Annotated in this window: 70 protein-coding genes, 2 tRNA genes and 1 pseudogene (1 of these 73 only partly in view); 17 read left to right on the top strand and 56 right to left on the bottom strand. The window is 38.3% G+C overall.

The window, feature by feature from the left end:
- The first annotated feature begins 91 nt into the window (after positions 1–91).
- A complete protein-coding gene (locus tag FF105_RS01975) occupies positions 92–1,540 on the top strand; it encodes a peptide MFS transporter (RefSeq protein WP_010279799.1) in 1,449 nt (482 codons plus the stop codon).
- Positions 1,541–1,575: 35 nt separating this feature from the next.
- Here the strand turns inward: FF105_RS01975 and FF105_RS01970 are convergent, their stop codons facing one another.
- The 4 genes from FF105_RS01970 to zapA all read right to left on the bottom strand — a co-directional run bounded on the left by FF105_RS01970 (position 1,576) and on the right by zapA (position 6,355).
- Complete coding sequence (locus tag FF105_RS01970; protein WP_010279802.1) at positions 1,576–2,880, bottom strand: NCS2 family permease; 1,305 nt, start codon at positions 2,878–2,880, stop codon at positions 1,576–1,578.
- Positions 2,881–3,026: 146 nt separating this feature from the next.
- A complete protein-coding gene (locus tag FF105_RS01965; protein ID WP_147651947.1) occupies positions 3,027–5,426 on the bottom strand; it encodes an endonuclease MutS2 in 2,400 nt (799 codons plus the stop codon).
- 15 nt (positions 5,427–5,441) lie between these two features.
- The gene (locus tag FF105_RS01960) at positions 5,442–5,963 is read right to left on the bottom strand and encodes a CvpA family protein (protein ID WP_010279806.1); all 522 of its coding nucleotides are present in this window, start codon (positions 5,961–5,963) and stop codon (positions 5,442–5,444) included.
- Complete coding sequence (gene zapA / locus FF105_RS01955) at positions 5,960–6,355, bottom strand: cell division protein ZapA (protein WP_010279809.1); 396 nt, start codon at positions 6,353–6,355, stop codon at positions 5,960–5,962. The genes FF105_RS01960 and zapA overlap by 4 nt, the downstream gene beginning before the upstream one ends.
- A 262-nt stretch (positions 6,356–6,617) precedes the next feature.
- Here zapA and FF105_RS01950 point away from each other — a divergent pair, with 262 nt between their 5' ends.
- Both FF105_RS01950 and FF105_RS01945 read left to right on the top strand, forming a co-directional pair.
- Complete coding sequence (locus tag FF105_RS01950) at positions 6,618–6,914, top strand: DUF3892 domain-containing protein (RefSeq protein ID WP_010279814.1); 297 nt, start codon at positions 6,618–6,620, stop codon at positions 6,912–6,914.
- An 82-nt stretch (positions 6,915–6,996) separates the two neighbouring features.
- A complete protein-coding gene (locus FF105_RS01945) occupies positions 6,997–7,257 on the top strand; it encodes a SemiSWEET family transporter (RefSeq protein ID WP_010279817.1) in 261 nt (86 codons plus the stop codon).
- Between the two features lie 246 nt (positions 7,258–7,503).
- Here FF105_RS01945 and FF105_RS01940 read toward each other — a convergent pair whose 3' ends face one another.
- From FF105_RS01940 to FF105_RS01915, 6 genes are all read right to left on the bottom strand, one after another.
- Positions 7,504–7,917, bottom strand: coding sequence for a hypothetical protein (locus FF105_RS01940; protein ID WP_290046260.1), 414 nt, complete (start codon positions 7,915–7,917; stop codon positions 7,504–7,506).
- Between the two features lie 485 nt (positions 7,918–8,402).
- Entirely contained in the window at positions 8,403–8,564 is a 162-nt protein-coding gene (locus FF105_RS01935) for a hypothetical protein (protein WP_010279827.1), read from the bottom strand.
- 101 nt (positions 8,565–8,665) lie between these two features.
- Complete coding sequence (locus FF105_RS01930; protein ID WP_290046259.1) at positions 8,666–10,582, bottom strand: hypothetical protein; 1,917 nt, start codon at positions 10,580–10,582, stop codon at positions 8,666–8,668.
- The gene (locus tag FF105_RS01925) at positions 10,572–11,579 is read right to left on the bottom strand and encodes a DUF916 and DUF3324 domain-containing protein (RefSeq protein WP_168441527.1); all 1,008 of its coding nucleotides are present in this window, start codon (positions 11,577–11,579) and stop codon (positions 10,572–10,574) included. Before FF105_RS01925 ends, FF105_RS01930 begins: the two co-directional genes overlap by 11 nt.
- An 84-nt stretch (positions 11,580–11,663) precedes the next feature.
- A complete protein-coding gene (locus FF105_RS01920) occupies positions 11,664–12,218 on the bottom strand; it encodes a WxL domain-containing protein (RefSeq protein WP_010279838.1) in 555 nt (184 codons plus the stop codon).
- A gap of 206 nt (positions 12,219–12,424) precedes the next feature.
- Positions 12,425–12,496: transfer RNA gene (locus FF105_RS01915), tRNA-Glu, on the bottom strand.
- 140 nt (positions 12,497–12,636) lie between these two features.
- Here FF105_RS01915 and rnhC point away from each other — a divergent pair.
- Positions 12,637–13,542: a ribonuclease HIII gene (rnhC, locus tag FF105_RS01910; RefSeq protein WP_031941038.1), complete on the top strand. Its 906-nt coding sequence runs from the start codon at positions 12,637–12,639 to the stop codon at positions 13,540–13,542.
- A gap of 18 nt (positions 13,543–13,560) precedes the next feature.
- On the opposite strand, the gene FF105_RS01905 is transcribed toward rnhC, so the two are convergent.
- The 21 genes from FF105_RS01905 to FF105_RS01805 form a co-directional block, all read right to left on the bottom strand.
- A complete protein-coding gene (locus FF105_RS01905; protein ID WP_010279844.1) occupies positions 13,561–14,121 on the bottom strand; it encodes a hypothetical protein in 561 nt (186 codons plus the stop codon).
- 3 nt (positions 14,122–14,124) lie between these two features.
- A complete protein-coding gene (locus FF105_RS01900; RefSeq protein ID WP_010279847.1) occupies positions 14,125–14,526 on the bottom strand; it encodes a DUF948 domain-containing protein in 402 nt (133 codons plus the stop codon).
- Between the two features lie 147 nt (positions 14,527–14,673).
- The gene (gene rny / locus FF105_RS01895) at positions 14,674–16,230 is read right to left on the bottom strand and encodes a ribonuclease Y (protein ID WP_010279851.1); all 1,557 of its coding nucleotides are present in this window, start codon (positions 16,228–16,230) and stop codon (positions 14,674–14,676) included.
- A gap of 118 nt (positions 16,231–16,348) precedes the next feature.
- Positions 16,349–16,810 carry an SsrA-binding protein SmpB gene (smpB, locus tag FF105_RS01890; protein WP_010279855.1) on the bottom strand — a complete coding sequence of 154 codons (462 nt, stop codon included), beginning with the start codon at positions 16,808–16,810 and terminating at the stop codon, positions 16,349–16,351.
- 11 nt (positions 16,811–16,821) lie between these two features.
- A complete protein-coding gene (gene rnr, locus FF105_RS01885) occupies positions 16,822–19,146 on the bottom strand; it encodes a ribonuclease R (RefSeq protein ID WP_010279857.1) in 2,325 nt (774 codons plus the stop codon).
- 100 nt (positions 19,147–19,246) lie between these two features.
- Positions 19,247–19,483, bottom strand: coding sequence for a preprotein translocase subunit SecG (gene secG, locus FF105_RS01880; RefSeq protein ID WP_277873067.1), 237 nt, complete (start codon positions 19,481–19,483; stop codon positions 19,247–19,249).
- A gap of 79 nt (positions 19,484–19,562) precedes the next feature.
- A complete protein-coding gene (locus tag FF105_RS01875; protein WP_010279865.1) occupies positions 19,563–20,339 on the bottom strand; it encodes a TrmH family RNA methyltransferase in 777 nt (258 codons plus the stop codon).
- 46 nt (positions 20,340–20,385) lie between these two features.
- On the bottom strand, positions 20,386–21,306 hold the full coding sequence (gene yidC / locus FF105_RS01870) for a membrane protein insertase YidC (RefSeq protein WP_290046251.1): 921 nt from the start codon (positions 21,304–21,306) through the stop codon (positions 20,386–20,388).
- A 71-nt stretch (positions 21,307–21,377) separates the two neighbouring features.
- Complete coding sequence (locus FF105_RS01865; protein WP_010279871.1) at positions 21,378–21,650, bottom strand: acylphosphatase; 273 nt, start codon at positions 21,648–21,650, stop codon at positions 21,378–21,380.
- Positions 21,631–22,734, bottom strand: coding sequence for a sensor histidine kinase (locus tag FF105_RS01860; RefSeq protein ID WP_010279875.1), 1,104 nt, complete (start codon positions 22,732–22,734; stop codon positions 21,631–21,633). The genes FF105_RS01865 and FF105_RS01860 overlap by 20 nt, the downstream gene beginning before the upstream one ends.
- Positions 22,735–22,750: 16 nt before the next feature.
- Positions 22,751–23,440 carry a response regulator transcription factor gene (locus FF105_RS01855; RefSeq protein WP_004911968.1) on the bottom strand — a complete coding sequence of 230 codons (690 nt, stop codon included), beginning with the start codon at positions 23,438–23,440 and terminating at the stop codon, positions 22,751–22,753.
- A gap of 101 nt (positions 23,441–23,541) precedes the next feature.
- The gene (locus FF105_RS01850) at positions 23,542–24,087 is read right to left on the bottom strand and encodes a DUF177 domain-containing protein (protein WP_010279881.1); all 546 of its coding nucleotides are present in this window, start codon (positions 24,085–24,087) and stop codon (positions 23,542–23,544) included.
- A 1-nt stretch (position 24,088) separates the two neighbouring features.
- Entirely contained in the window at positions 24,089–25,261 is a 1,173-nt protein-coding gene (locus tag FF105_RS01845; protein ID WP_010279887.1) for a nucleotidyltransferase, read from the bottom strand.
- The gene (locus tag FF105_RS01840) at positions 25,258–26,013 is read right to left on the bottom strand and encodes a class I SAM-dependent DNA methyltransferase (protein WP_010279890.1); all 756 of its coding nucleotides are present in this window, start codon (positions 26,011–26,013) and stop codon (positions 25,258–25,260) included. Before FF105_RS01840 ends, FF105_RS01845 begins: the two co-directional genes overlap by 4 nt.
- A gap of 48 nt (positions 26,014–26,061) precedes the next feature.
- Positions 26,062–26,433, bottom strand: a complete 372-nt coding sequence (gene rsfS, locus FF105_RS01835) for a ribosome silencing factor (RefSeq protein ID WP_004911956.1) — start codon at positions 26,431–26,433, stop codon at positions 26,062–26,064.
- A 3-nt stretch (positions 26,434–26,436) separates the two neighbouring features.
- Positions 26,437–27,021 (bottom strand): bis(5'-nucleosyl)-tetraphosphatase (symmetrical) YqeK, encoded by a 585-nt coding sequence (gene yqeK, locus FF105_RS01830; protein WP_010279894.1) that lies wholly within the window; start codon positions 27,019–27,021, stop codon positions 26,437–26,439.
- Positions 27,014–27,652, bottom strand: a complete 639-nt coding sequence (locus FF105_RS01825; RefSeq protein WP_139968279.1) for a nicotinate-nucleotide adenylyltransferase — start codon at positions 27,650–27,652, stop codon at positions 27,014–27,016. Before FF105_RS01825 ends, yqeK begins: the two co-directional genes overlap by 8 nt.
- A gap of 10 nt (positions 27,653–27,662) precedes the next feature.
- Positions 27,663–27,974, bottom strand: coding sequence for a ribosome assembly RNA-binding protein YhbY (gene yhbY, locus FF105_RS01820; RefSeq protein WP_010279900.1), 312 nt, complete (start codon positions 27,972–27,974; stop codon positions 27,663–27,665).
- Positions 27,974–29,119: a ribosome biogenesis GTPase YqeH gene (gene yqeH / locus FF105_RS01815; protein WP_290046242.1), complete on the bottom strand. Its 1,146-nt coding sequence runs from the start codon at positions 29,117–29,119 to the stop codon at positions 27,974–27,976. Before yqeH ends, yhbY begins: the two co-directional genes overlap by 1 nt.
- Positions 29,109–29,645: a YqeG family HAD IIIA-type phosphatase gene (locus tag FF105_RS01810; RefSeq protein WP_031941039.1), complete on the bottom strand. Its 537-nt coding sequence runs from the start codon at positions 29,643–29,645 to the stop codon at positions 29,109–29,111. The genes yqeH and FF105_RS01810 overlap by 11 nt, the downstream gene beginning before the upstream one ends.
- A gap of 74 nt (positions 29,646–29,719) precedes the next feature.
- Positions 29,720–30,370: a peptidoglycan-binding protein gene (locus tag FF105_RS01805; RefSeq protein WP_031941040.1), complete on the bottom strand. Its 651-nt coding sequence runs from the start codon at positions 30,368–30,370 to the stop codon at positions 29,720–29,722.
- A 396-nt stretch (positions 30,371–30,766) separates the two neighbouring features.
- Here FF105_RS01805 and FF105_RS01800 point away from each other — a divergent pair, with 396 nt between their 5' ends.
- Positions 30,767–31,609: a VOC family protein gene (locus FF105_RS01800; protein WP_290046240.1), complete on the top strand. Its 843-nt coding sequence runs from the start codon at positions 30,767–30,769 to the stop codon at positions 31,607–31,609.
- Between the two features lie 200 nt (positions 31,610–31,809).
- On the opposite strand, the gene FF105_RS01795 is transcribed toward FF105_RS01800, so the two are convergent.
- The 14 genes from FF105_RS01795 to FF105_RS01730 all read right to left on the bottom strand — a co-directional run bounded on the left by FF105_RS01795 (position 31,810) and on the right by FF105_RS01730 (position 38,765).
- Positions 31,810–32,931: a tyrosine-type recombinase/integrase gene (locus tag FF105_RS01795; protein WP_290046238.1), complete on the bottom strand. Its 1,122-nt coding sequence runs from the start codon at positions 32,929–32,931 to the stop codon at positions 31,810–31,812.
- A 121-nt stretch (positions 32,932–33,052) separates the two neighbouring features.
- The gene (locus FF105_RS01790; RefSeq protein WP_290046237.1) at positions 33,053–33,253 is read right to left on the bottom strand and encodes a hypothetical protein; all 201 of its coding nucleotides are present in this window, start codon (positions 33,251–33,253) and stop codon (positions 33,053–33,055) included.
- Complete coding sequence (locus tag FF105_RS01785; RefSeq protein WP_290046236.1) at positions 33,254–33,640, bottom strand: hypothetical protein; 387 nt, start codon at positions 33,638–33,640, stop codon at positions 33,254–33,256.
- A gap of 135 nt (positions 33,641–33,775) precedes the next feature.
- On the bottom strand, positions 33,776–34,147 hold the full coding sequence (locus tag FF105_RS01780; RefSeq protein WP_290046234.1) for a hypothetical protein: 372 nt from the start codon (positions 34,145–34,147) through the stop codon (positions 33,776–33,778).
- A gap of 339 nt (positions 34,148–34,486) precedes the next feature.
- Positions 34,487–35,914, bottom strand: a complete 1,428-nt coding sequence (locus FF105_RS01775) for a phage/plasmid primase, P4 family (protein ID WP_290046232.1) — start codon at positions 35,912–35,914, stop codon at positions 34,487–34,489.
- Positions 35,901–36,719 carry a bifunctional DNA primase/polymerase gene (locus FF105_RS01770; protein WP_290046230.1) on the bottom strand — a complete coding sequence of 273 codons (819 nt, stop codon included), beginning with the start codon at positions 36,717–36,719 and terminating at the stop codon, positions 35,901–35,903. Before FF105_RS01770 ends, FF105_RS01775 begins: the two co-directional genes overlap by 14 nt.
- 2 nt (positions 36,720–36,721) lie before the next feature.
- Positions 36,722–36,904, bottom strand: coding sequence for a hypothetical protein (locus FF105_RS01765; protein WP_290046228.1), 183 nt, complete (start codon positions 36,902–36,904; stop codon positions 36,722–36,724).
- Positions 36,901–37,137: a hypothetical protein gene (locus FF105_RS01760; protein WP_290046227.1), complete on the bottom strand. Its 237-nt coding sequence runs from the start codon at positions 37,135–37,137 to the stop codon at positions 36,901–36,903. The genes FF105_RS01765 and FF105_RS01760 overlap by 4 nt, the downstream gene beginning before the upstream one ends.
- Before the next feature lie 2 nt (positions 37,138–37,139).
- Positions 37,140–37,460: a MarR family transcriptional regulator gene (locus FF105_RS01755; RefSeq protein ID WP_147651967.1), complete on the bottom strand. Its 321-nt coding sequence runs from the start codon at positions 37,458–37,460 to the stop codon at positions 37,140–37,142.
- Complete coding sequence (locus FF105_RS01750; RefSeq protein ID WP_290046224.1) at positions 37,457–37,735, bottom strand: hypothetical protein; 279 nt, start codon at positions 37,733–37,735, stop codon at positions 37,457–37,459. The genes FF105_RS01755 and FF105_RS01750 overlap by 4 nt, the downstream gene beginning before the upstream one ends.
- A 15-nt stretch (positions 37,736–37,750) precedes the next feature.
- Positions 37,751–37,969, bottom strand: coding sequence for a hypothetical protein (locus tag FF105_RS01745; protein ID WP_290046222.1), 219 nt, complete (start codon positions 37,967–37,969; stop codon positions 37,751–37,753).
- 1 nt (position 37,970) lies between these two features.
- Positions 37,971–38,132 (bottom strand): serine/threonine protein kinase, encoded by a 162-nt coding sequence (locus tag FF105_RS01740; protein ID WP_290046220.1) that lies wholly within the window; start codon positions 38,130–38,132, stop codon positions 37,971–37,973.
- Positions 38,133–38,238: 106 nt separating this feature from the next.
- Entirely contained in the window at positions 38,239–38,502 is a 264-nt protein-coding gene (locus tag FF105_RS01735) for a hypothetical protein (RefSeq protein WP_290046218.1), read from the bottom strand.
- A complete protein-coding gene (locus FF105_RS01730; protein ID WP_290046216.1) occupies positions 38,499–38,765 on the bottom strand; it encodes a hypothetical protein in 267 nt (88 codons plus the stop codon). Before FF105_RS01730 ends, FF105_RS01735 begins: the two co-directional genes overlap by 4 nt.
- 275 nt (positions 38,766–39,040) lie before the next feature.
- On the opposite strand from FF105_RS01730, the gene FF105_RS01725 reads away from it, so the two are divergent.
- The 12 genes and pseudogenes from FF105_RS01725 to FF105_RS11650 all read left to right on the top strand — a co-directional run bounded on the left by FF105_RS01725 (position 39,041) and on the right by FF105_RS11650 (position 46,456).
- Entirely contained in the window at positions 39,041–39,412 is a 372-nt protein-coding gene (locus tag FF105_RS01725; protein ID WP_290046214.1) for a helix-turn-helix domain-containing protein, read from the top strand.
- Positions 39,413–39,844 (top strand): hypothetical protein, encoded by a 432-nt coding sequence (locus tag FF105_RS01720; protein ID WP_290046213.1) that lies wholly within the window; start codon positions 39,413–39,415, stop codon positions 39,842–39,844.
- 14 nt (positions 39,845–39,858) lie between these two features.
- Positions 39,859–40,302, top strand: a complete 444-nt coding sequence (locus FF105_RS01715) for a hypothetical protein (RefSeq protein ID WP_290046212.1) — start codon at positions 39,859–39,861, stop codon at positions 40,300–40,302.
- On the top strand, positions 40,292–40,711 hold the full coding sequence (locus FF105_RS01710; protein WP_290046210.1) for a hypothetical protein: 420 nt from the start codon (positions 40,292–40,294) through the stop codon (positions 40,709–40,711). Before FF105_RS01715 ends, FF105_RS01710 begins: the two co-directional genes overlap by 11 nt.
- A 180-nt stretch (positions 40,712–40,891) precedes the next feature.
- On the top strand, positions 40,892–41,407 hold the full coding sequence (locus FF105_RS01705) for a hypothetical protein (RefSeq protein WP_290046208.1): 516 nt from the start codon (positions 40,892–40,894) through the stop codon (positions 41,405–41,407).
- A gap of 30 nt (positions 41,408–41,437) precedes the next feature.
- Positions 41,438–41,674, top strand: a complete 237-nt coding sequence (locus tag FF105_RS01700; RefSeq protein WP_290046205.1) for a hypothetical protein — start codon at positions 41,438–41,440, stop codon at positions 41,672–41,674.
- A 10-nt stretch (positions 41,675–41,684) separates the two neighbouring features.
- Positions 41,685–41,807 carry a hypothetical protein gene (locus FF105_RS01695; protein ID WP_277873501.1) on the top strand — a complete coding sequence of 41 codons (123 nt, stop codon included), beginning with the start codon at positions 41,685–41,687 and terminating at the stop codon, positions 41,805–41,807.
- 54 nt (positions 41,808–41,861) lie between these two features.
- Positions 41,862–42,380, top strand: coding sequence for a DNA topology modulation protein (locus FF105_RS01690; protein WP_290046200.1), 519 nt, complete (start codon positions 41,862–41,864; stop codon positions 42,378–42,380).
- 335 nt (positions 42,381–42,715) lie between these two features.
- Positions 42,716–43,375, top strand: a complete 660-nt coding sequence (locus FF105_RS01685) for a GIY-YIG nuclease family protein (protein WP_290046198.1) — start codon at positions 42,716–42,718, stop codon at positions 43,373–43,375.
- Between the two features lie 579 nt (positions 43,376–43,954).
- On the top strand, positions 43,955–44,644 hold the full coding sequence (locus FF105_RS01680) for a serine hydrolase (protein WP_290046197.1): 690 nt from the start codon (positions 43,955–43,957) through the stop codon (positions 44,642–44,644).
- Positions 44,645–45,320: 676 nt separating this feature from the next.
- The gene (locus tag FF105_RS01675; protein ID WP_290046196.1) at positions 45,321–45,893 is read left to right on the top strand and encodes a uracil-DNA glycosylase family protein; all 573 of its coding nucleotides are present in this window, start codon (positions 45,321–45,323) and stop codon (positions 45,891–45,893) included.
- Between the two features lie 27 nt (positions 45,894–45,920).
- Positions 45,921–46,456, top strand: a pseudogene (locus FF105_RS11650) (5-formyltetrahydrofolate cyclo-ligase).
- Positions 46,457–46,531: 75 nt separating this feature from the next.
- On the opposite strand, the gene FF105_RS01660 reads toward FF105_RS11650, so the two are convergent.
- From FF105_RS01660 to FF105_RS01610, 11 genes are all read right to left on the bottom strand, one after another.
- Positions 46,532–47,101: a pyridoxamine 5'-phosphate oxidase family protein gene (locus tag FF105_RS01660; protein ID WP_290046191.1), complete on the bottom strand. Its 570-nt coding sequence runs from the start codon at positions 47,099–47,101 to the stop codon at positions 46,532–46,534.
- Positions 47,102–47,303: 202 nt separating this feature from the next.
- Entirely contained in the window at positions 47,304–47,621 is a 318-nt protein-coding gene (locus FF105_RS01655; protein WP_290046188.1) for a hypothetical protein, read from the bottom strand.
- Positions 47,622–47,811: 190 nt separating this feature from the next.
- On the bottom strand, positions 47,812–48,021 hold the full coding sequence (locus FF105_RS01650; protein WP_290046187.1) for a hypothetical protein: 210 nt from the start codon (positions 48,019–48,021) through the stop codon (positions 47,812–47,814).
- A 1,561-nt stretch (positions 48,022–49,582) separates the two neighbouring features.
- Positions 49,583–49,882 carry a DUF3892 domain-containing protein gene (locus tag FF105_RS01645; RefSeq protein WP_004910753.1) on the bottom strand — a complete coding sequence of 100 codons (300 nt, stop codon included), beginning with the start codon at positions 49,880–49,882 and terminating at the stop codon, positions 49,583–49,585.
- Positions 49,883–49,920: 38 nt separating this feature from the next.
- The gene (locus FF105_RS01640) at positions 49,921–50,301 is read right to left on the bottom strand and encodes a hypothetical protein (RefSeq protein ID WP_080519201.1); all 381 of its coding nucleotides are present in this window, start codon (positions 50,299–50,301) and stop codon (positions 49,921–49,923) included.
- 394 nt (positions 50,302–50,695) lie between these two features.
- Positions 50,696–50,766: transfer RNA gene (locus FF105_RS01635), tRNA-Ala, on the bottom strand.
- Positions 50,767–50,811: 45 nt separating this feature from the next.
- Complete coding sequence (locus tag FF105_RS01630; protein WP_010279914.1) at positions 50,812–52,050, bottom strand: PTS sugar transporter subunit IIC; 1,239 nt, start codon at positions 52,048–52,050, stop codon at positions 50,812–50,814.
- Positions 52,051–52,227: 177 nt separating this feature from the next.
- Complete coding sequence (locus FF105_RS01625; protein WP_010279916.1) at positions 52,228–53,223, bottom strand: D-2-hydroxyacid dehydrogenase; 996 nt, start codon at positions 53,221–53,223, stop codon at positions 52,228–52,230.
- 317 nt (positions 53,224–53,540) lie between these two features.
- Positions 53,541–54,143: an ATP-dependent Clp protease proteolytic subunit gene (locus FF105_RS01620; RefSeq protein ID WP_004911383.1), complete on the bottom strand. Its 603-nt coding sequence runs from the start codon at positions 54,141–54,143 to the stop codon at positions 53,541–53,543.
- Positions 54,144–54,229: 86 nt separating this feature from the next.
- Entirely contained in the window at positions 54,230–55,174 is a 945-nt protein-coding gene (whiA, locus tag FF105_RS01615) for a DNA-binding protein WhiA (RefSeq protein WP_010279917.1), read from the bottom strand.
- Positions 55,175–55,939, bottom strand: the 3' portion of a protein-coding gene (locus tag FF105_RS01610; protein ID WP_010279919.1) for a gluconeogenesis factor YvcK family protein. Its footprint extends 204 nt past the window's final position; only the last 765 of its 969 coding nucleotides appear in the window; its start codon lies off the right edge, out of view; it ends in the stop codon at positions 55,175–55,177. It lies immediately after the preceding gene.

Raw genomic sequence — 55,939 nt, 5'->3', positions numbered from 1 at the left:
AGCGTAGACTGGTATCGTTACTTTTAATAAAAATCTTGTAAATGCCTATTTATTAACATTAGTTATTTTTACAAGGTAAAAGGAGAGACTTTTGAAAGTCAAAGAAAAACAGTTTCTAGGACAACCACGTGGATTACTCACACTGTTTATGACAGAGATGTGGGAGCGATTTTCCTATTATGGCATGCGCGCCATTCTACTCTACTATATGTGGTCATTAATCGCTGACGGTCAACTCAACGTTAGTCGTGCTACGGCTGCTTCCATTATGGCCATTTATGCTTCAATGGTTTATCTCACTGGTGCGATTGGTGGTTTTGTCGCCGATCGCATACTCGGGCCACGTCGAACAGTTTTCTGGGGTGGCGTATTGATAATGGCTGGGCACATTGCTTTATCAACGCCATTTGGCGCTAAAGCTTTATTTTTATCAATCATTCTTATCGTACTCGGCACTGGCTTTTTGAAACCCAACGTTTCTACATTAGTGGGCTCACTATATAGTGATGCCGACAAACGTCGTGATGCTGGATTTTCTATTTTCGTTTTTGGGATTAACTTAGGTGGTTTTATTGCACCACTGTTGGTTGGAAAAGCGCAAGAAATAGCTGGCTACCATGTTGGATTTTCATTAGCTGCTATTGGTATGTTTATTGGTTTGATACAGTATCATTTCGGTGCGAATAAAAACTTGGCGCCTGCGACAATGCTGCCAAGTGATCCACTATCTGAAAATGAAATTAAACCCTTATTAACAAAGATAATTATGGGCGTTACGGCATTAATTTTGATCATTGTTGGTATGATATTAGTTGGTTGGAACAGTTTACCTGATTTCATTAATTTGCTAACCCTTGTTGCCATTTTAATTCCAGTCACTTATTTTATCACCATGATTTCTTCCAAGAAAGTAACCAAATCAGAGCGTTCCAGAGTAATTGCTTATATTCCATTATTTTTAGCCGCTGTTTTATTTTGGGCAATCGAAGAGCAAGGTGCCATTGTGTTAGCCACTTTTGCTGCAGAACGCGTTGATTTGTCTTTCTTTCCAGCTTCTTGGTTCCAATCTTTAAATCCATTTTTCATCATGCTTTACACACCATTTTTTGCCGTTTTGTGGTCAAAGTGGCAAAAGCAGCCGACATCACCAATGAAATTTGCGATTGGCTTAATGTTCGCTGGATCAAGCTTTCTGCTCATGGCCGTTCCCGGTTCCCTATTTGGGACAGATGTTAAAGTTTCACCTTTTTGGTTAGTTGGTTCATGGGCACTAGTCATTGTTGGTGAAATGTTGATTTCTCCAGTTGGCCTATCGGTCACGACAAAGTTGGCACCAAAAGCCTTTAATTCACAAATGATGTCGATGTGGTTTTTATCAAGTGCAGTAGGTTCTGCGCTTAACGCACAACTTGTGACACTATATAACGCCAAAAACGAAGTGAGTTACTTTTTCTGGTTTGGTTTAGGATCTGTCATATTGGGTGTGGTTCTCGTCTTCTTATCACGTTATATCCATCGCTTAATGCAAGGCGTTAACTAAAAAAGATTGTCCTTAGAAGGGCAATCTTTTTTAGTTTAACCAATTTGTAAAATAACCATAAACGCTACAAAAACTAGACCTAAACCATACATAATGGGATGAACTTGTTTACCACGACCTGTCACTAGCATCAAGAAAGGATAGACAATAAATCCTAAAGCAATACCATCAGAAATACTATAAGATAATGGCATACCTAACACTGTGAGAAAAGCTGCCGCTGCCATTGGAAAATCTTCCCAATCAATACTGCCTAAACTACCTGCCATCAAGACGCCTACAACAATTAAGGCTGGTGCTGTAACCTGCGAAGTAACAACAGTTAACAGTGGTGAAAAGGCTAAGGCAAGTATAAAGAAAATTCCTGTGAAAACACTAGTCAATCCAGTTCGACCACCAACAGCTATTCCTGTTGATGATTCGATATAGGCCGTTGTAGGTGACGTACCAAGCAACGAGCCACCAAGCATACCAATTGAGTCAGCCATTAGCGCCTTCCCTGCATTGGGCAATTCATTATTAACCAAAAAACCACCTGCACGAGCAGCACCAATTAATGAGCCAGCGGTATCAAAGAAAGCCACTAATAAGAATGTGACAACAGCAACTAGCATTTGTAACGACCCAAGGTCTTTCAATCCAAAAATTGCCTGTCCAAATGTGGGCTTTAAGCTGGGCACTGTACTAATAATTTCAGTAGGCGCGTGAACCTGTCCGATGATCAAACCAGCAACAGCGGTAATCACCAATCCAATGAAAATCGCCCCAGGAACGTGGCGAGCAAATAAAGCAAATGTCACCAAAATACCAAATATCGTCAATAATGTCGCAGGTTTACTCCAATCGCCAAACCCAATGATTGTATCCTTATTAGCCGCAACAATGCCACCATCAGACAACCCCAAAAAGGCGATGAAAAGACCAATACCACCTGCAATTGCTGATTTTAGATCAGCAGGAATCGCATTAATAATGACCTCACGAATTTTAAAAATAGTTAACAGCCAGAATATGATACCAGAAACAAACACAGCAGCCAAGGCCGTTTGCCATTTAACGCCCATCCCCAAAACAACAGAATAAGCAAAAAAAGCATTGATTCCCAAACCCGGTGCAATAGCAAATGGATATTTTGCAACGACACCCATAAATATTGTGGCAATCGCTGCAATTAACCCTGTGGCTGTAAACACAGCTCCCTTATCCATACCAGCCGCACCTAAAACACTTGGGTTGACAAACAAAATATACGCCATGGACACAAATGTGGTTAAACCAGCCACAAACTCAGTTCTAATCGTAGTGTGATTAGCGCTTAAGTTAAAATATTTCTCAATCATGCCTATTTTTTTCTCCTCACTTTTTAAATATGAACCGCACAAATACGGTTACGTCTCAAAATGACACAAGATTAATTGTCGCACTTTTTTGCATTGAATACAAAAGCACGGACAAATTTTGACCGTAAAAAAAGTAAGCGCTTTGCTTACTTAAGTGTCACAATTGTCGCACCATCACCACCCGCATTAGCGTTAGCGAAATGATATGAATCAACACGCCGGTCCGAACGTAAAAATTCGGTCACGCCTTGTCGTAGTGCACCTGTGCCTTTTCCATGAATAATTTCAACTGGACTAATATTAGCTAACACTGCTGTATCAAGGTATTTGTCTAGTTCGCTAAGGGCTGCTTCATAGCGTATGCCTCGCAAATCAAGCGTTGATTTCACCGTGGCACGTGCCGATCCTGCAGCTTTGGTACGGGTTATTTTCTGTTGTTTCTGCTTTGATTTTTCCTTTTGAGCCTTAATCGTCGCTTCAGTTTTTACAATGTCGTCTTCGTCAACCAACATCTTTAAAATGCCCATCTCAACTTCCCATTGACCATTACTATGCTTTTTCAAAAGCGTGCCTTGTTGTCCATAGGATTGTACGGTAATGTCATCTCCAGGTGATAATTGCTTGGCTTTTTTAGCTTTCTGAAGGACTTTATTCTTTTCTAAACTCACATTTTGGCGTAAATTATCAAGTTGCCCCTTCTTTTGTTGCAACTCTTGTTCGGTAGATGTGGCTTTTGCACCACCATTTAAACGTTCTCGACGAATTTCACTAATTAATTGCTCTGCTTTCTTTTTGGTAGCTGCAACAATGTGATTGGCTTCATTTTTGGCATCTAGCAATATACGCGCTTGATCTTTTTCAAGTTGCATTTCTTTCTCACGTAATGCTTCAGCTTGCGATTTTGTATCATTTAACTGATTAGTCAATGATACATTTTTCTTTTTTACCTCATCACGTTGCGCCACCAAATCAGCAATCATATTGTTCAGATCCTGGTCTGAGTCGTTGGTCAAGGAGGTCGCTGCACCAATCACATCCTCACCAAATCCTAAGCGCTTAGCAATCGCCAAAGCGTTAGATTGTCCAGGGACACCCATCAAAAATTGATAAGTTGGTTGTAGCGTTTCGACATCAAAAACCATTGAAGCATTTTGTGTCTCAGGTCGATTATAACCATATAACTTTAATTCAGGATAATGTGTCGTGGCAATAGTATAAGCTCCTAAGCTCGCAACTTTATCCAAAATAGCAATTGCCAACGCTGCCCCTTCAGCCGGATCGGTACCGGCACCGAGTTCATCGAAAATAACCAAACTTTTATCATCAATTTTGTCCAGCATCGACACAATATTTGCCATGTGCGAACTAAATGTTGACAGATTCTGCTCGATAGATTGCTCGTCACCGATATCCGCAAACACTTCTTTAAAAATACCGACAGTTGATGGTCGCTTCGTCGTAATAAACAATCCTGACTGTGCCATCAATTGCAGCAGTCCTAATGTCTTGATGGTAATTGTTTTACCACCGGTATTAGGTCCTGTAATGATAATTGTTTTATAGTGGTCACCAATTGCAATTTCATTAGCCACTGCAATTTTTTGATCCAATAATGGATGCCAAGCCTGAGCCAATGAAATATGATTGGCTGGATTTACAAGTGGTTGCATGGCATTTAATTTTGCAGCCAGTCGTGCTTTGGCATTTACAAAATCAAAATGACCGAGAATAGACACGTTACGTTGAATTTCAGTCACGTATGGCATTAACTCAGCTGATAATTCCTGTAACACCCGTTGCTCTTCTGCGTGTGCTTTGACGCGCAACTCACTAATTTTATTATTTAAATCAACAACCGACTGTGGCTCAATGTACAGTGTCAAACCAGATTGGCTTTGGTCATGGACAACGCCACCAAATTGATGACGATATTCCGCTTTGACCGGTATAACATAGCGATCGGAACGAATCGTGACGATCGGATCGCTCAAATACTGAGCAGATTTACCACGAGTAAACGCCTGCATTTGATTTTTAACCGCATTCTCATTACCCACAATTTTCCCGCGCAGAGATTTTAGTTCAAAAGATGCTTCATCATTAATGCGACCGGTTTCGTCAATAGCAATTTGAATCAGTCGCGTTACATCAGGTAACGTTGCTAAGTTTGCCGCCTGTTCTGGTAGCACATGCAATGATTCACCAATCGTTTCGTCTTGCATTTGTACAAAAAAATTAGCGATTGTGCCCGTATTACGTAGCACCTGACCTACCTGAGAAATTTCAGTTGCACTTAGTGACGCTTGTATTGTCAAACGCTTCAAATGAGCGCTGATATCAGCTAATTTACTGAGTGGAATACCACCCTTGAGGCGATCAATTAAAACAGCATCCGCTGTTTCTTGCAACCAATAATTGATTTCTTGCTCATCAATACTGGGCAATAGCGCACGACCTTCCTGTTGCCCTGACGAAGTCACTAAAAATGCCGCTAATTGGGATTTGATTTTATCGTATTCAAGTGTCTCTAAAACTTTACTGTTCATTTATTTTTCCTAAAATTACAACCACCAGTGATAAATTTGGTCAGCCAAAAACGGGGTTTTATCCAGTATGGTATTAAGCAGTGGCGTATTTAAAAATTGGTCCTGCACCCATGCATTGGGAACAACCGACAACATTTCAAGTACAAAAAAAGCAATGCTTGCACCAATAAGGCCACAAAATATCGCGCCCAAAACGCCATCTAACCAACCAAGAATCGGTATACGCCGCACAATTTTAATTGTTCTCAAAATAGCGTGACTGAGGATACCACCAACAATGATTATTAAACCAAATACCAGCCCAGAAGCTAGAAATTGCGACCCGTCGCCTATCACTGATTCTGGAATTGTGGTGCGGACAAATTGACCAGATACAATGTGTGTCAGATATTGCCCAACTGGTTGAGATAATTTAATCGCAATGTACCAGACCACTACCCAAAGAATTAGTCGTAGTAACGCACGTATGACCCCTTGACGATAGCCAGAAAAAATCCACAATAACACAAATAAGAACGATAATCCTAATATAATCATTGTTCTGTACGCTTAAAGATTTGATTCGAAGTACGCGAACGACTTTCCTGCTTTGCCGTATCAATAATACTTGACACGGCACTTGTTTTAGCCTTAGGTTGTGTAGGTATTTCGTTACGCTTCTTGTCGAGTTCAGCCTGTAACCGCGCGACTTGTTGCTGCAAATCATCTATTTCTGCTTGCTTGTAAAGCTGATCAGAAATTGCGTTAAATGTCACCAAAGTTGCTTGATCTAAAGGTGCAAGTTTTGGCGCAACAATAGCTATTTGGGCAAACTGCTTATTGATCAATTCTTCGGTTGCTTTAAAATGCGGAATGCTCGCATGGCCGGATATAATGTATTTTTTGCCGGCAATGACGGCTTTATATTGTCTTTTTGCTTGTTTTGTCATGTTTTAATTATACAATAAAACCTATCAACACGCTAAAAAACGAGGTCATCTGCTTTGATTAGATTATTCGCACTGACACAAACAGAATTAACAAACTCAAGGTTTTCCAACACATTACTAAACGATGAATCGATTTTGCAGAAAAATATTATGTGCAATAACAAGTTCGTCTTCTTTTAACTTTTCAATTTTTGCGTTATGATTAATGTATAAAGTAAACGTTTACATTGCTAAAATTATCATTTCATTAGGAGGAACCACAATGGCAGCATATTATATAGTCGAGATAAATCCTTCATCAAATCATGCCCTAATCAAGGCAGCTCACGTCTATCGTGTCACAGACGATCATCAATTCGATGCCACTAAAGTCATCTCATTCGACCGAGAAACGATTGTATCCAAAATCCAAAACGGATTTGGATTTAGAGTATTAACTAAAAGCGACGGGCAATGGCATGTCGGCAATCCCGTGGCAATTGATGAAAATGGTTATATTAAGATTACACCTGATGGTATTAAAGCTGATTATTTAGGCCATCTGCCAACTTATGACTAGTTTTATAACACCTAAAAACCGAAACTATCAATTTGATTTTGATATATGATTTGCCTTATAATTTTGTAGTAAGAGGTATTCAATGAAAAACGAAAAATTTATCAAATATTTGAGTTGGACAGCGACCATCATGTCAATTATGATGTATGTTTCTTACATCCCCCAAATTTTGAACAATCTCTCTGGTTCAAAAGGAAATCCCGTGCAACCCCTAGTTGCCGCTATAAATTGTGCCTTGTGGGTCACTTATGGTTTGATCAAAGAAGATCGTGACTTGCCATTAGCAGCAGCTAATTTCCCCGGTATTATTTTTGGTATTGTCACTTTCTGGACCGCCTTATAATATTCATTAATATTTTTAAGTTGACATGTTACGCATGTCTTTTTTTATACCTTTGCACACAAAAAAAGAGCCTGATGAATGGCTCGATTGCGCGATGTGCAAACAGTTCACATTATTGTTGGTGTGCGTTTAATACAGATTGCGCATGAGCCTCTGTATCCTTTGCATCTTGCAAAGCATTGTCTAATTGCTTTTGCAAATCGGAATTTTTGTTGTTAGCTTCATTTAGTTTTTGTTGCGCATCATTTAATTGATTTTGTAACTGTGAGGCTTTGTTATTAGCTTCTGAAAGCTGATTTCGTCAATTTTTTGTTGAATTTCTTGTTGCTTTTGTTGTAATTCTTGTTGCTTTTGGTTATTAGCTTGAGTCAATTGATCTTTAGCCTGTGTTAATTGGTTTTGCAGACTAGTTAATTGAGATTGCATGTTTGACACATTATTTTGCGCATCCGTCAATTGATTTTGCGCTGTCGTAGTTTGCGTGCTCAATGATGTAATTTTGTTTGACTGTGCTGTCAATTTATCACCTAACTGGTCAATAATTGAGCGTGTATGGCTTAAATTAGGTGACCCTTGCCATGTGTTATTGTCGGCTAAAACGATTCCTGTGCCAAAAGCGGCGGCAATAGCTATCGTAGCAATAGTTTTTTTGTACTTCATCATTTCTCCTAGAAAATTGTTCATAATTTGCACATGTTTAATATCATACTTTGTATATATACATTTGTCAATTAAAATATATACATTATTTTATTTATTTTTTGCATTAAAAACGTTGCCATAAAGCTATTGCTATTCGTTTATCAATATTTAACCGTTTTTGTTATATTTATGTTCAAAAACGATACCAAAATCTAAAAAAGACATTAGCGAAAGCCAATGTCTTTTAACGTGATGTGATGATACTTCATTGTCAACTAGGGTCATTTTTTAAAATGATAATAAATCATTGCCGTTACCATCATCAATCCTAATGCCAAACAAAACACAAAGTACAACCAAATGTTGATGTAATCCTCAGAACTTAAATACATGGCAATATCTCCTTAAAAATATTACCCCTCTTGTTAATTATTTTACACCCATTTTTATCATTCTGAACTCATGATATATTACCGTATTATCACAAAAAAAGGTATGTTGTGTCACGGCTTTTCATGTTTCATGACAATAAAATAATTAATCATCGCAACTGCAATCATTATAGTGGCTAATATCTTGAACCATAACGCTTCAATGACCATGCTGAGTATGATGCTGCCAACAATAGTCATCAAAACGAGATTGTTCGCTGTCTTTAAATTCACGGCGCCTCTCCATTTCAAAGCTCATTTAATTGCCATTATACACTTATCTTATTATAAAAAAAGGTTCAATCAACTTGTTAGATTGAACCTTTAGTATTTTTTTATTCTAGTCCATCAACTAAAGAATAGGTTACTGACCCCGCATAAGTCCCGATTTTTTCAGATCGTGCGGCTTGCACTAGCAAACCGTGATCGGCGTCAGTTGTATATGTCCAATGACCAGCAGTTGCCGCATCACCAATGGTGCCAGCCGTGAAATCACTCGCATTTAAAATCGTTTGCGCTTGGTCGTTTAATGATAACACCTCATTGGTGCCATTCTTCTTAAAACCGTATTGTCGACTACCTGTTCCGGTCACTAATGCTTGTAGCCTGAATGAAGCTGTTTGGGAACGCGAGTCATAAATATCAAAAGTTTGTGTATTATCCCCACTACCATTACGACTCAGCCAGACGGGTGTGTTGTCGGCCGGGAAAATTGGGTTGGATAAAGCGTAATTCCAAACGCTTGGATTAACTGTATAGCTGTTCGCTAACACTCCAGGTTCAAAACGAATCCCAAAAGCAGGCTTTAATTTAGTTTCACTATTATTCGTGGCTAACGGCGGGCTCATTTGATCCCCAGGCGTTCCATTGCCGTCCCAAGCGCCGTTGATACTGCCAATTTCAGCTACATAACGTGCTGTAACAGTGTCATTGTTCGCCGCATAGCATAAAATTGTTAGTGGCGTATTGGCAATAACAATTCGCATATTGTCTTGCTGAAGTGGTGCTGTGGCGACACTTCTCATTGAAAAAGAATCGACACTATCCAATGTAAGTGATGAACCGGAAGTCGCTGTGCCATTAAATACACGAGCCGTTGCCGCATTCCTGATATTTTTTGATGTCAGTGTGGTTTGACTGTTCGACTGTGCTTTAATATTTAAAATGGCAACCTTATCCATTTGAATTAAACCAGTATTGCTGGTTATTGTTGTGACTGCGTTAGGTCCAAAGGTAATATTTGTATTTGTCAAGCCAGTTCCACCCGAAACGAACGAACTAGTTGCAGTTTGGTAACTTGAACTCGAGTCTGTTGCATACCCATCAATCGTGGCTGTTAGGATACCATTATTAGTGATATTAACTATTTTGCCAGCATTGTTCCCAGAAGCAATAGTATTTGTGTTGACATGATTATTGATGGTTAGAGTAGCACCACTACCAACTGTAAAATTAACTGAAGAGGTAGGAAATCCAACACCATCCCTCATATTGAACATAGCTATGCTGTTTCCACCTAATCCTGGCCCCCACGTCATCGTAGTATCGCCATCAACAACTGTTAGATCTGTTGTACGACAGAAATTGTCACCTGATTGTCCGCCAAGTGCCAACAAGTTAGTGCCTGTAAACTTTATGGGAACATAACCAGTCGTTAACATTTGGCTTTTGCCGTCATGTATATTTGGATAGTTAATTAAGACATTATCATACGTCACGGTACCATTAGCAGTACCTTGGTCCCCTGCACCCGTGAATAGGGAGTTGGCACTCAACAAATATCCAGCCACAGTTTTTGTGGCATCTGTTGGATCAGGAACTCCTGCTAGTGTACCAGTTGTATTAGCAACATTACTTTCTGATGATTTCAGATTGCGAACAAACACATCAACAAGTGTAGACTTGTCCATTTTAAATGAAGAATTGTCCTGCTCAGTGACATAATACATATGATCATTAAAATCAATATCAATTGTGTCTTTGAACACCGAATTAATTTCGTGTTGTTGTTTGACTAGGGTAATATCGTTATCAACTGATATTTTAATGCTAGTGGGCGTTTTATTATCAGTCCCGTTCCAATACCCCGAGTTATTTCCTAATCCAAGCAACATATCCAAATCTTGTCCCGTCGTAATATGATAAACATCCCCATCCTTCGTCACATCAGCATTGACCGTTGTGGCAAAAACAAATCCAATCAGCATCGTGAAAAATAAAAGTAAAAATTGTATTTTTTTGTTATTCTTCATCGTCATGGTCCTTTTTCCGTTTCATTAAAATGATCCACCAAATTAGGGCGAGAATAATCAACAAGAGAATCACAATCAGTAGCCACCCCCATTCAAAGCTCCCCCGAACACTTATCGGTTGATTGGCAACTTTTTCAGCTTTCTTGACTGTAAATGGTTCGCGCCATTCCCAATGATGACCCTTTTGATCGGTAGCAGTGCCGACGAAGTGATATTTTCCAGCTGGAATCGTTTTTGAATAACGAATGACATAGTTAAATTCAGAATTAGGTGCTACTGATCCTGAAGCAACTGTTTTCGTGTTCAAAGTTTCGCCCGTTTTATCATTGACAGCTTTAGCATCAATTTTTAATTTTGAGATATTGATATTTGTGGGATTCGCCATTGTGACAATCACGCCAGGCAAATAATGGTACTGACCGACTTTAATCTTGTTGATTTGTAGTGCAGGATCAACAGCGTTATCATTTTGGCGGACAACAATACCTTTCACATAGGCAAATTTGTTCGTAATACCGTTTTTTTCGTTTTTTGTCAGCCGTTCAACTCGAACTGCACCAGCGACAATACCATCAAACGTTTTGTCTGGCATCGTTAAAGTGACTGAAAATTGTTTGCTGGCGTTAGCCGGTACTGTGATCTGGGTTGTACTCAACTTCGTCATACTTTTAATTTGCAGGTTTGGCGTTGCACCCACGCCCTTACCATTGCCAGCAGAAGAGTAATCAATAATGACATTATCTGATGTTTGAGCGGGATTAACAGCAATTTCGTATGTCGATGACACGTTGGACATGTTTTTAACGCCTAATGTCAATGTTGTGGTTTGCCCAGGTTGCATTTTCAAATCATAATAAGACTGATTTGAGGCTTGTAGCTCATTTGGCTGGCTAATAATGGAAAAACCTGATTGTTCAGCAACATCAGCAGCGAAAACAGGGTGACTAACAGCACAAAATAGGGTTGCTGCCAGCACTGCGATTATCTTTTTTATCATGTAAGACCTCTTGCGTTTATGAAACGAAAAGCAGGTCATGGTTGGCCTGCTTTTGCGTCATTTATTTAGCATTTAACAGCACAATTACTCAAGGCCACCATCGTTTATAGTGTATGTGATTGTACCTGAATAAGTACCAGTCTTGGCAGCATTACCGACTGTTATATGGCCTGTTGAAGCGGTTGTAGCTAGGGTACCGTTAGAATCAACGCCACCTGAGAGAACTGTGTTAGATGTTAGGATATTTGCGCCTGTCGCTCCTGTCAACGGAGATGACGCCGTCGTATCAATTGACATAGCAGTGACAGGTAATGTGTCATCGCCACTAGTCATATTAGAAGCTACAGCAGTCACAGTGTAGCCAGTTGATCCACCACGCCCATCAGTCACTTGGAGATCACCAGTTCCTGTAATGTTTTGTTGTGTTTGTGCAGCTGTTGTTGTCATTGAACCCCATGCAAAACTTGGCACACTATCTAATGTCAGCGCGGTAGTATCCCCAGTTAGCGTTAGGCTTGTAGTTCCATTTACCGTATCATTCACAGCTGCGTTAGCGATAAGTGGTGCACTAATGGCAAACGCACCAGTAAGTGCAACAGAAACAATGATTGCTGTTATTTTTTGAGTGTTTTTTGTCATAGCTTTCTCCCGTCATCGCCACCCATCTAGTTCATATTTTGGTTTGAATATGGTAGCGTTTACAATTAATTTATTACACCATAATTATAACATATATTTTCATTTATTTATCTATTTTTAGTGTTTTATAGTCATTATCAGCGTGAAAAATAACATTATGATAACAAAAAAACGTTCTATCAAGAATTTTGATAGAACGGCTAGAATAGCGCTAGAGGGAGTCGAACCCTCGATTTCGGCCTGAGAAGCCGACGTCTTAACCACTTGACCATAGCGCCATAACAAATATTAAGTATACCGAAAAAAAAGCCTCTCGTCAACATGTTTTTTAAGTCTCGACTTCGTCACGACGCTTAGACGGGCTAATCGGCAACACATGTTATCGACCTCACCCTCAAAAACTGCTATACTTGCTAATATGCAAACAGTTATTCAAGTTACTTCCGGACAATTACAAAAGATGGCGCAATACTATGCCAAGTATAGCGGTAATGTGATTCCCAATGGTGCTATTTTTTCAGCCCGCACCCCAACCGCACACATTACTGGCTACCAATCGGGCAAAGTTATGTTTCAAGGTAAAGGACATAGTCTTGAAGCAGCTAAATGGCAAACTCTGACACCTGCAAGTAAAGCAAATCACAATTCAGACAGTATACCAATTGATTTTAAAAATTGGTCTGTATTAGGATCTGACGAAGTTGGTGCCGGTGCGTATTTTGGTCCACTAACAACTGCTGCAGTTTTTGTCAGTGAGGACGATCTTGACTGGGTACGTCAATTAGGTATTGCGGATTCAAAAACGTTAACCGATCAAAAAATGAGAGCCATTGCACCAGAAATAATTGCACGTCTACCACATCATGTCGTTAATTTGATGCCAGAAAAGTACAATCAACTGCAACCAAATAATAATGTCAATCAACTAAAAGCAATTTCGCACAATTTTGCGTTGGCAAAAGTGCTTGACAAAATTGCACCGGCAAAACCACGAGCAATTTTAATCGATCAATTTGCACAACGCGATACCTACTATCGTTATCTTAGTAGATCACACCAACCGCGTATTATTTCAGAAAATGTTTATTTCACGACGAAAGGCGAGCAATACCACCTAAGCGTTGCCGCAGCTTCAATTCTAGCTAGAGTCGTAGAGCTGAACACACTCAAACAACTCAGCAAAGACGCCGGTGTGGCACTGCCTATTGGCGCTGGTCACGCGGTTGACGAAGTTGCCGCTCAACTACTACGCAACGGCAAAGACCTTAGTCAATTTGCCAAATTACATTTCGCCAACACAAAAAAAGCTGAACATCTTGTATAAAGTGTTCAGCTTTTTAAATTAGTTTGCTTTTGGCTTATCATCTGTTAATTCGTCAACAGCTTTTTCAGCAGAAACTTCTTCTACATCAGCAGTAGACTCTGCTGCAACTGTCTCATCTGATTTTTCCTCATCAGCCAAATCATCTAGTGCAGATTCCAGATCAACATCATCCTGCGTTAATTCGATATCCTCACTGGCAAACTTGTCACGTAAATCGGCAATTGCATCCTGTGTTTTGGCAACATAAGGCGATACAAAGTCTTTCGCCTTATCAACGTACGGTGCTGCTTGATCGGTAATTTCCTTGAGCTTACCAGAAGCTGAATCTAACTGATCACCATATTTTTCTTGGCTTTGTGACTTTAGTTCTGTGGCTTTAGCTTTAGCTTTTTCAGTGACGTCTCCCGCTAAATCCGCAGCAGCATAAGCAGCATCATAGGCTTTGTCACGCAATAGAACACCTGTTTCTTGTGCTTTTTCAGTGAGCTGATCCTGCTTAGTTTTAGGTAAAGCTTTGAATGCAACAACCGCTGCCGCCCCAGCTAAAATTCCAAAAAATAAACCTTTTGCTTTTGACATGTGTTAGACCTCCGTCTTTTTTGATTTGAATTTGTTCATTGCAGCTGACGTTGCTTTTTTTGCAACCACAGCCGCCACACCACCAGCTCCAGCACTCGCCGTAGCTTTTGCACTAGAGAATCGGTTCGTAACATTTTGCACCGAACTATTGAGATGTGATACCGTTTCCGACAGATCAGCCATCGCTTGAACAGTCGGGTCAAGTTTTTTAACCTTGCCGTTCACATCGTTCAACAATGTGTTAGCATTACCGAGTATTTCATTACTTGATCTTGCAATTGTATCGACGTCCAGCGTAATAACACCTAGAGAGCGTGTTAAACGCATTAGGAAAATACCGATAAAAATCACCAAAATTAAAAATGCAACGGCGAAAATCAGTAAAGCAAGTTGTCCAGGTTCCATATACTCCTCCTTGTTGATGCTACTAGAATCACGTTTTGTTAAACTTTTATGAAAAATAAAACGTTTTCAATTAGGTTAATTATAACAAAAAAAATCGTTCAATGAACGACTTTTTTTAAACTTGATCTTACACTTCAATTTGTTATATCAGTGGGCATAATCCACAGCACGCGTTTCACGAATAATCGTAATCTTAACGTGACCAGGATAGTCCAACTTTTCTTCAACAGTAGATTTAATATCATGTGCCAATACTGTGGCCTGCAAATCATTGACTCTGGTAGGTTCAACAATGACGCGAATTTCTCGTCCTGCTTGAATCGCATAAGCAGTATGCACGCCAGGATAATTGTTAGCAATAGCTTCCAAATCCTTTAAACGCTGTACATAATTTTCTAGTGACTCACTACGAGCCCCAGGTCGAGCTGCACTAATGCCATCAGCTGCAGCAACCAAATCTGAAATTGGAGAAATCGACTCAACGTCACCATGATGAGAAGCTATTGCATTGATAACAATCGGCTTTTCTTCAAACTTTTCAGCCAATCGAACGCCTAACTCAACATGTGATCCTTCAACTTCAGCATCAACTGCTTTTCCAATATCGTGTAATAAACCAGCGCGCTTCGCAAGCGCGACATCCATTTTAAGCTCTGCTGCCATCATTCCCGCAAGTTTTGCGACCTCGATTGAATGTTGGAGCACATTTTGTCCGTATGAAGTTCGATAATTCATACGTCCAATCATTTTGATCAAATCAGGGTGAATACCGCGTAGACCCAATTCAAATACAGTCTGTTCACCTTTTTCACGAATGGTTTCATCCATTTGGCGTCTTGATTTTTCAACCATCTCTTCAATACGAGACGGATTGATTCGACCGTCTGCCACTAATGCGTCAAGGGCCATTTTGGCAATTTCTCGACGAACAGGGTCAAAGCCACTCAAGACAACCGACTCAGGTGTATCATCAATGATCAAATCAATACCAGTCAAAGACTCAAGTGTTCGAATATTGCGGCCTTCACGCCCAATGATTCGACCTTTCATATCTTCACTTGGTAAGTTCACAACAGATACAGTAACATCAGCCACCGAGTCTGCTGCCGACCGCTGAATCGCTTGCACGACGATATTACGTGCTCGTTTTTCAGCTTCGCTCGTTGCGTCGTCCTGTGCTTCCTTAATTAGGGCAGCACGCTGGCGAACGAGCGTTGTCTTTGTTTTACTTAAAATTTGTTCTTTAGCATCGTCTGGAGAAAGTTGACCGATTTCTTCCAACTTTTCCTGTTGTGATACCATCAAATTCTGGGCAACCGTGTGTTTCTTTTCTGCATCGTCCAAACGTGTCTGGACCTGATTTTCTTTTTGAATCAGAGAAGCATCACGTTGATTGAGGGCCGCATCTTTTTTATCGAGGTTACTGATACGGTCTTCAAGCCTTTGTTCTTGTTGTTGCAACTGCGTTTGCCGGTCTTTGAATGCATCATCGACCTTGTTACGATAAGTCTGTGCCAAATCTTTGGCATCAACTTCAGCTGCACGTTTTAAACTTTTAGCTTCTTTATTTGCTTGTTCAAGAATGTTAGCTGCAATTTGTTTAGTAGAAGCTACTTGGCGTGCATCTTGAGATTTACGCATATAGTAGCCAATGCCATAACCAATCACAATTGCGAAGAGCGCTGAAATGATTGTAACTATCATGTTAGCATTTCCTTTCAGCTTGTGAAACTCTATTTTCACATACATTAAGTATAGCGATTATTAGAGTTCCGGTCAATAGTGAGGATAGTGGCTAAACGGTTATTGTTACGGATCAAATTTAATTTTTAAATCGCCGTGCTAGTTCTCTTTCTTGATCACGTTTTTTTATATCAGTACGTTTATCGTACTTCTTTTTGCCACGACCAATGCCAATCAATACTTTGGCAAAGCCATGTTTCAGATACACTTTGAGCGGTACAATTGTCACACCCTGTTCTTGTGCAGCTTTTGCTAACGTGAGGATTTCTCGCTTGTGAAGTAAAAGTTGCCGAGTACGTAAAGGATCAACATTAAATTGATTACCCTGCGCATAAGAAGCAATATTGACATTCGTTAACAGCGCATTCCCATCATGTATGGTAACGAATCCGTCACTAATTGTAATTTGTGAGGCGCGCACTGACTTGATTTCTGTCCCCGTCAGCGAAATACCCGCCTCAAAGGTTTCTGAAATTGCATAATTAAACCTAGCTTTTCGATTTTGAGCAAGATATTGTTCATTCTGTTTTTTCTTTGCCATTCAAAACCACCTTAGAAATTACGTTTACTATCTCGTTTGTGCCCTTGTTTGCTGTCCAATGGTCCTCGCTTAGTTTTTGGACCTTCTGACTTGCCGCGACGTTCATTTTTACGACGTTCATCGCGGTTACGTCCTTTTCCAAATTTGCCATGCGATTGAGAAGCAACGCGGATAGTAGTGGTTGGTGCATCTTGCGGATTGACCAACATAAAGTCAACTGTACGCTCATCCTTATTAACTCGAATCACTTTGACACGAACCTTTTGACCAATCTGGAAAATATGGTGTTTGGATCGCCCAATCAGTGCTGCGTGTGACTCATCGTACTCATAATGATCATCTGTCAGATTTGATATATGCACCAGTCCTTCAACAGTATTTTCTAGACTAATAAACAGACCAAATTTCAGAGCTGAATTGACAACACCGTCAAACTCTAGTCCTATCTTATCAAGCATATATTCAGCTTTTTTGAGTGCATCAACATCACGTTCTGTATCAATGGCGCGACGCTCACGAGTACTAGTATCTTCACCGATTTGGCCAAGATGGCTGGCATACTTTTCTTGTGCTGATACACCATAACCGTTTTGAGTGTACCATTTAATCAACCGATGCACAGTTAAATCGGGATAGCGTCGGATCGGTGAAGTGAAGTGTGTATAAAAATCAGCGCCCAAACCAAAGTGCCCAACTGGATCCGGTGAATATTTAGCTTGCTTCATCGCACGCAACATCATTGTCGAAATCATTTGTTCAGCAGGGTCACCGGCAACATCATTCATTAGTTTTTGCAGCATAATTGGTGTCACTTTATTTGGATCTCCAATCACTGGATGTCCTAAAGCTTTTGAAAATTCAAAAAATGATTTGGCACGTTCTGCGTCTGGTGTTTCATGAATACGATATAAAAATGGTACTTCTAATTTGTCAAAATGCTCAGCAACAGTTTCGTTAGCTGCCAACATAAAGGATTCAATCATACGCTCAGCTGTGCCACGTTCGCGCAGCTTAATATCGACGGCTTTACCCTCGTCGTCAACAATGATTTGCGCCTCTGGTGCGTCAAACTCAATCGCACCACGCTGCTTACGCATATTGTACAAAATATCATGCAACTCCCCCATCACTTTGAACATAGGTACTAAGTTTGCATACTCTTCTTGAACAAAAACGTCCCCTTCGAGAATTTTATTCACTGCATCATAAGTCATACGAGCATGTGACTTCATAACCGAAGTATGTAACCGATGTTTGACAACTTTACCTTGTGGATTAATTTCCATTTCAGCTGACATGGCCAAACGAACAACATTGGGATTAAGTGAAGCAATACCATTAGAAATATTACGTGGCAACATTGGAATGACACGATCCGTCAAATACACTGATGTACCACGATTATATGCTTCGCGATCAATGCTCGAGCCTTCCGTCACGTAATGGGAAACGTCAGCAATATGAACACCTAAATGGTAATTACCATTGTCTAACTTCCAAGCAACAACCGCATCATCAATATCTTTGGTATCCGCACCATCAATGGTCACCAATGTTTGCTCGGTGATATCCTCACGACCAGCCCATTCAGATTCTGGTACATCTGTTGGTATTTTACCAGCATCCGCTAGCACATCAGCAGGAAACTCATTGGGAACTTTTTTGCTGTAAACAATCTGCAAAATATCCATTCCTGGTTCATCTTTGTAACCAAGCGTTTCAGTGACGGTTGCTACGAGCTCTTTGGGGTGAATTTGGTCGGGAAAACGTACAACTTCAGCCACAACAACCTGACCATCATTTGGCTTCAAGCCTTCCCCATTAACCAAGACTTTGAAACTCATCGCTTTTTTATCGCTAATGGTAAGTTCCCCAATCATGTCCTTGGCATCAGAGCCAAGCGAAAAAGTACCCACAATTCTCTCGTAAGCATGCTCTAATATTTCAACTACTTTACCTTCAGGACCGCGATCTGGAGAAGGCGAAGGTTTAATCGTTTCAACTCGAACACGGTCACCTTGCATTGCTTGCAATGTGTTTTCGGGATTGATAAAAAAGTCTGGTAATTCATCATCATACTTGACAAAGCCAAAACCTTTGTCATTAGCACGGTACTCACCAAACGTGTAGCCCGCATTCGGGTTATACTGATATTGTTGTTCACGATCAAGTGCATCGCCACTTCGGACAAGCGCGTTCAGCGCATTAACCACTTGTTTATAACCAGCACTATCATTCATACGTAGACCATCAGCTAGATTTTGAGCTGAAAAGGACTGTGATGAATTGGCCTTTAAAAAGCCATTCAGCTGTGCTTTTAATTCTTCTAAATGCATGTGTTTTCCTTTTAAATTAAGTATTTTCTTTTTAATAACGCAACGTTTGCTACAAAAAAAGTCAGTCTACGAAAAAAGCGTAAACTGACCAATTCGTTTTTTAATGAGCTGAGACGTACATCAGCGCAAAACCAATAATGAACCATAGCGCCCCAAGAACAGACGTTGCACGGCGCATAACCGCTTCAAATCCTCGAGACTTGCGCTCAGCGAACAAATCGCCAGCACCACCAGATAAAGCTGATAACGCGTCCTGTTGTTTACTAGGTTGCATCATGACTGTGACGATAAGCATAAAGCCTACGACAATCAAAGCAACGGTGAGTGTCTTTTCCACAATCATAACCTCTACTTAAATCGATATTTCTATTATAGCAAATCTATCCCTAAATCGCTAGTATTGGAGAAACCGTCGCTCATTCATTGCCTAGAGACAAGCTGAACATGAGAATACCGCCAGCGATGGCGACATTTAAGCTTTCTGCTTGTCCCTGAATTGGAATATACAAATTAGCTGTTGTTTTAGCTGCCAATTCATCTGACATGCCTTGCCCTTCGTTTCCTAAAATCAATCCAAACTGTGTGCTTGGCTCAATATCACGATATGATTGCGCTGCTTCATTCAACTGAGAACCATATACTGGCAAACCGTTATTTGTCAACGCATCAACCCATTGATTGAGATCACCATTTAGAACTTCTAAGTGAAATTGAGAGCCTTGCATAGCTCGTACTACTTTAGGCGCAAAAGCGTCTGCAGTGCCTTCACCTAGTACAACACCTTTAAAGCCAGCAGCATCAGCTGTTCTAACTAATGTTCCAACGTTACCGGGATCTTGAATTTGGTCAAGCAATAACCACGCACCATCATGAACGTATGCGGGATCGAATGTCTTTTCAGGTAAACTGATCTCTGCAAAAATCCCTTGTGGTGTATTAGTGCCAGCAATATGCTTAGCAACTTCTTCACTGATTTCAAAAGCGGGTACACCATGTGGTACTTCTGGTAAATGTAGTGCCATTTGTGATGATGTTGCCATGACTGCATGAAACTTAGCGTTCGCCTTAACCGCTTCTTCGACTAAGTGCCAGCCATCAAGCAAATAAGTATGATTTTCTAATCGACCTTTTTTTGACGATAATTTTGCCCATGCTTTGACACGTGAATTTTGATTTGAAATAATTCTTTCCATGTACTTTTCTTTCTATGATTGTTGAAACGCAAAATTTACTCTAATTCTAGCGTTTTTGTTTACCGGCATTGCGTCCTTTTTTGCTTTGATTGCTCTGAGAAGGCTTTCTCGACGCTTGAGCGTTATTAAGAATCGATGGATTAGTTGGTGCAGTCGCCGCTTCAGCCATTAGATCATCAGCAGTTTTCTTAATCTTAAATTCACCAGCCACGCGCTTTTCGAGACCTGGACGTTGCAAATGCTGAATAAACGATTGAATCAAAGCAAAAATACCACCAACCACAAAGTAAAGACCAATCGCGCCACTTGCAATCATCGCAAAACCAAAAATCATGATTGGACTAATAAACATCATAGCTGCTGATGTTTTACGTTGCTCTTGTGGCATGTGTTGCATCATTAACCACGCTTGAGCTAAATAAATAATACCGGCGATAATCGCAAAGACAAGTTGTGGTTTCCCAAGATCAAAATTGAAAAATGATGCCCCCTTTAGGGCTGGTGCATGCAAAATGGCTGAATACAAGCCTGAAAAGACTGGCAGTTGCATCGCCATTGTCAAAAAGGACATGCCACCCATGACACTGACATCGTTTTCTCGATAGAGTGACATCATTGACATACTAGCCTTTTGTTGCTCTTCTGGTGTACCAGCTTTACGCGAAATGGCCTGTAATTTGTCAATTTCAGGTTTCAGTGTCTGCATCTTGATTTGATTAATTGTCGTATTCACTTGTTGATTCAAGAAAAACGGTAACAAAATCAAACGTAGAATGGCTGTGATAATCACAATCGCCCAACCAATGCCGTCAACCCCACCAATAAAGTGAGCAATGTTGGTCATTACTTCAGCAAGCGGATGACCAATCCAACGATACATACGACTATTTTGATCATAACCGCCCGTCAATAACACAATATCTAAAATCACAAACGCAATAGTTAAAACGCGCTTTAGTTGTTTCATAATCAAAGTTTCTCCTCGAAAACCGTGTTTAAAAATCATCGTATAATTACAAATTATAATTATACCAAGAATTAGTATCGAATAGCAAAAACATTTGATTCAAATGGTGCAATTGATTCAATTTCAACGTCATCAACGCGACTATAAAATCCCGGTCCCTTTTTGATAGTGGTTAAAAAATTAGCCATGTTTTCTTCTGTCCCTTGGGCTTGTATTGTGACCGAGCCATCTTTTCGGTTACGCACCCAACCAACGATATTATTTTTTTGTGCCGCCTGTTGCGCAAACCATCTAAACCCAACACCTTGTACAACACCAAATACGTTAACTTCCAGCGTTTTCATTTTCATCCTCATGGTACAAAGGGAGATGAATTGTAAAAATTGAACCTGACCCTTCAGCACTTTCCAAGGCAATTTCACCACCATAAGCTTCTACCAATCGTTGGGCTATGCTTAACCCAAGCCCGTTACCGCCTTTGGCGCGAGATCTAGCCTTATCAACACGATAAAAGCGATCAAACACACGTTGAGAGTCTTTAGCAGAAAGGCCCTCACCGAAATCTTGCACCCCAATTTCCACACGATTAGCTGTTTGAGACAAGGCAAAATGAATTTCTCTTCGGTCTAACGAATATTTGACCGCGTTATCTGCTAAAATAATCAAAATTTGTTCCATATGGTCCTGACGAATTTTAACTTCAGCTTGCTGAGATAAATCGTCGTCAAGTGTAAAAATAAAATCCGGATGTATCAATTTGAAATTATCATACACGCGATGAACGGTACCACCAACATCAGTGATTTCTTTGATATTTTCGATTGGAATTTGTTCTGCTCGTGTCAAATTTAACATTTCATTGATGAGTGTCTCCATCCGTTGTACTTCAGCCAGAGATGACTTTATCGAATCATCAAGTACCTCCGGATCATCTTTACCCCAACGGTTCAGCAGTTCCATATGTCCTTTAACAATGGCAACAGGTGTCCGCAACTCATGTGAAACATCCGACACAAATTGTTGTTGCGCGCCAATTAAACCTTGTAATCGATCAATCGTACGATTTAAAATTCGTGTTAAATCCGAAAATTCATCATTAGCACCTACTTCACTAACACGCACGTCTGTCATTGGATCATCTTCAAACGCCTCAATTGTACTTTCTATCGATGTGACTGGTCTCAAAATTAATCGTGTCAACAAAAAAGCAAAAATGAAAATAGCAAATCCACCCAGAATAACAATCGACCACAACCACATAATCATCGCATCTGGCGGATTGCCATAATACTTTTGAACTAATGCCGTTACAATGAGTGCAAAAATAATAAAGATAACAAAAAAGCCAGACGCCATTCCAATTGCTAACTGCCAACGCAGTGAGAAGCGACGTGCGGCTTTTTCAGTTGTGTTTCTATCAGTATCCATATTTTAGTTCCTAAAATCAGCTACGCATAACATAACCGGTACCACGTACTGTTTGGATATATGACGCTTTGCTTTCTGGGTCATCAATCTTATTGCGAAGATATCGGATATAAACATCAACAACGTTTGTTTCAACTTCTGAGTCGAATCCCCAAACTTCTTTAAGCAATTGCTCACGAGACTGTACAACGTTGATATTTTCAACGAGTGTCAATAACAAATCGTACTCACGTTTTGTCAAGTTGATAATTTGATCATCTCGACGTGCAATACGATTTTCCTTTTCGATGCGCAAATCTTTAAAATTAATGATTGAACGGTGCTTATCGTTCACTTCCGTCTCAATGGCAATACGACGCAAAAGCGAGCGAATTCGAGCCAAAAGTTCTTCAATAGCGAAAGGCTTAACCAAGTAATCGTCAGCACCATAATCCAAACCAGAAACGCGATCAATCACTGAATCTCGAGCTGTCATCATGATAATTGGCGTTTTCTTTGCCTCACGAAGACGACGCGCTACTTCCAAACCATTTAACTCAGGCAACATCAAATCAAGCAAAATAACATCATAATCATTTTCTAATGCCAAATCTAAACCTGAACGGCCATCATGAACTGTTTCAACTTCATATCCTTCATGCTTAAGTTCAAGACCAACAAACTTTGCCAAGTTTTCCTCATCTTCAACAATCAATACTTTACTCATTTTTTGTCCTCAACATTTTAAATCGGTTTAAACCGAGTCTATATTATATTCTATTACTCACTTTAGTTTAGATGATTTTGATATTTTTTGCAAGTGTTTTCTCATTCTTTGAAAAAATCATCTAATTTTGCTAAACGAGGGTCTAATTTAGCGCTATTATCACTCATTTTCTCATTTTTATATGTTTCTTCACTGATGACATGCCAATCGTTGCCTGATGGCAAAATATCACTATTTTCTTCTTCAGTCGTTAAAATTTGTAGCGGTAAATTAGCAATAATATTATCTAAAATAGCATCATCCACATTCAGCACATCGTTTTCAAGGACAAATACGGCGTCTGTTTCTTCAAATTCGGATAAGCGCGTCACTTCTTCAATGTATCGTTCCTCAAATGTCACATCAATTGGCAGCTCAACAGCATCCAAAGAACGTGACGAGGGTACGGTAATTGTGCCTTTAACCGTCACTTTTAAAATGATATCTTCGTTACCTAAATAACTGATTTGCCCCACAACTTCTAAAGGCGACAACGCTAAAACGGTCTCAGGGAAACGTTCTTTAGCAATAGGTTCAAGATTTATCTGTTCAGCCAACAGCATGGGCTTTTGACGATATTTTAATAATTGGTTCTTTGCAAATTTCATTTTATTTCTCCACAAATATTGGTGCGCGTGTCACATCTTGTTGTTCAGTCGCATTGTTGGCAAGGAGTTGCCATAGTTTGCCGGCTTTATAGTCTAAACGCAATTGCGCTCTGGCTAAGTTACTGTCAACTTTACTAATCAATGGTAAAGTTACGTCTCTTTTGATTTCATTCAAATACTGTTGCCCATTCGGTGTGAAACCCAAAACTCTCAAATATGGGTCTTGCATTGCGGCCTGCATTTGGTCAACCTTAACATTCAGCAACGTGTACAATAATGTGCGTTGCATTCGTGCAAACGTATAACGTTTTGATTTAGTTCTTTTAATAAAATTTTGGTAATTCGTAGGTGCTGGTTCTGTTAACATAACTGAGGCCAAACGATGTTCCAATCCTTCCGCCATTTGGTAGACTTGCCCTAGCTGGCCAACCGTATCTGTTGTAATACGATACTTCAACAGGGGCCAAAACTTTTCCTCAAAATTGATTGTGGAGGCTTCAGACGTCAAAGTTTGATAAACATCATTTGGTACAACATTTTTTATTTTTTCTGCACGATCTTTGTGGAGGGCCAGACGAATGGCAGAAGCAGACGCAATTTCTTGTGTTTCTGAAAAATGTAATTCATGATATCCTGCAGCTACGCGTTGAATCGGTATCAGTTCAATCGGTGACTGTTGCTTTAAAACAGCTGTTGCATATCCCAACGCCAAAATATCGTTGGGCTCTTTTAGCTCAAAACCAGTTTTGTCTGAAAGTTGTTGTGCGTATACGCTTGCGAACGTTTGATTATGTTGCTTAAATTGATCATTTTGATTAACGTCTGGTGCCTGTTGTGCCAAAGATAAAAAATCAACATCAGCATGTTCGCTCCCAAACACAACTTGTTTCACATTTAAGGCGGTTAACAGTTGAATCGCGCCATCAGCAAATAAATGACTGGGCTGTACTGCAAAAAAGGTTGGTAACTCGATGACCAAATCAACACCATGCAACAAAGCTAATTGCGCTCGATGCCATTTATCAATAAGCGCTGGTTCACCGCGTTGAACAAAATTGCCAGACATGACAGCGACAACAACGTCAGCACCTGTTGCAGCTTTGGCTGCTTCAATATGGTAAATATGACCGTTGTGAAAAGGATTGTACTCCGTGACTAAGCCAACTGCTTTCATGGTTTCACCGCCTTAAAGAACCAACGCGTTGTATCTTCTTGAATGTCATCACGACCAAAATCTGCACTAACTTCAATGTTTTGAAAACCGACTTTTGCTAACAACTGTTCATAGGTCGCTAAACTATATGTTTGCTCATGATGAATTTCACGCATAATTTTAAAACCATCAATCGTTTCATCATAAACAAAAAATTTAAGATCGTGATCGACGCTGTTCATTTCATCTCCAGCAAAACTAGTCCACATTAAAATATTTTCTGGATCGTCGTCATTATTATAGTAGTAATTATCATAACCAACATTAATTTGATAAGGTGTAATCACATCAAACAGGAACATGCCACCATCAGTTAAATGATCAAAAACCTGGATCAACGCAGCCTCTAAATCAGCAATATTTGGTAAATAGTTCAACGCATCTGCAAAGCTAACAATCAACGGATATGCCGTTGACCAATCACTAAATTCACGCATATCTGCCTGTAAAAGTGTCAAATCAACGTTAGCATGACTTGCATGTGTCTGAGCTAAAGATAACATATCTGGTGACAAATCTAAAACTGTGACCTGATATTGATGTTCTGCTAACAAAACACCTAGCCGTCCAGCGCCACCACCCAGATCGAGTACATTTGTCGGAGTGGTGTATTGGGTGACATAGGATAGCCAATCCTGGTACATGTCCGAATCAAATAATCGGTCATATTTAGCAGCAAAAGTTGTGTAATTATCGTTAATGTTCTTAGTCATATTCTCAATTTTAACATAAAAAAACTGGCACAAGTTGTCCCAGCCTTTTTAATCCTCTACTAATAAACTTGTTAAATCAACATATGGTGCATCATGCCACAATCGTTCCAAGTTATAAAAATCACGACTTTCAGTATCAAAGATGTGTACGATAACGTCCCCTAAGTCCATCAATACCCATTGACCTTCTCGAAAACCTTCTGTAAATCGTACTTCACCACCGGCAGCCTCAATTTTATCTTTCACTTCCGTCGCAATGGCTTGTACTTGTCTGGTAGAGGCAGCATCGGCAATCACAAAGTAATCTGCCATCAAGCTCACTTCACGCATATCTAGCGCTACAATATTATTAGCCTTTTTGGCATCAACTGCCGCAACTGCTGTTTCCAAAACTGTGTTCACATTTAAAATTGTTGTCATATTTTAGTTTTCTTTCCTAACCCAGTAATTATAAGTTTCCAATGATTTGGGATAAATTGGCGTTTCTTTTTTCACCAATCGTGCCAACGTATGCACAATTTGGTATTTTACACCCTGCTCAAGGGACTGCTTAGTAATATCTCTTGCCACTTGGACGCCATCAAAATCACGACCCACTTCCAAATAGTCTGCCATGAAAATCACTTGTGAAAGCTTACTCATCGTCGCTCCAGCACCAGTGGTATGCTCACGCACAGCCGTTAAAATATCAGGGTCCGTAATGCCTAGTTCATCATGAATCATTTCAGCACCAACGACACCGTGCCAAATATAATTGCCCCAATTCAATAAATCGGGATCCATTTTTTTGCGTTTGATAACAGCTATAAAGTCACTATCTGAGCGTTCTTTAGCATAGTCATGAACTAATGCCGCTACCTCTGCTTGATCGGGATCAACACCATTTGCTTCCGCTAATTGAACCGCATAATCCCGTACACGGCGTACATGTTGAAAACGGTAATCTGATAACTGAGCCTCAACTTTTTCTTCGAGTTGAGCAATACTGCCATCAAAATATTTAGTCATAAAATCCTCGATATAAATTATATTCTTGCATAAATAGGGCCACGCGTTCAGGTACTAAATAATTAATACTTTGATTCATTCTAATTCTAGTTCGTATTTCTGATGCACTGACACGAATATCCGGCACGTTAAACCACAATACTGGGTAATCTGATGAAGTAGATTGTCCTTCACGCACACCAGCAGCAAAAGTAACCAGTTGACTCAGCTCATCTATATGGTCCCAAGTTGCTAATGTTTTGATTTTTTCTGCTCCCAAAATAAAATAGTATTCATTTTCAGGATGCAATGAGACTAATTCGCGCATCGTATTGAAGGTATGCGACTCACCACCATTGCGAATTTCCAAAAGTTCTATGTCAAAAAAAGCATTATCAGTAATTGCCAAGTGAACCATTTGCATACGATATGATGGCGCAATCGCACTGGCATGTGTGCCATCAACGGGTTGAGCATTCGGCATCCAATAAACTTTTTCAAGGCCTAATTGTCGCCCAACACTTTCAGCTAAAACGAGTTGTCCGATATGCGGCGGATTAAACGTCCCACCAAAAATACCTATTCGTTTTTTTTCTTTCTGAGGCGCTGTTTCCGTTTGGACTTGTGGCGCAATGGTTACTGTTTCTCGCATATTGACACCCTTAGATTTTTTCTAAAGCAACTGAAACTTTCTGATATTTCTCTTCTACTGCTGGTAAATATAAGACAATTGTCCGGCCAATCGTTTGAACAACTGAAATATCTGAGTGCGTCTCGATATAGTCGGCAACTGAATCAACCGTTTCCTCAGATCCTTGTTGCAAACTAATCTTAATTAGTTCACGCTTTGCAATCGCCATCACTAATTCCTCTAGCCAAGTTGTCGTCAAACCATTTTTACCGACCGAAAAAATTGGCGATAAAGTGTTTGCTTGTGAGCGTAAGAAACGCTTTTGTTTTCCTGTAAGTGTCATTAAATCATAGCCTTTCTAATTAGAACGTCAACGCCCTCTGGTACCCATCCGGCAACTTTAATGCCCGCTGGCAAGGTAATCCAACCTAATCCAGCAAAAACGAGATCACTTTTTTCGATGATATTGAATTCACGTTTGACAAGTGGTGAAGTCGTCAAATTCAGTGGCGCTGGTGCTAGTAATTCACCAACATGTCGATTATAAAATTCATCTGCGCCATTTAATTTAGTGCGGTGGATATTTAAATTATTTTCAAAATAAGCCGTGACAGCCGTACGTTCCCCACTCAGAAAATCAAACCTAGCCAATCCACCTAAGAACAGCGTTTGTTCCGGATTGAGCTGATAAGTACGTGGCTTGATTTCTTTCTTCGGCAACGCATACTTTAAATCTTTATCAGCAATAACATGTGCCATTTGCTCACGTTTGATAATGCCTGGTGTGTCAATTAATTGATGACCATCTGCTAACGGAATTTCAATGCGGTCCAATGTGGTCCCTGGAAAACGTGAAGTTGTTATCAAATCCTGAACACCAGTCCGTGACTTGATAATTTGATTGATCAGTGTTGATTTACCAACATTAGTCACACCCACTACGTAAACATCACGATCGTGTCTCAATTGGTCAATGCATTCAAGTAATTCATCTAAATTTTTAGGATGCGCAGCAGAAGTCAAAAAAATATCAGCTGGTTTAATCCCTTGAGTTTTAAGCATTGCCTGCAACCATTGTTTTAGTCGATTCTGCTTCAATAGCTTAGGAAGCAAATCTACTTTATTTCCCACCACTAAAATAGGGTTGTTGTCACCTACAAAACGTGGCAACCCAGCAATTTCAGACCCAGTCACATCAAATAAATCCACTACATAGACAATCAACGCTTTTGTCTCAGAAATTTGATGCAATAATCTGGCGAAGTCATCGTCAGTTAATTCGACTGGTTGAATTTCGTTATAATGACGTAGCCTAAAACAGCGCTGACAGAAAAGCGCATCGCTATCAATGGATTTTTTTAAGGCGCTTAATGGCAAATATCCAGCTTTTTCTGGGCTAGTAATTTGCATTAAAGCTCCACAGCCAATACAGCGTAAGCCTTCATTTAATTGTGTTTGAACGTAGTCGTCAGTGATTTCAGTTGTCACGTAATGTTTTCTCCCATTTTAAATATGGATGTGCTTTAAAGACAATTTTCTTAATGTACTTTTCAATACTGCGATTAAGCCATGTTTGCCACATATCCGACTCGATTAGACGTTGAACTAAAACACTTCTAATGCCAGCACTGTGTGCAGCCCAAACGTCAGTTAGCATTTGATCGCCAACCATAATTACTTCATCGCGCTTAAGATGATGAGTTCTTAGTATGTGTAGTATGCCACGCGGCAATGGCTTTAGCGACCATGAAACAAAATTGACGTTCAATGGTGCAACTGCTTTAGCCACTCGTTTTGTCGTATTGTTTGATACTACAATTAGTTCAATACCGCCATCACGTAGGTCCTGTAACCATTGACGTAATTCGGGCGTACCCTCAGGATTGTTCCATGCCAGCAATGTATTGTCTAAATCTGCGAGCACTGTTTTAATTCCATGCGCCTTCAAATCATCGACTGTTAAATCATATATTCGTTCGACCATATATGTCGGTGTAAAGTGTTCTAAGCGCATCGTATCCATCTTTCATCTCGTTTGTTTCTTTATCTATTATAACAAAAAAACCCGTAAGACGGGTTACACGTTTATTAATACCAATTATTGGCTTGCCAATGTGCAATTGCATTAGCTACTGAACCATATCGAGCGGCAATGTATTTTTGCATAGCTTCTAACTGAACAGCGTAATTACCACGGTAATCTTGACCAGGAACATATTGCGCGTAATATGCTTCAGTTAATTGACCAATACCATAATATGGACCGTTTTGAGCATTTGGATTGCCACCACTTTCGCGTTGAATCAACCACTGAATGTCGGCGGATACTGCTGGCGTAGCGGGTTGCGATACCGCTGTCACTGTGGCTTGACTATTAGCGACTGATGAAACATTATCCGTGTTGTTTGTATTAGCATTAGTGCTAACCTCAGTTACTGTTGGTGCCTGATTAGCGTCACTTTGAGCCGTTGCTGTTTCAGATGTAGCCACTGGCTGATCTTTAGTCTTGTCGTCAACTTTTTCTGAAGGCTTTGGCACTTGTGCCTTAGGCAATGAAATCATCTTAACATCAGCCAATGATTCAGCAGCCGCGTCAACTGCTTTGACGTCGACTTTTTGGTCAAGACTTGCAGCATCAGTTGGCTGATTTTCTGTTTGTAGTTGTGTTCCCAATGCACCCAATGCAACTCCCGTCATTGTAGCGCTTGCAATCAATATTCTCTTTATCATGTCTTCCATTGTGCCTTGTTTATGTTACATGGGCGTTACGAAAATTAACAAAAACGTAGACCAAAAATACATAATAAACAATTTAACAATAATTTGTATACTATATAAGGAAAAATAACAATTATTATTAAAATAAAAAATCAACAATGAATTTGTCAGTCTCATTGTTGATCTATTTGCACAGTGTTGTGCTGTTTAAGGAGTAATCTGATTGTACGGTATCAGACTATAAACGAATCACACATGAAAACGCTTACAATATTATTATAACAGTCATTTTATTTCCGTCAAGCCCTGATTTAATTTTTTATTTATTCGTAGATTAATGGTTAAATCTCTTAAAACCTAGACAAAATTAACTAGTTATATTATTATACTAATAAATAGTAAGTGGTAGGAGATTGTATGTTTAACGTAAATTATAAAATTGCCCACATCACCCTGTTGGCAGATGATGAACAAAATATGCGTAGCTTTTATCGTGACATGTTAGGACTTGTCGAACGAAAGAAAGCGAAAAATCAGTTTTCTTATGCCTTCACTAATCAAGATCAGCCTTTCCTAACCTTAACATTTACTGGACGTAAGCCATTAAAGCAACGACAAGGATTGTATCATTTTGCGTTGCTTTTCCCAGATAAAGCGAGTTTAGCAAGTTTGATAGAACGGTTAATTTTGTCCGAATATCCGTTAGGCACGGGAGACCACGATGTCAGTGAAGCATTCTATTTAAATGATCCCAATGGCAACGGCATTGAACTCTATCACGATCGACCGACAGAACTGTGGGAATGGGACCAAGGGTTCGTCAAAATGGGTACGAAAGCAGTAGATGTCTTAAGCCTATTACAGACTAAGCAAGCCGATTGGTCGGGATTTCCTGTTGGTATGACGATCGGCCACCTACACTTCGTGGGAGATAGTGTTCATAAAGGCGATGCGTTTTTTATCACTATGTTAAAAATGTCATTAACTGCAAAAATAACGGAGAGCGCACACTTTTACGCTCACAATGCCTACCATCATCACCACGCCTATAATACATGGTTTGGACCCAACGTGGCACGACGGCGCTCTGATGAAAATGGTTTAGTCGATTGGACAATTTTAGTTGACAAACAACTTTTTACAATATTACAACATTCACTCCACGACCAAAATCACTCAACGCAATCAAGTCAGATTTGTTTGGTAGATCCTTTTGGTAGCCGATTATTGATTAATGAAGACTATGCCAACCAGATGTGAAACCAAGCAGTGCCATTGCTTTTTTTATGTTTGGCAAGATTAATACTACAGTATTGGATTTCAATCGAATCAATGTTTGACAATCAAAAAAGCTGCTTACCGACAATAACGGTAAAGCAGCCTAATTTAATTGGAGCTAACGGGAGTTACTACACACCTGTCATATCAACACTCATGGCGGTTTTTACCACTTTGTTTCCCTAAATTCCCAACTTTGCTAAGATATTACCCGTGTCATCACTGGCACGCTTGGTTATATCACTATAAACATCTAAAGTCATTGATACATCTGCATGTCCCAAATAAGTCTGTACCTGTTTAACCGTAGCTCCCTGGTCAAGCGCTAATGTCGCCCACGTATGCCTTAGCTTATGCATGGATAAACCAACCGCAACATGGTATTTATCACTGACATCATGCAACCACTTATTTGGTCTCATGACCTGTAATGTCCGTCCTTGATAACTAAAAACAAAGTCTTTCTTCCTATTATATGAGGTAGAATCATACCAACTAGCTAATATGGACAACATATTACTATCAATCTTTAATGTTCTCCTGCTTGTGACACTCTTTGGTTCTTTGATGTATGTGCTACCATTTAAACCACGTCCTAACGCTTGAACAATCATTATATAGCCATTATCAAAATCAACATGTTGCCACTGCAAAGCCAGTAATTCCTCGGTTCTCATCCCCGTGAAAGCGCCTAATCTAAGCAATGTATATGCCTGTTGGTTTATCTGGCTATATTGATTATCCAGAACATCTATAAACGCTTTGAACTCGTCCACATCCATGAATTGCTTGGGCTTATTGAGTTGCCTGCGCTCTCGTGGCATTTCAATTTTAGTAAATGGATCCACAGCTATCATATCCATTCTGACTGCGATGTTTAATAATCGCCTAAAATAGCCTGTTATCTTACGATAATGCAATATCTTGCCCTGCATTGTGTTAATATAAAGCTGTAAATCAAGTGGTTTAATATCTGATACCAATGTATTCCCCCATTTGGGGATGACATGCACGTCAAATACATTCATTGTTTTATTAAGTGTACTCTCTTCAACGGTATGCTGATAAGTTTCTAACCACATATCATACAACTCTTTGACAGTCATTATGTCGGGAGTTGTTTTTTTATTGTATCGACTTTCGCCATTCTCAAACACTACACTCTCATTATTAAACCACTGTCTAGCGCTCTGCTTACTATCAAAGCCACGTTTTTTAACTCTAACTTTCTGACCACCATTGATTAGGTAGCCGTCTACCTCCCATGTTTTACCTTTGGATGTTTCTATTTGTTGTACTTTCATAATTTATCCTTACCAGCAAGTAAGCAGTGTTTGAAGATAAATAAAAAAGCATGTTCACACGCTTTCATTATTTCACACTGTTATGATGTTGTTTTTAAGCTTAACACTTTCTTAAACATTGTTAATCATAATAATGTCTCACAGCTTCATCAATTTCATCACGATTGTATCTCGTGCCATGCTCTGTGGGATAAGCTTTTACCTTACCTGTTTTCACGTATCGTTTGATAAAAGTATTGTCCGCAACACTGATGTATTGATGTGCTTTACTGCGGTTCATCCACTGTGGCCATTGTTGGGGATGATTATTACTTGTTGTCATCTATTCTCCTTTCCACACCTCAAGTATCAATTTATTCACGTATCGATCAATGCCGTGTACATTGATGTATTTAATAGCCATTGCTAACGTTAACCTGCCTTTGTACACTAGGTGCATACTGATTGACTGTGCCACATATACATCAAAACGCTTATGGTATTTATTAGCGTTGACGTTAGCTGTTCGTTTACTCGCCATAGGGTGTGTTTCTTGATAGGCTCTGGTCTTATTGCCGTGCGTTGTGTAATCCAAAACATAATTGATAGCTCTACGATTAGTTACCTTTCGTCTGATCAACTCATCCATGACTAAATGAAACACATATACATACAACATAGTGCTTTCTTTTTCTGCATAGGTTTTTGCTGGTCGTGGAAACCTACTCATTAAATCGTTGATATTCATAAAAACATTCCTTACTAGTAAAAGCCAACCTCTTTATTTTAATGTTCATAAGCTAAACCGTTGCAAAAATTGTATTTAAGCTACTAAAAATGTCCGTTTATTTATGTCTGTTTTTGTCTATCTATCCCTAAAACTATGCCACCAAGCATACAATCCGCCTTTCTTCAATTCAACATCAAACTGTGTCACTTCATGATCTGATTGTTTAATCTCTCGTTGCTGACTTTTCCATAACCGTTGTATTTGCTCTGGTGTGAGTTCATGCTTAACAAAATTATTTTTATCAAATTGTCGATAATCATACCCTAAAGCCTTTAACGTGTTGTCTAACATATTAGTCAAATGCTTTAATGTGTCATACTGGTGGTCTTGGATCACTTTTAAATTTTCTTGCTCAATATTTCGCTTTACTAAATAATGAATACGTCTATGTTGTTCAAAGATATAACCAATTAATGCTATAAATATAAAGCCAACTATATAATTCATTTCATCCCCTTTTCGGTTGTTTTCTGCTAATTCTGTGGGTTGTGTCAAAAAATAGGACTGTTTTGTGTCATGAATTTTATGCTTTAAACCCCTAAAAAACGTTGATATAAAGCTACTTTGTCTCTTTGTGCCAAATGTGTCATGTTTTTTCTATACTACACACCTATATGTATATATTTATTTTTTTATAGAAAAGTAATGACACTATTGACACAAGACCTGTAACCCTTGTGGCGCAACGTATTTCACGTTTTAGGCATGACACTGAAAAGGCACATTTTGAGACAAAACTCACTCACACCATAGGTTTAACCCCTGTTTTTGTGGCACAAATTGCCTTTATTCATTAAAATACGGGTCTAAATCTAAACCATCCCAACTCCAAACAGGGTTGACTGTTTCCTCTGATGACTGATGTTGTCTGGTTCTGATTGAAACATAGCCTAATTGCTCCATTTTGTCGTTAAACTGCTTACGTTGTATTTTTGAATTGATAGCATTTTCTTGTAACCATATTTGAAACAATTTCCATGTCTGGTCTTTGGTAACACCTCCGCTGTATAAATTGTCATCTTCTTTAGTGACATCCTTTAAAAAAGTAGTGACTAAATCTTGACGTTCTAGCCATTCTCTTGTTGCCGTCTCAATCTCATCACTGGTTGAAAACTTGCCCCGCTGCTTGGCTTGCTGATAAGCTGTTAATACACTATAAGCAAAAGCGCCAACTTCTTTAACGGCTTGTTTCTCATCCCACAATAACGCTCGCTTGGCTTGTTCCTGTGGTCGCTCTCTAGCTCTTGGTGCTGTCACGGGTACAATCTTGATACGTTGTGATAACGCTACATTGACCGCTATGTTAGGTGTCTGGTTTGCCCCAAACAGTAACAAAGCATAGAATTTTAAACTTAATGCGTCTGCATTCTTGGCTTCAACATCTATTCTGTCCCCACCCGATAGACTTCTTAATGTGTCGGGTACTTCAATACGGGTATCTGGTAGATCTAAATGAATGTTACTCAACTTCTCAAATAATCCGATTAGTCCAAACCGTGCACTCTTGCCGTTACTGCCTGCGATTGTGTCCATATCTTTGGCCACAATGTTTTTAGTCCCTAGTAGTGGGAAGACGATTGTATCAAAGAAATAACTCTTACCAGTCCCACCCATTTCATCCACAATGATTGCAATGGTATTAAAAGTCTTATACTCGGGGATGAAAGCATAGCCTAGTAGCTCTTTGATAAATTGCCATGAGTTACCAAATAAATAACTGCCCCATGCTTCAATGTTAGGCGCCTGACCTTCTTTGTTAATCTCAATATCATGACCGTTGACTAGATAATGTGATTGTTTATTAGGTGTCATATTACCTGTCTCAATCTCATAAGTACCATTTTTAAAGGCGATAATGTCGGTGCGTTGGTCTTCAAACGGGTTATGTTCACTAATCGTTTGAATAAGCGTTGTTTTGCTCACATCTTGCATGCGTTTTACATTGTAAGCATGGTATCGTTTCAACTTTTCCAATGCTTCACGTTCAATATAAGCCCTTGCTGATTTCTCGGTTAGGTTTTCCCATGAGATACCATTGTATTTGTAGTATCTAATGCTACCGTTGAAAGGGACACCAATGACGGGACTATCTTTGATGATTGCTTCACTCAATTTCAAAGTGTCAATGCCTTTCACATCCCCGTTATCATTTGTGTTTAACCAATCAGGGATAGTCTGCCTTGTTAGTAATGCTGTTGTGTCAATCTCTGCCATAGTCATTCATCCTTGCTCGTTTTTTCTCCTCACGTCTTCTGGCACTCATATACACGGTATTAAGTTCATGGTCTGGTAATGGTTCGTTACTGCGTTCATTGATTGCTTGCATGATGTCATAAATATCTTGTGGTGTCACATCAATGGCAAATAGATAACCCGCTAAACTCATGGCTTGATTGTTCCGTTCTCCAGTCTCAAAGCCATTAATTGTCATTTTCCATCTGTCCGCAAGGCTATATTTTGCCTTGTAAGTATGACTAGGTCTATCAGTACCCAAACCATTTGCTAAGTCATATACCCACGTTGGTACGGGCTTAATTTTGTCAAAAGTAGTAATTTGTCGATATTGCCCGCCTGTCATTGTGGATGGTGCTGTCATAACTGCTGTATTGCTCAAAACGTCCACGCCTTTAATCGCATTAATCACATGTTTTGGTTTGTCTTGTCCGCTAGGGATGAGATAGAAAGCATGTAATCCGCCTGTTGGTGTTTGTTCTACATACGTATCTTGCAATGTATCAGGTGCAATATGATGTGTTTTAAACCATGCCAAGATACTAGCCATCCCATTCTGCTCATGCTTATCAATATCAACGACAACTAGATTACTCTTTGATAGGTCTATCCCAACATTTCCAAAACGATATGCTGGATATTGTTGTAGCCACTGTCTTAAATCGTTGTAATCATCAAAGCTGTTATTAAATCCACCCTCAACCGCATTAAATTTTTGATTAGGTAATGCCATGAATACATAAGCGCCTGCCTGTTGATATTGTCTGATATGTTCCCACTTATCCACTGTCACACCCTGACTTGGAGTATCTGCAAACGTGTCTCAACTTCATCAAGGTTAGTCCCAACTCTAAGCAACATGCTCATGAGTTTCTGTGGCTCTTTTTGATACCTCGCTAAATCTACAAGGCTTTTAGCACTCATCACACTTTCTAAAGCATGATTAACCGCTACTCGTTGTGATTGTGTCATTCTTCGTCCCACTCCTTACCTGTTAGTTCGTGATACTGGGCTTCAATATTAACAATTTGCATATCAACCATTGTCACTATTTTGGTGTTGCTGTCCATCTCCTCATCTAATTCACAACGCAAACGTTTCAAAAAGGTAAGTTGATTTTTAAGATAGTCAGTAGCCGTATATTTTCTGGGCTTATTTGATGTGACTGCATTAACATTAAACCCGTGAATACTTATTTCTGTCATGTTTATTCCCTCGTAAATCTTTCTTCATGGATCATCAAAGCGTCTAAGGTTGCCTGTTGGCTTTGAATACTCTTTTTGATTGTGTTGACCGTCTCCCAAAACTCTTGCGCTGTAATTATGAAATACACCCCATTTGGTCTGCTCTTACTACTACCAACTAAATAGCCTGCATTACGTAACCTTGCAACAATTTCACTCGCTTGGTGTTTGCCAATATGCAATGTCCTAGATAGCTTTAACAATGTGACTGCGTTGTCCCTGCCGTCTGGTAAAGCACTTAGAAATTGACGTTCAATGTCTGATAACTGTGTCACATCTTTCATTGTTCACCACCCCAATGTAAACTTTTTAACCATTCATGAAAGTGTTCTTCATTAGCTGGCTTTACTGTGGATGTCTCACTATCAATTACCAGCAATGTTTCACCTGCTTTTAAATTGATACGGTTTATTTCTTCTACGCTAAGCGTGAAGGTGTGTTTTTTATCCTTATCCATGTTAAAATGTGTATAACAAAAGCCATGTATAGGGCGTTTGTGGTTAGGCTCATCCGTAAGTTTGGTCGCTCGGGGATGTGCTTTTTTTATGCCCTTTTTCATGCTCTGCATTCCTTTCTAATTTTCTATTTGAAACAAATCACGTTCAATCACTAACACGTCATAAATGACTATCTTGTCATGTTTATAACCTGTTATCAGTCCTCGCCTTTTCCAGATCTTGACTGTGCCTAAACTAACATCAAAGTGCTTGGCCACATTCTCGGCTCGTTTCCAAACATGTTGGTGTTTAACTGCTCGTAACTCGTTCATAATGTCATCATTAGTAACTGCCATATCATCCCCTAATAATCAATCGTGTGGTTGCCTTATCTAACAACTCGTAGGCTTGCATAATTTCAAATTGCGCCTGTGCGTTATTAGCTAACCTGTCACTATTTGCAATGTCAATCAATGGTTTATACATGCGCTCTAGTGTTTTCACATATATATTGTTCATGCCTTGCGTCCTCCCTTGTGGTTGTCGCCTACCACCATACCAGCGACAAAAGCGCCACCCACTAATACAATGATCGTAACTACTTGCCCTAACCAAATTGTGATACTCATTGTTCTTGCCTCTTTCTTAGTTGCTCTCTTACCCGTTGGCGTTGTTCATCCGTGAGTGTTTTACGCCTTCTTGTCATGAATGAGCCACTAAACTCATCACTTATCCAACCTGCTAACCTGTCTTGCGTTTTTTCGTCAATTTTTCCCATAGCAGGCAAGTATTTTCTGATGTGTGGTGGATAGGTCGTATCAATGTGCCACTTACCTACTTCAACGTCATAAATCACGATTGTTTCTTGTTCTGACCTTGGTATCTTCATTCCGCTGTTTCCTCATCCCCTGATTGTTCTTGGTTCTCTATCGCCCCTTGCGTGTTCTCGTTATCTTCCAAACGGTCATAATACTTAAGTTGCATGTCTTCCAAATCTTTCAACATTTTAATGACCGTTGGTGTTGTGACATGGTCGCCGTCCTTTAAACTATCAACCAATGAGAGAGCTAACGTTTCTTGGATTTCTGCCAATGTGCTGTTAGTGTCCTTGATTACCTGGGCTTCGTTAAATAATGCGTCTGATACTGTCATGATAATTTCTCCTATCTCGTTGCTTTTATAGTGGTTCACTCTTGCACTTATTTGTCTTTATTTGTCTTTATTTGCCTTTATTTGCCTTTAATTGACCTGTATTGTCTGGTATGATATGTGTATATACTAATCAGTTACAAAATAATTGTTTATTTAATAAACATTCGATAAATCAACTATAAACAATGATTAGTTACTAAACAATACAGTTTATACTTTCTTAACTTAGTTTTATTTTTTACTAAGCTCTTAATAAATTCTTAAAGGTAATTATTATGTCTATAACTGCTAACCGTATAAAAGAATTACGCAAACAAAAAAAGCTCACTCAAAGTGAACTTGCTGAAAAAATTAATGCCTCTCGTATGGCGATTGCTAACTACGAGACTGACCGTAATAATCCATCTTATGCCATGCTCTCACTGATTGCTGACGCTTTAGATACCACAGTAGAGTATTTACAAGGCAAGACAGATAGACCCACTAAAACTATTGATAGTAAAGTGAATACTAGGGATGACAGCAAAAAGCATGTGGAACTATCAGATGATGAATTAATCATGTCTTTTGAGGGTAAGGAGCTTTCAGAGGACTACAAAAAGTCTATTCTTGCATTCGTTAAGATGTTGCGTGAGGAAAGAAAATAAATGTATGAATACCTCGACTATACATCCCCGTTAGATTATTTTAATGACGTGATAGAAGACTATAACGTTGCCAGGAGTAACCATGACAAAATTGTGATTACTGAAATGAACGGGTCTATCTATGATCCAGATGTTGCTTTACCGTCTGATAACTTGATTATTGTTAATCCTAACTTCAATACAAAGTTTTCACTACCTTTTAGAAAGTTTCATGAATTACAACACATTTTGAATGGCGAGCAACACAAAACCTATGCATTCTCTCCCTTAGCAAAAAATGATGCTGAGGTTAGTGCTAATGCCTATGCGTTTAAAATGTTAGCTGATTTCTACTTTGATGAGAATACAGATAGATGTAACAAACTCTATGACTTTATGGCATACTTTGGTATACCTATGTCGCTTGAGAGTGCTGTGCGAAAGAATGTATAAGGGAAATAGATGAAATGAAAACCATAATATATTCTCTTATATCCGCCTTCATTGTTTGGATTGTAACCCAGGTAACCAGTATATCAATAGTTTTAGGCATATTGATTTTCGTTGTATCTATCTCTATTCTTGTAAGTATAAATTTTTTTATAAACTGGATACAAGCACAAAAAGAAAACAATAATCTTAAAACCACTATTAACCAAACCAAAAGTGAAAATGAACAACTACTAAAAGAAATTAAGCAATTACGAGATGAAATTGATCAGCTACATCAAAACCAAACCGCATTATATAACACTATTGATGACAAAAATGAATCTATTAAAACCATTTCCCATAGGGCAGATTCATTAGGTAATGTGATCGGAATACTAATAAGCAAAGATGAAACAGAAAAATTAGCCCCTCTTGCTGATAGTCTATTAAAACTAGGAGAATATAACCATGAAAAATAACATCAAGATTGTAAAAATTATTAGTGACCATGAATTTATTATATCTGCTGGCCAAAAACAAGATGTAAGTAAAGGCGATAAATTCATTATATTTGACAGGCATGGGGAGGAAATACTTGATCCAGATTCGGGGGAAAGCTTGGGTTATCTAGATGTTAACAAAGGAACAATAATCGTAAGAAATGTATTTGAAAACATGTCAATAGCTTCAACAGAACCTCACTTGGTCGGTGGTATAGCAAATCAATTTTCTGGAGTCAATACTGCCCTAATTGGCATTCAACAACCTACACCCCTTAATGTAGACTATTCTCAGATAACCCCATTAGACGAGACTCTAGAACCCTCACCAATCAAATTAGGAGATCCCGTAAAGCCTTTAAATTCTGGTAATTATTCAAATAGTTAATTAATTGTTCATTCGTATAGAGAAAAATAAACGTAAAAAATTACAGTAATTGCTGATTTTAATAGATGTTGAATAATAAAATTATAACTGATTATTTTAACGAGGGAGCCTACTCTGTGACACGCTTTCCTGTTCAAACTATGGGCGGGGATGACATTAAAAAACAATCGAGGAAAATATATGAAACTCCAAAAACATTTTTTCAATCAATTACTACATCATCCAGATACACCTGTCTGGACTCTTATATGCACTATGGTAGCTATCATGGCAAGTTATAATACAGTTATTCGCTATGGCTTCTCTGAAAAAATGTTTTTGCGCATACTGATTGTATACCCATTAATCGTCGTATTTATATATTGTCTACGAACGTTTGTAACATTACCAATCGTTCTAAAGTTACATAATTACTTTCCCAACATCATTAAAATAAATGTCCCTGTTCAGGTTAGCATACCGTTACTGGTTATATGGTTTAACGTATCCATAATGATGGTATGGTTCACAATCATTCATCATGCGCTGTATCCCCACTTTTTGATTGGTTACGTTGGTAATTGGATTAAAACATTTTTCGTTGCTGTTCCTGTTTTCTTTTTTGTAGCAAAACCACTTATATTCAATATGTTTGATTTGCTAAAGGCAAAATATCCACTGCTGGATGATTTTCCCGAAAATGATCACACTGCCTGATAAATAGCTCAAAAGGATGCAATTTCAAATATGATAGATGAATTAAAAACAGCCATTCAAAATGCTGGTTTGAGAGTTAATAATTTCTCTTTTTATGAAAAGAAACCATATACAGTCATATCAGTAGACGTTTTACAACATAACTACGACGCTTGGATGTTGGCTATGTATTTAAACGAAACAAACTATAAATACAGTATTACACCAATAGAAATTGACGGTGTCACACGAAAAGTTGATTTTGATTTTAAAACTCAAAATAATTAAGGAGTGTAAAATGACATATTTAAACTTTATTACTGCGACTATCCCGATGTTTTGGGGTGGTGTCATGATGTCGGTTGTCTTTGTTCTACTAATTATTGGAATACTCTGGTTGTTGTGGAACAGCATGAAATAATTTATCTCTCATAACCACATTCGTATTAAAAATAGCATTTTAAAGGTACTTCAGATGACCACATACAATAAAATTATGATTATAGGCTGTGGTGGCTCTGGTAAATCAACCTTAGCTAGAAAACTTAGTCACAAAATTGACGTTCCCGTTTTCCACTTAGACGCCCTTTTATGGCATGATAACTGGGAAATGAGCAGTAAAGATGAACAACGTCATGTCATTTCCAATGTTTTAGATAAAGACCAATGGATTATAGACGGTAATTATAGCGCCACGCTTGATATGCGAGTAGCCAAAGCCGACACCATTGTTTTTATAGATCGTAGTAAAGTACTGTGTCTGTATAACGTGTTTAAAAGGTACATTCACTATAAGGGACAATCTCGACCAGACATGCACGATAACTGCCCTGAAAAAATTGACTTTGAGTTTGTGCGTTGGATATGGACGTTCAGCAAAAAACGAAAACCTGAAATAATCAAAATGCTTGCTGATGTTAAACATACCAAAAATGTTGTGGTTTTAAAAAACAATAGACAAATAAGTGATTTCTTAAAATCTGTTCAAGAATAAAAGGCACTCACAAAGTATACGTGCAGAACCACGTTAAAAGCTTTATTGGGGATGTATATTCATGAAAAAAACTACGCTTTGGCTGATTATCACATTGTTGTTTGCCTTATTAGCAATCTATACCGTTTACAAAACAGGGTTTGACATAAGTTTCTCTCTAACCATATCTAAAAGTGAAGTATCAGCAAGTGGATCAATGGCATTTTTATTTACTCTATTGACTGTATTTAGTGGCATTGAGTATTTGATGTGCAGATTTACTAAATAAGCACTCACAGAGTGCGTACATACGTGCCAAGCGTTCACGTTAAAAAGTTTGGAAAGTATTTCTTGCTATGACAGATATTGGTTACGTATACGCCCTTGAAAACAAATCATTTCCGGGCTACATCAAAATTGGTCAAACTACCAATCTTGACAACAGGCTAAAGCAATTTAATAACACGGGTATTCCAGATAGTAAGCCTACATTGCTACTATTTGCTCTAAAAATAACGAACTTTAAAAAAGCTGAAAGACTATTGCATAAGTCCCTTGCTGATAAACGCGACAGTTTGTCAAAAGAGTACTTTAAAGCGAACTTTAATCAAGTTAAAAGTGTTTTTGATTTATTATTGTTTAATGACCCTCATGCTGAATATGTCAAACCGAATGAATACAATGCGAGAATAACTGGAATTTACAAGCCAAATGTCGTACGCAAAACAGGACAACGTCCTAATAGAAGTTTTCATTATTTATCCATTCCCGTGGGTGCAAAATTAAAGTTAAAAGATGATCCTAAAATAGAGGTTACTGTGATTGACAGCAAAAACCAAGTATTATGTCGTTGCGGACACAAACATTCTCTTTCACGTGCTGCAATATGTTGTTATGACTTTTACCATAAACTACCTGAAGAACAGTCTGGAAAAGATAGAAACGGATTTGCTTGGTTCTCATACAATAAAATTCTATTGAAAGACATGAAACCCGTTGTGAATTCAGAATTTTAAGTAATTTCTATCAGATTGTCGTGCTCAATGTTTTTCTTTATGACTCTATTTTTTAACATTAAATTATTGTATATCATCCCCTAAATTAAATAACCGTATAAACCAAAAAGGCACGAACTTATATTATCTAGTCCGTGCCTTTTGTTATGTATTTTAATAAGCTGTGAGAGCCATTTTAAGCGTTTACTGTCTGTTTGATATAAATGCACTCATCAATACATCAAACCCAAATTCACACGCTATCTCGCTTGTTTTGAAACAAATACACATGTTCTGTCTTCCTTACCGATACGGGGATGACAATGACAGAATGAAAAGGTACATCAAAAACCGGAAAAATCGCATTTTAATTTAATATATATATGTATAATCATTATTATGAAACATTACAAAAGCAAGAGAATCACGCTAAAAACCATTATATTTTTTATTGTGGTTCTTTCAGTGTGCACATTTAGCGTTTTTATATTTGAAAAAAATAGTCAAGATAGTTTAAAATCAACTACATCTTCAATCGTGTCGTTGTCTAAAACAATAATACATCCATCGGACTCTTCTCTAAAGAAAAATTGGAAAGACATGTTGACTGGCCAAAGCTCAAACGTAAGTATTGCTGTTTATAACCACAAAACTAAACAAACCACATTCTATACTAATAACAAATCTGCTACTTATTACACAGCCAGTATCGTCAAAGTCGGTATATTGGCAAACTTACTACGTCAACATGAAAAAAATGGTACTTCCCTTTCATCTACTGAATTGACTTTAGCTCAACAGATAATTGAAAACTCAGATAATGACTCTACGACAACATTATTAAATAGTTATGAGGGTGGATATACAGCACCTGATACACTTTTTGACGAATTAAATATGAATGACAGCATAATGAATTCGTCATCGTGGGGATTGACTACTACCTCATCACGAGACCAACTTAAATTATTAAATTCTTTGGCTTATGGTACAAAATCAAACTTAGAGGGTACTGATCGCAATTATGTGTTAGGTTTAATGTCTAATGTTGAATCTGACCAGTTTTGGGGTATTAGTAGTGGTGTTGCCGATAATGCAACAATAGAATTGAAAAACGGATGGCTGGAGTATGGCAATGGATGGATTATTAACTCTATTGGCCACATTGAGACTAGCAACAGTAATTACACCATTGCTATTTTAACAAATGAAAACGTGACAGAGTCAGATGGTATTGATTTAGTTGAAAAGTTATCCTCCGCTACTGCCAAAGCACTAAATGCTGATTAAAAAAACTTCATACATTAACAAATACTTTACTGCCCCCGCCCCTATTTGCTATCTGGGAGAGCGCACACATAGGGCTCGTCTTGTGTCGAAACAACAATTTTCGATTATTTTTTATAGAGGGGTCTTGACAAGGTTAATCTAGCAACATTACAGGGTTCTTGACTCAAAAATAGGCTTAAAAGTGGTAGCTAAAGTAACCCTAACTACAAAAACTAGGGTGGGTTTAGAGGGTACTTTTTACGTTAGTTTGGATGGAAAGCGTGCTAACCCCTTGTGGCAGTAGTGATAAACTATGCCCGTTTTAGAAACTTGCAAGCTATAAACGTTGATATATCAGTATTCCTGTGTTTTGTACTAAAATTTATAAAAGCCTTTATATCAACGTTTGTTGGATAACCCCCCCTATAAAAAAACTTTTCAAAATTCAACATTTTTATAAGGCAACGGTATGTGTGTGCTCTACAATCTGGCACCAAGGGCGGGGGGATGATAAACATCTAATGTTTAATTGAATAATCCGAGTTAAACTGAGAATCAGTTTAGACACAAGTCATGTATTAATCTTTCTAGTGCAAAAAGTAGACTAATTCCTGTTCTGAACTACACTAATTTTTCAATCCCATTACCACAGGTTTATAATTGAATTGGACCATTAGAAAACCAGGGGAGAAAAAACATGAGTATTTTTGAAGAAATCGAACAGGATCCTGCCAACAAAAATTTCACTCAGCATGGATTAAAACCAATTTACAATGCACCCACAAATGCTAGAATTGTCATAATCGGTCAAGCACCAGGTTTACGAGTTCAAAATACCGGAATTATGTGGAATGATGCTTCAGGTGATCGCCTACGTGAATGGCTAGGCGTTGATAAGGATGTATTTTATAATTCGGGAATGATTGGTGTTATACCAATGGATTTTTATTACCCTGGCAAGTCTAAATCTGGTGATTTACCACCTCGAAAAGGTATTGCAGATAAGTGGCATCCTCGCTTATTGAACAAAATGTCTGACGTAAAGTTAATTATTCTAGTTGGCTCTTATTCTCAAAAATATTATCTAAATCTTAGAGGTTCAGACAAAATAACTGATGTTATTAAAAATTACCAGAACTATCTTCCTAATTATTTTCCTATTGTTCATCCCTCTCCCAGAAATAATATATGGCTTAAGAAAAATAGATGGTTTGAAAAAGAAGTTGTCCCAAACTTAAAAAAGATTGTTGCTAAGATACTGTCAGAATAATTTTTGAATTGTACGAGGTATTAATTTATGTTGTCAGAAAAACAAGAAATCAGAACATATATTTTGGAGAATTTAAACTCTTATAAACCAGATGATAAGCTCAAACACGAGACTAGACTATACACACAACTATTTAATTGTCAGTTATGGCAAGATGCTTCGACTGTGGCAGTGACAATGAGCATGGAAAACGAACTTAACACTCAACCAATAATAGATATGACTATCAATGTTGGTAAAAAGTGTTCATTCCCAGAGTCTCAAAAAAAGATTTACTTTGGTTCGATTATAGTAAAAATAAATTAAGTAGATCTAAGTTTGGTATTTTAGAACCTAATCAGGAAGTAAATTTTGCACACAGCTTAAACGAGATTGACTTAATGATTGTTCCAGGGGTCGCTTTTACAATAGATAATTATCGAGTGGGGTATGGCGCGGGATTTTTCGATCGTGTATTATCTGAATATAATGGAGACACAATTTCATTAGTGTTACCACCACAATTAATTGACAATTTTTCGCGTAACCAGTGGGATATGCCAGTAAAAAATATGCTAACTTAACCAACAAATACACAAAAATGCTTTCTCTCGATATATTAAGAGAAAGCATTTTTTAATTTTAATAAATCGATTAGACTAAGCAAAATTAACGACAACAGGGCTAGACTGAAATGATTCCACCAAAGCAGAATTCATTCTCAGCCTAATAATAACATTATTACTAAAATCATCAGATAGCTTTTTAATTTCTGGATGCTGAATGACTTCATCATTCATCGCTTTGTTCTCGATAATTTCAGCAACAACGGAGTTCGAACTCATCCTAGATCCGGTCTGTTTATCAAACCAAGTAGCTATGGATACTTGGTTGTTGAATCTAATATTTTTGACGCGTGTGCTGTCTTTTTTTGTAACACAGTAGAAAACATTTTCGTCAGAATTAGATTGCTTAAACGTTATGATACTCGAATTAGAAACGTTCTTCGATGAAATAGTTGAGAGAACAATAATATTATCCAAGACGTTTAAAGAATTCTGAAATACATTATTGCTTGTACCTATTTCTGAATCGTGACTAAATTTCTTTCGCTGTTTAAGCAATGTTAGTATTGTTAACGGAATTACTAAAATGATGTAACCAACTAAGGATAACACAAGCGACTGCGATACATAGCCTTTAATATTAAAGTAAACTACAAAAATCATGGAGAAAAAAATCGTTACAAGAAATATAATAAATAGCTGTATAAAGCGTTTTGCGTACATGAACAAAAACTCCCATTAAGTATATTTCAATTATATACCTTTAAATAACCTACTGGCTACTTATCACTTGATAAATACATGCTTGCTATAACACTCTGTGATAGCGAGCGTTATACTTCAAAAACATAGCAAACAAAAAACACTATGCTTGTAATGCTTCACGTCTCAACCTAATAAATTCATCCCCGTGTTGTGTCATCACATTCAATAACGTTTTAAAGTCGTTGCGCCATGTTCTTAAACTTGAGTGACTCTTACCTGCTTCACTCACAACTTCTTCCCAGGTTATAAACTTATCACTGTAATATCGTTTGATGACACCTCTGTGCTCTGGCTTGATAACTGACAAACAAAAACGAATGTTAGCAATATCTTTCTTGTATCCTGGATCAACTTCTGCCATTAGCTTCAATCTACCTGAAAAATAATCTCTCAACATCTTATCTATAGTATCTGCCATAATCACACCTCGTTTTTAATTTTGTCACTATCAAAAGTTATTTTTTGGGACTCTTCAAATGTTTTATTTTGGGAATTGTATTTAAAGTTCCAGCTATACTACGTTTTCCTTTTTCCAAACCCATAGCCCCCCTGCAACATCATATAAGCTTCTTCAAACCATTCTCAGTATAAAGACATTCAATAATGTATCATGCGTATAAACGCTCTTTTGGGCGTTCTATCTGGCTCACAATCTGATTGAGTTGTTTACTCAATGCCATGCTGTAATCAGTGGGAGCAACCACATTGTAGAACTGTATAATAGGTTTGTTGTATTTGTACTTGCTGACACACATATCTTTAAGCTCCGGTTTTAGTTGTTTACAGAACTCATTCAGCAGTCGTTTAATTTCTTGCACAAATACCGTATTCTCGTGCCTATACTTATTTGAACGTTATCAGTCTATCATCCCCAAAAAACAACGTTGGATTATCGCTCTATTAGTACATGTATTTGTCACAGTTACCTCTCTAATTAGTTAGTATTCTTTGAATATTATACTGCATATATACACTATATTTCGTATAAATTTTCATGGGCCTTTTTCTACTGATATGCTGAAAATTAATTTTCATTAATTATATATCGATTACGACATTTATGGATGTACCCAGCCTTTCCTAATTTTAATATTCTGTCTTGAACATCTACAAAGATAAAATGTTTTTATGCTTTTTAATTGAAAAAATAGAACCATTGTTAGAAATAAAATATCTGACCATTTGAAAATAAGCGGCAAAGAAAAATCACAAAAATTTTCTACTAACTTAGCTACTTTGAAACAAACAAAAAAAGCCTAACAGGCTTCTTGATAAAAACTTATATACATCCTAAAACTAAAATCATTAATTAAATAAACAAGTATAATACTTAAGTTATTAACGGTCTCTCTGTACCAATCAACAAATATCACATATGCAACTAAAATTACTAACTAATTAAACAAGTATACTGCTAGACTATTGAGCAAAATCTCCGTTTCGTTCAATAAAACTAGTATAGCACACATTGTAAACAATAGCTATTTTATATGTATAATAGACTGCAGCTTGATACAGTCAAGTTTATCAGGGTTAAATCGAAACCACTGTTACTAAATCTAAAAGCGATATAAAAAGCTAATAGCGCTAAAAATTATTTTGAAATTTTATAAACTATTTTGAAATTAGAAGCATCTAAAAAAATAACTAACCGAGCAGAATACATATGAAATGGTCTTGGGCGACAGCAAACATTGCACTGGCTATTGTACTTATAAAATAAAAACACACCTATCTAATGGGTGTGCTCTACATCAAAGAACGTGCAAGACGCTTTCCGGTTACGTCCTACGCTCTGTATACTACGTCACAATAACAGAAATAGCAAATAAAAAGATCCGATGAATAGAAATGTCTTACAAAAAATTATCTTATGATTATTTGGAGATCAAACTTCTATTCATCGGATCTTCGACACCACCGGTGTCTTCACTAAGCATACGTGTTTTCAATAAATATAGCAATAAAAAAGCCCCAGCGGGGACATTAGAGCTATAAAGAGGTGTAAAAAGGGATTTTGTATTTCAACAATGTGTGCGATTTAATATTATCTCGCTAGGGAAAAACACTTTAAGTGTTTGACCAAGCATAGACTATATCCAACACTAAAGCAAATAAAAAGCCCCAAAGGGCAATGATTTTGTTTATAAAGGATTAACTGCTGTAATGAGCACACAACTCACAGAAAGAATTAGAAAAACCCATTTGGGGTAAAACACATCTCGTGTTTGAACTAAGCATAACCTAGTTACGCTATTAAAGCAAATCAAACATCTAGCCATGTGGAACGACGTGCATTTTAACAAAATAATTCAGCCTTTTTGATATCACTTCTCTACAAATTTAAATTTTAGTGTCTATTCCGAACCTTATTCATTATCAGTATTCTGGCAGTCTACCTAAATTATCAGACTTTTTCACACTGCTTTCCGTTTTGATATAACTATCATCATCAATGATAATTTCTTTGCCACGATACCATTTAGTAGAACCAAATTTTTGATGAATTGTCTCAAATATAACTCCGGCCATCATTTTCTCAATCATGGCATCCCTTTTAATTTTGGTAGTTGTCTTTATTGAGAACTTTTGACCATCAATAGTACGAAAAACTTCAACCTCATCAAACTGGTCATGATTATCAGTATAATGAACCTTGTAAATATAATATTTAGTCATTTTTTCTACTACTCCTTTGACATGTTTAACTAGCTCAATCACTTCACAAGTTTAATTAAAGGTACCTTAATCATATCGTACGTTATTTTTTTTCTAAACGTACCAGCCTCTTGAGATGCATTTTTATTATTAACACCTTTCATAGCTCTAATTTCATTTACGACTGGATAAGTAATAAAATTTAATGAGTCTGCCAAATAACATAGCATTGGTGCGCAGCGAATATGATTATATACATCTTTAAAGTCGCTATCCTCATCTTTGGTTTTTAACCATTCTAACCAGTGTATTTGTTGATCTTCATAAATAATATAGTTATTGCCAATGTGAAAATTTTGCTTATCACTAAAGTACGGTAACTTGTTTGTTGAGTTTTCAAAATTATTAATTACTCTGTAAGCTTCTCCAACTGTAACCATAAGTACAATCTCCTGTTTTAGGCAAGTATACACTTATTAAGACATCAAGTGTGAGCGACTAAAATGCGCCACTCTGACCTTGATTACTTATATGCTTTTTTATTAGAATATACTACCCATAATTTAGATACAGGTATTTATAAAAAGGCCAATGCATGGATATAAAAATCGGCTTATACTCATTGGGATAAATATAATTTGTACATTGTTGGCAATTATTTGCACCAAAAAACGGCTCCAACGCCGTTACACCGCCTACTTGCGTATTTAAAATGTTTCCCTAAAAGTTTCCCATTCTGTGTGAAATGCTATGAAATACAGTGCAACGTTTTTCATAAGAAAAGGCGCTACATCAAGGTTTTTGAAACCTTATGCAACGCCATGAAATGTTAATTGGAGCTAACGGGAATCGAACCCGTGTTTGCTGATTGCGAACCAGCCGTACTCCCTCTATACTATAGCCCCAAAATACAATGGCTTTGCTAAACCATTGTATTTTTTTATTGTAAATTATAAATCTTGTTGGAAATCCATAGGTGTATATAATTTCAATAACTTACTGAAGACAAATTGTGCAATGAACCCTGCAATCACTGGAATGACCAACCATGCAATAATTGCCACAAACGGATTGATAAAGTTATTCATCACTGATGATGGCACTGCAGCATCTTTAACCATTGATTGAATTGGTGAAACCAAACCAATGTAACCAAATCCAGCGGTTGTTGGTGTGCCTTGAATATTAAATAGCGCTACTGGAATACCTGAAATTGCCGCTGTCAATAAGAATGGCAACATTGTCACAGGCTTAGCAAATACAGAAGGCATCATACCTTTCATAGCACCCAAAGCAATTGCAACCGTCACACCAGGCTTGTTCACCTTCCAAGAATTAATTAGCAAGACAATAGTCGTAGCAACAACTCCCATTGCAGCGGCACCAGAACCAATACCAGACAAACTAATTGCCAAGGCAATACCAACAGTTGACACAGGTGTGATGATGATAATGGCGAACGCCATTGCAATTAACATCGCCATTGGGATTGGGGCTAACTTGGTAAATGTTTCAACCAAGTTACCAATCCAAGTCGTAATATCACCAACGTATGGTGCAATTGATTTTCCAATTAATCCAACACCACCACCAACAATAATTGGGCTCAAAATGATGGCAACTGAACCAAATCCTTTCAAATAGCGGGCTACCAACCATGTCACAAAAACAGCAATCGCAGACACAATCATAGCATTGATAACATCACCAGCACCACTGGCGATGTATACGTTTGCCGGTGCAACCGATTTCAAGCCAGTGACTGGATTAACAAACCCTGCTGGTGCAACTGCCCACTTGATTGAGCCAGATGCCACCGCCGTTGCAATAGCCACAACACCAACATCCAAGCTCTTCATCTTAAATTGTAAAGCAACAGCCATACCAATTAAGAACGGAATCAACGATGTAAACAAAGTTAGAATAGCACTCAAGTTAGCACCAAAAGCAGTTGTCCCTAAACCTGAATACTGAATAATGTACTTCATCACAGCTGATGGCAAAACACCAATCAAAATTCCTTGGGCTGATCCAGATAGTACTTTAAAGAAAAAATCCTTTAAATGTAAATTTGTTTGGCCGCTAAATGCTACGGGCGCATTTTCTTTGGCTTTGCGTGCATAAGCTTCATTCCGAACTTCCTGCGACGCTTTCGATGACCATTTCTGGCCGTCTGCTTTGATAGTCATATCAAACTTCCTCTTTCCAACGCTTGTGATGTCTCCCACTATCTCAACACCACAGCACATAAGTATATTACACTAACAATTATATCACTTGATTATTATTTCACAAGTACTCCGCATAAAAATTCCCAGAGGTCTAGTCTGGGAATTTAATAGTTGTATTTGTAAAAAAATGCTCAATTAATATTTAACTGCAATAGCTGGCGTTTCACCATTAGCAAACGCAACAGCGGCATCAAATGATTGATGAACCATTTCTAAGACAGCCTTTGTTGTATAGAAAGCCGTGTGTGGTGTAACCAAAACATTTTCACGTGCAATCAAATCGGCAATCTTTGAATCTGGGAATTCCTTATTTGACCAGTCTTCGTTGAACAAACCAACTTCATTTTCGTAAACGTCCATACCAAAGTCGGAAATTTTACCAGAGTTCAAGCCATCAATCACAGCATCAATATCCATCAAGTTTCCGCGGGCAGCGTTCATGATAACAACACCATCCTTCATCTTTGAAATCGCATCAGCGTTAATCAAATGGTGGTTTTCAGGAACACCTGGCACGTAGAGTGAAATAGCATCTGCTTGCGCATACAATTCGTCCAGCGTGTCAACATACAAACCTTCAGCTTGCAATTCAGCGTTTGGGAACTTGTCATAAGCAATTACTTTTGCGCCAAATCCCTTCAAAATGTTAATAGCAACACGACCAATATGACCTGTACCAATAACACCTACCGTTTGCATACGCATTTCGCGACCAATTGTTGGTGCCCAACGCAAGTCATGTTTGGCAATTTTTGCATCCAAAGCCTTTGTACGACGTAACAAACGTGACAATTGGATCATTGAATGTTCAGCAATTGCATTTGGTGAATAAACTGGGACATTTGAAATGTTAAAATTGAATTCACGCGCAGCATCAAAATCAATATTATCTGTACCAACGTTACGCAAAGACAAGTTAGTAACCCCAACATTGGCTAAAGCAGTCAATGTTTCACGAGTGTAATCCAATTGTTGATAAACAACGGCTGAATCAGCCCCTTCAGCTAATTTAGCTGTTTCAGGTGTCAACAAATCTTGTGTATAGTCAACTTCAACCTCTGGGTTGGCAGCTTTCCATTCTTCAAGTGATGGCTTTTCATCATCACGAATACCGTAAGCAAAAATCTTCATGAGTTCCTCCAAAATTTTATTACACTTACATTGTACCCTATTTCACTAATGAAAGCACGACATTTAATTATCAGTAATCAACATTTTTCTCATAATTTGTTCTCAAAATGCTTAAACTAAAAACACACTTTATTCACAATTAAGCTGTAATATTATAGATATTCCAGAGCAACACGCGCTGGAAACTCTCCTAAATAACGTCATCGCTAGATGACTCTCCTTCGAATTTTTTAGATGCCCGCAACATCTAAATTAATGAAAGCAGCCGTGATGAAGCTGCTTTTTTTCTGCATTAAAAAACAACCTCTCGGTTGTTTTTATTTTGAGATAGGCTTATCACCAGACTTTGTTAAAATACCGTCAATAAAGCCGTATTCCAATGTCTCTTCGGCACTCATCCAGTTATCACGTTCAGTATCGTGCGCGATTTGATCCAAATCTTTACCAGAAGCATCAGCCAAAATTTTGTTCAACTTTGCACGTGTTTTGGTCAATTGTTCAGCAATAATTGCCATGTCTGTCTGTTGTGTGCCACCGGCAGCACCACCCATTGGCTGATGAATTAAATACTCGGCATTTGGCAACATATAACGATGACCTTTTTCACCTGAAGCAGCAATAATAGTACCCATTGATGCCGCAAGGCCCATCACGATTGTTGTTACCGGCGCCTTAATAAAGTTCATTGTGTCAGTAATCGATAGTCCGGCTGTAACAGAACCACCTGGTGAGTTGATATACATTGAAATTTCTTTGTTTGGATCTTGAGCTTCCAAAAATAGTAACTGAGCAACAATCGAGGTTGCCATACTATCTTCGACTTCTCCTTGAACCAAAATAATACGATCTTTTAATAAACGTGATGGTAAATCATAGTTTTCACGTCCATTTGCAGTTTGTTCAATAACTCCGGGCCACATAAATTTTACCTCGTATCCTAGCTTGGTTAATTCAAATAATTAACTTATTATTATTTTAGCACATTAACAGCGTGAGTGCTAAAAATTTACAATTTAGTCAAATCATACGCTTCACCAGCTTCAATCATTTCTGCCAATTGTTTTAATTTTCGCATACGATGATTAACACCTGATTTACTAATTTCTAACATTTCACCTAGTTCTGCCAATGATTCATCCGGATTATCTAGTCTCGCCTGTGCCACTTCTCGAAGCTTTTGGGGCAGAAAATCCAAACCACCGATTTGCTTTGCAATCGTCTGAATTTGTGACACCTGCTTATTAGCGGCAATCGCCGTTTTTTGCATGTTGGCTGTTTCAGCATTGACTAACCGATTCACCGAATTTCTCATATCACGCATCATTCTAATGTCTTCAAATCTCAGCATAGATTGCGTTGCACCGATAGTTTGTAAAAAATCAACAATTTTCTCAGCACGTTTTAAATAGACAATGAAACCATTACCGCGATCAGTCATTTTGGCTGGCAAATCAAACCCGGACATCATTATCAAAAGTTGCTCGCCTAGTTCTTCATGTGTCGTATAGATTTCTAAATGATAATTTGCTTTTTCCGGCGAATTGACAGAACCCGTCGCCAAAAAAGCGCCACGTAAAAAAGATCTTTTTTTATCGACTTGATTTAGAAGACGCGATGGAATCTCTGGATGAAGACCAAAAGGATCAACCCCAAGGTCATTTAGCACATCATCGATCTGGCTTTTCAACAATACACCGTATGACTTATGTCGAGACAAATGGTTGTGATCACTGACTGTCACTTCGACCTCAACATTATCATAACTTTGTTTTAAAAGCGTGTAAATGCGTCTAGCAATTGCCGCATTTTCGGTCTGAACGCGAATGCTTTGATCTAGCCCGAGTGTGCTGACGCCATTCATGCGCATGAGTGCCGATAACTCTGCCTTGGCATTACCGCCATGCACAATCAAACCAGTTAGTTCCTTTTTTACTTCAGCAGCGTAAGACATCTATTTTTTTCCTAAAATTTCCATCAACTTATCAGCAATCTTTTGACCATCATGGAAGGCCCCAGCATCACGTAATTGCAAAAAATCACCCGCAATTTGCTGAGCGCCCTGAACCTTTACAGCTGATTCATCAAGTTTAACTTGTTTCGAAATCTCATTCCACTTCTGAAAATCAACGAAATCGTCTGGTACCTTTTTACTATTTGAAACAACATAATTAACAACGGGTGCACCAATATGTGCATTAAGGGCTAGCAAATGTTGTGCATCTGTATAGGCATCTGTTTCGCCTTTTTGCGTCATGATATTAGCAATATAGACTTGTTTGGCTGATGTTTGCTGGAGAGCCTGTCTCACTTCTGGCACCACAACATTTGGTAAAATCGAAGTAAACAAGCTACCCGGCCCATACACTACCATGTCAGCGTTCATAATTGCTGTCACAACTTCCGGTGCTGCTTTCGGTTCCTCACCTGGTTCATCACCAGTGACCCACACATGATCAATTGTTTGATGCGCATGCGTAATTTCAGACTCACCCGCCAAAGTCGATCCATTTTTAAATTCTGCATGTAAAACTAACGGCTCATTTGAAACAGGATAGACGTGACCACAGACGTGCAAAAACGTTGCTAACCGTTGCACAGCATCAAAAATGTTACCCTGCATTTCCGTCATCGCAGCAATAATTAAATTACCCACAGCATGTTCAGCGAAGAATTCGTCTTCTGCATGAAAACGATATTGTAGGAGCTTTAATATTTC

The sequence above is a fragment of the Leuconostoc sp. UCMA20149 genome, from assembly GCF_030400235.1.
In the GTDB taxonomy this organism is placed as follows: domain Bacteria; phylum Bacillota; class Bacilli; order Lactobacillales; family Lactobacillaceae; genus Leuconostoc; species Leuconostoc pseudomesenteroides.
This window is presented reverse-complemented; position numbering and strand designations above follow the sequence as displayed.

What these genes read in the sequence shown, in the direction of transcription:
- FF105_RS01845 (WP_010279887.1), bottom strand. Translation starts at nt 25,261, where the DNA reads ATGAAAGCAGTTGGCTTAGTCACGGAGTACAATCCTTTTCACAACGGT.
- FF105_RS01900 (WP_010279847.1), bottom strand. Translation starts at nt 14,526, where the DNA reads ATGGAACCTGGACAACTTGCTTTACTGATTTTCGCCGTTGCATTTTTA.
- FF105_RS01795 (WP_290046238.1), bottom strand. Translation starts at nt 32,931, where the DNA reads ATGAAAGTACAACAAATAGAAACATCCAAAGGTAAAACATGGGAGGTA.
- FF105_RS01720 (WP_290046213.1), top strand. Translation starts at nt 39,413, where the DNA reads ATGTATGAATACCTCGACTATACATCCCCGTTAGATTATTTTAATGAC.
- rny (WP_010279851.1), bottom strand. Translation starts at nt 16,230, where the DNA reads ATGATAGTTACAATCATTTCAGCGCTCTTCGCAATTGTGATTGGTTAT.
- FF105_RS01675 (WP_290046196.1), top strand. Translation starts at nt 45,321, where the DNA reads ATGAGTATTTTTGAAGAAATCGAACAGGATCCTGCCAACAAAAATTTC.
- FF105_RS01965 (WP_147651947.1), bottom strand. Translation starts at nt 5,426, where the DNA reads ATGAACAGTAAAGTTTTAGAGACACTTGAATACGATAAAATCAAATCC.
- FF105_RS01920 (WP_010279838.1), bottom strand. Translation starts at nt 12,218, where the DNA reads ATGACAAAAAACACTCAAAAAATAACAGCAATCATTGTTTCTGTTGCA.
- FF105_RS01865 (WP_010279871.1), bottom strand. Translation starts at nt 21,650, where the DNA reads ATGAAAACGCTGGAAGTTAACGTATTTGGTGTTGTACAAGGTGTTGGG.
- FF105_RS01630 (WP_010279914.1), bottom strand. Translation starts at nt 52,050, where the DNA reads ATGACTATCAAAGCAGACGGCCAGAAATGGTCATCGAAAGCGTCGCAG.
- FF105_RS01925 (WP_168441527.1), bottom strand. Translation starts at nt 11,579, where the DNA reads ATGATAAAAAAGATAATCGCAGTGCTGGCAGCAACCCTATTTTGTGCT.
- FF105_RS01735 (WP_290046218.1), bottom strand. Translation starts at nt 38,502, where the DNA reads ATGAAGATACCAAGGTCAGAACAAGAAACAATCGTGATTTATGACGTT.
- FF105_RS01715 (WP_290046212.1), top strand. Translation starts at nt 39,859, where the DNA reads ATGAAAACCATAATATATTCTCTTATATCCGCCTTCATTGTTTGGATT.
- FF105_RS01680 (WP_290046197.1), top strand. Translation starts at nt 43,955, where the DNA reads ATGTTGACTGGCCAAAGCTCAAACGTAAGTATTGCTGTTTATAACCAC.
- smpB (WP_010279855.1), bottom strand. Translation starts at nt 16,810, where the DNA reads ATGGCAAAGAAAAAACAGAATGAACAATATCTTGCTCAAAATCGAAAA.
- FF105_RS01760 (WP_290046227.1), bottom strand. Translation starts at nt 37,137, where the DNA reads ATGACAGAAATAAGTATTCACGGGTTTAATGTTAATGCAGTCACATCA.
- FF105_RS01710 (WP_290046210.1), top strand. Translation starts at nt 40,292, where the DNA reads ATGAAAAATAACATCAAGATTGTAAAAATTATTAGTGACCATGAATTT.
- FF105_RS01940 (WP_290046260.1), bottom strand. Translation starts at nt 7,917, where the DNA reads ATGAAGTACAAAAAAACTATTGCTACGATAGCTATTGCCGCCGCTTTT.
- FF105_RS01655 (WP_290046188.1), bottom strand. Translation starts at nt 47,621, where the DNA reads ATGGCAGATACTATAGATAAGATGTTGAGAGATTATTTTTCAGGTAGA.
- FF105_RS01810 (WP_031941039.1), bottom strand. Translation starts at nt 29,645, where the DNA reads ATGCGCTTAGAACACTTTACACCGACATATATGGTCGAACGAATATAT.
- FF105_RS01700 (WP_290046205.1), top strand. Translation starts at nt 41,438, where the DNA reads ATGATAGATGAATTAAAAACAGCCATTCAAAATGCTGGTTTGAGAGTT.
- FF105_RS01660 (WP_290046191.1), bottom strand. Translation starts at nt 47,101, where the DNA reads ATGATTTTTGTAGTTTACTTTAATATTAAAGGCTATGTATCGCAGTCG.
- FF105_RS01640 (WP_080519201.1), bottom strand. Translation starts at nt 50,301, where the DNA reads ATGGTTACAGTTGGAGAAGCTTACAGAGTAATTAATAATTTTGAAAAC.
- FF105_RS01620 (WP_004911383.1), bottom strand. Translation starts at nt 54,143, where the DNA reads ATGTGGCCCGGAGTTATTGAACAAACTGCAAATGGACGTGAAAACTAT.
- yidC (WP_290046251.1), bottom strand. Translation starts at nt 21,306, where the DNA reads ATGAAACAACTAAAGCGCGTTTTAACTATTGCGTTTGTGATTTTAGAT.
- FF105_RS01905 (WP_010279844.1), bottom strand. Translation starts at nt 14,121, where the DNA reads ATGTCAAAAGCAAAAGGTTTATTTTTTGGAATTTTAGCTGGGGCGGCA.
- yqeK (WP_010279894.1), bottom strand. Translation starts at nt 27,021, where the DNA reads ATGACTAAATATTTTGATGGCAGTATTGCTCAACTCGAAGAAAAAGTT.
- FF105_RS01950 (WP_010279814.1), top strand. Translation starts at nt 6,618, where the DNA reads ATGGCAGCATATTATATAGTCGAGATAAATCCTTCATCAAATCATGCC.
- FF105_RS01695 (WP_277873501.1), top strand. Translation starts at nt 41,685, where the DNA reads ATGACATATTTAAACTTTATTACTGCGACTATCCCGATGTTTTGGGGT.
- FF105_RS01625 (WP_010279916.1), bottom strand. Translation starts at nt 53,223, where the DNA reads ATGAAGATTTTTGCTTACGGTATTCGTGATGATGAAAAGCCATCACTT.
- FF105_RS01785 (WP_290046236.1), bottom strand. Translation starts at nt 33,640, where the DNA reads ATGAGTAGGTTTCCACGACCAGCAAAAACCTATGCAGAAAAAGAAAGC.
- FF105_RS01860 (WP_010279875.1), bottom strand. Translation starts at nt 22,734, where the DNA reads ATGGATACTGATAGAAACACAACTGAAAAAGCCGCACGTCGCTTCTCA.
- FF105_RS01685 (WP_290046198.1), top strand. Translation starts at nt 42,716, where the DNA reads ATGACAGATATTGGTTACGTATACGCCCTTGAAAACAAATCATTTCCG.
- FF105_RS01755 (WP_147651967.1), bottom strand. Translation starts at nt 37,460, where the DNA reads ATGAAAGATGTGACACAGTTATCAGACATTGAACGTCAATTTCTAAGT.
- whiA (WP_010279917.1), bottom strand. Translation starts at nt 55,174, where the DNA reads ATGTCTTACGCTGCTGAAGTAAAAAAGGAACTAACTGGTTTGATTGTG.
- FF105_RS01690 (WP_290046200.1), top strand. Translation starts at nt 41,862, where the DNA reads ATGACCACATACAATAAAATTATGATTATAGGCTGTGGTGGCTCTGGT.
- FF105_RS01970 (WP_010279802.1), bottom strand. Translation starts at nt 2,880, where the DNA reads ATGATTGAGAAATATTTTAACTTAAGCGCTAATCACACTACGATTAGA.
- FF105_RS01800 (WP_290046240.1), top strand. Translation starts at nt 30,767, where the DNA reads ATGTTTAACGTAAATTATAAAATTGCCCACATCACCCTGTTGGCAGAT.
- rsfS (WP_004911956.1), bottom strand. Translation starts at nt 26,433, where the DNA reads ATGACAACAATTTTAAATGTGAACACAGTTTTGGAAACAGCAGTTGCG.
- rnr (WP_010279857.1), bottom strand. Translation starts at nt 19,146, where the DNA reads ATGCATTTAGAAGAATTAAAAGCACAGCTGAATGGCTTTTTAAAGGCC.
- rnhC (WP_031941038.1), top strand. Translation starts at nt 12,637, where the DNA reads ATGCAAACAGTTATTCAAGTTACTTCCGGACAATTACAAAAGATGGCG.
- FF105_RS01805 (WP_031941040.1), bottom strand. Translation starts at nt 30,370, where the DNA reads ATGGAAGACATGATAAAGAGAATATTGATTGCAAGCGCTACAATGACG.
- FF105_RS01745 (WP_290046222.1), bottom strand. Translation starts at nt 37,969, where the DNA reads ATGGCAGTTACTAATGATGACATTATGAACGAGTTACGAGCAGTTAAA.
- FF105_RS01750 (WP_290046224.1), bottom strand. Translation starts at nt 37,735, where the DNA reads ATGAAAAAGGGCATAAAAAAAGCACATCCCCGAGCGACCAAACTTACG.
- yhbY (WP_010279900.1), bottom strand. Translation starts at nt 27,974, where the DNA reads ATGACACTTACAGGAAAACAAAAGCGTTTCTTACGCTCACAAGCAAAC.
- FF105_RS01765 (WP_290046228.1), bottom strand. Translation starts at nt 36,904, where the DNA reads ATGACACAATCACAACGAGTAGCGGTTAATCATGCTTTAGAAAGTGTG.
- FF105_RS01775 (WP_290046232.1), bottom strand. Translation starts at nt 35,914, where the DNA reads ATGGCAGAGATTGACACAACAGCATTACTAACAAGGCAGACTATCCCT.
- FF105_RS01850 (WP_010279881.1), bottom strand. Translation starts at nt 24,087, where the DNA reads ATGAAATTTGCAAAGAACCAATTATTAAAATATCGTCAAAAGCCCATG.
- FF105_RS01875 (WP_010279865.1), bottom strand. Translation starts at nt 20,339, where the DNA reads ATGGAAAGAATTATTTCAAATCAAAATTCACGTGTCAAAGCATGGGCA.
- FF105_RS01780 (WP_290046234.1), bottom strand. Translation starts at nt 34,147, where the DNA reads ATGAATTATATAGTTGGCTTTATATTTATAGCATTAATTGGTTATATC.
- FF105_RS01960 (WP_010279806.1), bottom strand. Translation starts at nt 5,963, where the DNA reads ATGATTATATTAGGATTATCGTTCTTATTTGTGTTATTGTGGATTTTT.
- FF105_RS01790 (WP_290046237.1), bottom strand. Translation starts at nt 33,253, where the DNA reads ATGACAACAAGTAATAATCATCCCCAACAATGGCCACAGTGGATGAAC.
- FF105_RS01945 (WP_010279817.1), top strand. Translation starts at nt 6,997, where the DNA reads ATGAAAAACGAAAAATTTATCAAATATTTGAGTTGGACAGCGACCATC.
- FF105_RS01740 (WP_290046220.1), bottom strand. Translation starts at nt 38,132, where the DNA reads ATGAACAATATATATGTGAAAACACTAGAGCGCATGTATAAACCATTG.
- FF105_RS01930 (WP_290046259.1), bottom strand. Translation starts at nt 10,582, where the DNA reads ATGAAGAATAACAAAAAAATACAATTTTTACTTTTATTTTTCACGATG.
- FF105_RS01825 (WP_139968279.1), bottom strand. Translation starts at nt 27,652, where the DNA reads ATGCGAGAAACAGTAACCATTGCGCCACAAGTCCAAACGGAAACAGCG.
- FF105_RS01730 (WP_290046216.1), bottom strand. Translation starts at nt 38,765, where the DNA reads ATGACAGTATCAGACGCATTATTTAACGAAGCCCAGGTAATCAAGGAC.
- FF105_RS01840 (WP_010279890.1), bottom strand. Translation starts at nt 26,013, where the DNA reads ATGACTAAGAACATTAACGATAATTACACAACTTTTGCTGCTAAATAT.
- FF105_RS01645 (WP_004910753.1), bottom strand. Translation starts at nt 49,882, where the DNA reads ATGACTAAATATTATATTTACAAGGTTCATTATACTGATAATCATGAC.
- FF105_RS01705 (WP_290046208.1), top strand. Translation starts at nt 40,892, where the DNA reads ATGAAACTCCAAAAACATTTTTTCAATCAATTACTACATCATCCAGAT.
- zapA (WP_010279809.1), bottom strand. Translation starts at nt 6,355, where the DNA reads ATGACAAAACAAGCAAAAAGACAATATAAAGCCGTCATTGCCGGCAAA.
- FF105_RS01725 (WP_290046214.1), top strand. Translation starts at nt 39,041, where the DNA reads ATGTCTATAACTGCTAACCGTATAAAAGAATTACGCAAACAAAAAAAG.
- FF105_RS01855 (WP_004911968.1), bottom strand. Translation starts at nt 23,440, where the DNA reads ATGAGTAAAGTATTGATTGTTGAAGATGAGGAAAACTTGGCAAAGTTT.